The organism is Paracidovorax oryzae ATCC 19882 (genome assembly GCF_000687165.1).
In the GTDB taxonomy this organism is placed as follows: Bacteria; Pseudomonadota; Gammaproteobacteria; order Burkholderiales; family Burkholderiaceae_C; genus Paracidovorax; species Paracidovorax oryzae.
In genome coordinates this window covers 112,330-168,916 of the sequence record NZ_JMKU01000012.1, presented here as the reverse complement: position 1 = coordinate 168,916, position 56,587 = coordinate 112,330, and the positions used below count along the sequence as shown (strand labels likewise).

The window sequence follows — 56,587 nt, the reverse complement described above, 5'->3', positions numbered from 1 at the left end:
TCATGGGCCTGCTTCATCTCCGGATCCGGCTTGCCGTCCGTCATGTCCACGGACTGATCGCGTTCGTGGGGCAGGCGCGCCTCGGGGCTGTTCAGGTCCTGCTGCTCGGCATCCGGAGCAGGGTGCTTCCGGGTGGTGTCGATACGGCGCTCGACCCGCTGGGGCACGCGGGCGGAGGCCGTGGGATCGGCCCCTTGCTGGTCGGAGGAACGGGGGGCTTGGGACATGGGGATCTCCTTGGGTTGCACCGCCGGGATGGCGGTTGCAGCGGCTCAGGGCCTGTTCTTCTTCATGCTAGAAAACGTGCTCCGCCCCGTCTGTAGTCCGCCGCGCACTGGCCTGGCCGGTACACTACCACTGTATGTCTCAACAGGAGTGGGCCGCGCAGGCCCTGCAGTCTTTCGATGCGGTGGTGCAGGCCACTGAGGGGTTCCGCAGCCGTGGCGGGCAGCGGCGCATGGCCGAGCAGGTGGCGCACACGTTCGCGCGGGCGCAACTCGGCAAGGTGGAAGCCGAGGACGGCGACAGCGCGCCACCGCCGCCTGCGCGCTCCATTGCCGTGGTGCAGGCCGGAACAGGCGTGGGCAAATCGCTGGCCTACAGCGTGCCGGCGATCGCGATGGCGCTTGCGCGCGGCACGCGCGTGCTGATTTCCACGGCCACCGTGGCGCTGCAGGAGCAGCTCGTGCAGAAGGACCTGCCGGCGCTCGCCGCCCGCATGCCGCAGCCGTTCCAGTTCGCGCTCGCCAAGGGACGCGGTCGCTACGTCTGCAAGCTCAAGCTCGAGCGCCTGGCGGGCACGGGCGAATCGGGCGACGAGGGACCCGAGGACGACCTGTTCGCCGAGGAAGAGGCCGCGGCCCGCGCCGCGCGCCCGCGCCACGAGACCGAGGCACGCATGAAGTTCTACGCCACCATGGCCGACGTGCTCGCGCGCGGCGCATGGGACGGCGACCGCGACACGCTCGAGTCCCCGCCCGAGCCCGAGGTCTGGAGCCCGGTGGCGGCCGAGGCCAGTTCCTGCACCGGCAAGCATTGCCCGGCCTTCAGCCAGTGCACCTACTACGACCGTCGCAAGGCCCTGGTGGCCGCGCAGGTGATCGTGGCCAACCACGACCTGCTGCTGTCCTCGATCGGCGCACGGCTGCTGCCCGAGCTGGACAACTGCCTGCTCGTGGTGGATGAAGCCCACCACCTGCCCTCCACGGCGCTCGACCAGTTCGCCTGCGAGGCGGACCTGAGCCGGCTGACCTGGATCGACAAGCTCGCGAGCCGCGCGCTGCGCATCGGCACGCTGATGGAAGTCGAGGAAGTGGCGGACATCCCCAACCATTCCGCCCGGCTGCGCACCGCGCTGCAGGATGCGGCGCGCATGGTCATGGATGTGTATGGCGACGAGCTGCGCGCGCCGCGGCCCGCCTGGGGCGGCGGGCGTACCGCATCCGCGCAGTCCTCCCGCATTCCCGCGGCCGCGGCGCCCACGCGCGCACGCGTTGCAGGCGGCGCGCTGCCCGCGGCCCTGGTGGAGCCTTTCAGCCAGGTGGCGCACCATGCGGCGGGCTTTCTCGACGCGCTGCGCGCCATCGCCAAGGCGCTGCGCTCGGAAATGCGCGACAAGCCGGACGAGGCGCGGCGCCTGTCCACGCTCTATGCGCAGATCGGCGCGCTCGCGCCCCGGCTGGAGGGCGTGCACGATACCGCCCAGTTGCTGCTGCAGGACGCCCCCGAGGGTTCCGTGCCGGCAGCCAAGTGGTTCACGCTGGCGGTGGATGGCGACTTCATCGTCGTCAAGGCGCATGCCAGCCCGGTGCTGCCGGGCAATACGCTGCGCAACCACCTGTGGTCGGCCGTGCGCGGAGCGGTGCTCACATCGGCCACGCTCACGAGTTGCGGCCAGTTCGATTTCTTCCTGCGCGAGGCCGGCCTGCACGGCGACGATGCGGTGACCACCCTGGAAGTGCCCAGCCCCTTCGACTATGCGCTGCAGGGCACGCTCGTCGCCACAGAGACGCAGGCCGATCCACGGCAGGCGGCCGACTACACCGCCGAAATGGTGGACGCGCTGCTGAGCGACCTGGCCATGGTCGAGGCCGGTGCCCTGGTGCTGTTCACCTCGCGCGACCAGATGCGGCAGGCCGTGGACGCGCTGCCCACCGCCATGCGCAGCACGGTGCTGGTGCAGACGCAGATGCCGCGCTCCCAGCTGCTGGCCCGGCACCGGGAGCGCGTGGCGGCGGGCGAGCCGTCGATCATCTTCGGCATGCAGTCGTTCGGCGAGGGCCTGGACCTGCCGGGCGCGCTCTGCGAATCGCTCTTCATCACCAAGCTGCCGTTCGCGCCGCCGGACGACCCGGTGGGCGAAGCGCGCGCCGAGTGGCTGCGCGGCGCGGGACGCGACCCGTTCAGCGAACTCGTGGTACCCGCCACGGCCATCCGGCTTGCGCAGTGGGTGGGACGCGCCATCCGCACCGAGGAAGACCGCGCCCACGTCTATTGCTACGACAAGCGCCTGGTGCGCACGGCCTACGGCCAGCGGCTGCTCAAGGGCCTTCCGCCCTTCACGCTCCAGCGCCGCGCGGCGGCGTAGGGTCTGATGGCGCGCACCTGACGGCATCAGGGCGCAATGCACAGGCGCCGCGGTGTCGGACGCACCCGACAGCCAGGCGGCGGCAGGGCCGACCCCGGCAGGACTGCATGCGGCCTACATTGGGTTTCCACACCGGGCCGCCACGCGCCCGGCCACGCACCCTACCGGAGGCTCTCCCATGACCCAGGATTCCCCCCAGACCACGCTCTGGAAGCTGATCAAGGACATCCGCTTCGGCATGCTCACGCACCGTTCCGCCACGGGACAGTTGCATGCCCATCCGCTGACCACGCAGAACAAGGACATCGACGAGCACTCGGAGCTGTACTTCTTCATCCCGCACGACGGTGAACTCGCGCAGCGCCTGAAAGCCGATGCCCAGGTGAATGTGACCTACGCCAATCCCGAGAAGGACAGCTACGTGTCCCTGTCCGGCACGGCCGGCTTCATCGAGGACAAGGCCCGCAAGGAGGCGTTGTGGTCGCCCGCGGCCAAGGCCTGGTTCCCGCAAGGCATCGACGACCCCAACCTGGCGCTGCTGGTGATCCGCATCCAGCACGCCGAGTACTGGGACGTGAAGGAAAGCAAGATGACCCAGCTCTTCAAGATGGCCAAGGCGGCGGTCACCGGCAATCCGCCGAACATGGGAGAGCACAGGGAGCTGTCGCTGTCCTGACCTGCCGTTCCGTCGCACACGGCGGTGCCTCCCGCACTGCCGTTTTTCCATTCCCTGAGCACCCCGGAAGGAGACACACATGTCCGACAAGCAGCAGCCCGGCACGGGCAAGGTCGAGAACGACCACAACCAGCAAGGCCACCAGGAACCCACGCAGCGCAACGAAGGCCAGCGCACGCCGCAGAGCCGCAACGACCGCGATGCGCACGTGGGCAGCAGCAACCAGGTGCAATCGCGCCAGGGCGGCGGCAGTCCGTCCACCGGCGGCGGTGGGCGCGGGGCGGGCTGAGCACCTCCCGAACGCGCTTTGAAGCAAGGGGCGACAATCGCCCCATGCCTTCTTCCCGCATCGCCGTCATCGATTTCGAAACCACCGGCATGACGCCCTCGCAGGGCGCACGTGCCACCGAGGTGGCCATCGTGCTCATGGAAGAGGGCCGGCCCGTGGACCGGTTCCAGAGCCTCATGAAGACCGGGGCCTGGCTGCCTCCGTTCATCATCCAGCTCACGGGCATCACGCCGGCCATGCTGGATACCGCGCCGCCGGCCGAGTCGGTGATGCGCGAGGCTGCGCGCTTCGTGGGCGATGCACCCATGGTGGCACACAACGCTTCGTTCGACAGCCGCTTCTGGACGGCGGAACTGGCCCGTGCGGACCTGCCTTCGCCCCACGCCTTCGCCTGCACGGTGCTGCTGTCCCGCCGCCTGTATCCCGAAGCGGCAAGTCACCAACTGGGGCGCATCGTCGCGCACCTTGGCCTGCCACCCGCTGCCCGCGCCCACCGCGCGCTGGCGGATGCGGAGATGGCTGCGGCGCTGCTGGGGCGCATGCAGCACGACCTGCGCACCCGCTACGGCATCGCCGATCCCGGCCATGCGCTGCTCACATCGCTGCAGCGCTGCGCACGCAAGGGAATGGACAAGCTGCTGGCACGGCATGCCTCGGGTGGAGACCTCTGGCAGAACGCCTCCCGCAGCGAGCCGGCAACCTCGCTCCCCTGAAAACCTGCGCCAGCTCCCGCACTGCACCGACCAGTCAGAACACCGCCCTGGCCGCGGCGGGCGCCAGGGCATCGGCCAGATCGCGCGCCAGGGGCCCGACGTCCGGGCCGGCGAGATCCCCCAGGCTGATGCGTACTGCCGGGCCGCTGGCGATGCGGAAAGGACCCCCTGCCTGGGCCGCCCAGCCCCGGGCCGCCAGCGCGGACAGCACGGCGCCTTCGTCACGCACCGGGATCCAGAGATGCAGGCCCTCGCCCGCCGTGGCCGCGGTGGCCACCGGATCCGCCGGTTGCGACCGCAGGGCGAACTCCAGCGCCTGCCGCCGCCGCGCATAGGCCTGGGCTGCCTGGGCGAGCTGGCCTGAGTGCAGGGCATCCCGCCAGAGCCGGGCGGCCAGTGCCTGGAGCAGCCGGCTGACCCATCGCGCACCTGCGGCCTGCTGGGCACGCATGGCATCGATGAGCGCCGGTGTGCCGGCCGCGAGCGCCACGCGCACGTCCGGACCGAGGAACTTGCCCACCGAAAGGACGTAGAGCCAGAGCGGGGGCAGGGCGGCCGCCGGGGCCAGCGGCTCCTGGCTGAGCGGCCCCCAGTGGTCGTCCAGGATGCACAGCAGGTGGGAACGGCCATGCAGGGCACGGCGCAGGGCCTTCCACCGCGGCTCGGAGATCGCGCAGCCGGTGGGATTGTGGGCGCGCGGCGTGAGCACCAGCGCAGCGCAGCCGTCCAGGCATTCGGCAGACGGCACCTGCACGCCCTGCGCGTCCACCGGCAGGGGCACCGCCTTGAGCCGCAGCGCATGCAGGAGCGCGGCCATCGGGGGCCAGCAGGGATCTTCGACCGCGACGCGGTCGCCAGGGCGCGCATGGTGGCGCAGGGCAGCTTCCACGGCATCCAGCGTGCCCGAAAAAACGCCCGTGGCCTCGTGGGGCAGCCCCTGGCTGTCCAGCCATTCCAGCGCGACTTCGCGCCAGAGGGGGACCTCGGCGGACCCGTCGTAGCCGGGGCCCGCATCCAGCAGCCCCCCCTGCCAGCCGTTGGAGGGAAGCCGCGGCAGAAGGGCGCGATCCCCATGGCCGCCAGCGAGATCGCGCAGGCCGGAGGGCAGCGCCACCGCCTCGACCACCGGGGGCCGGCCCGAAGCCACGCGCGTTCCGCGGCGGCCATCGGTCACCAGCCGGCCGGCATCGCGCAGGCGCGCGTAGGCAGCGGCCACGGTGTTCGGATTGACGCCCAGCTGCAAGGCCAGCGCGCGCACCGCGGGCAGAGCATCCCCGCACGACAGCGCTCCGGAGCGCAGGTGGGATTCGATGCTATCCGCAATTTCCGATGCCGACGCTCCATCGAATTTCATTGTCTTCATACATTCATTTTAATGTACTAGTACAAATTTCATTTGTATGGGTACAGCGGATTCAGTCGTTCCGGAGACGGGATTGGCTTTCTTGCAGAACCTGGAGAAATTCCAACGAAAACACTGCGGAAAAATGGGAAGGGAGAAAAAAGGCCCCGGAAACCGGGGCCATGGCGTGGCGGGAGGGAAGGGACGGCGCGCAGGAGCCGGCCGGCGTTCACGCCGGATCGGGCGCGTATTTGTCGCCCACCTGTTCACGCAGGGGGTGCGTGTCGTAGACGATGTGCATGTCCTGGATTTCGGTGCTGCCTTCTGCAAAACGAAAGATGTCCACGCAGGTGAAATGGACGATCCGCCCGTCGTTCAGCGTCCAGTCGTACCGGAAGTAGGCGGCCACGCGCACCAGGCCCGCCTCGGGCTCGGCAGAGACCAGCAGGTCGATCGGCGTGATCACACTGGCGGCCGAGGATTCGGCGAGCTTCCTGAAGAATTCGCGGGCCCGCATGGTCCCCAGGAACGGCGAATGCACGAGGCCCTCGCTTTCGAAGCAGGCGATCAGGCCTTCGGTGTCACCCGCGTGCAGACGGGAGAGGTAGGTTTTCACGGTGGCGAGTTGAAGCTGGGTCATCAGGGGGCCTTTACCGGGCGAAGAAGCAATGAAGAAAGGAGAGGAAGGACATGCGTCCCGCAGCATCTCCCTCCGCCGCCGCACACGCAAGCGCTGCCATGCCGGATATATAAATGGCGTTGATGTATCTACCCCACCTGGCCTACCTTCGCGCGCTCATCGAGCACGGCTCGTTCGCTGCCGCGGCCCGCGCCTGCGGCGTCTCCCAGCCGGCCGTCAGCCATGGCATGCGCATGCTGCAGGCCCGGTTCGACGCGCCGCTGCTGGTGCGGGACGGCCGCCGCCGCGTGCCCACGGAGCTGGCGCTGCGGGTGGCCGCGGAGTCGCGGCCCCTGGCAGAGGGCATCGATGCCCTGGTTCCCGGCCGGGCAGGTCCGGCCTCCGGCAGCCCGCGGGTACTGCGCGCCGGCCTGACGCCATCGGCCGCGCTGGTGTGCGGTCCGCTGCTGTATGCAGGCTGGTGCGAAGGCCGTCCCCGCCGCTCGCTGGAAATGGTCTGCGCCGATGAGGGCCGCCTGCTGGCGAATCTCGTGGAAGGCACGGTCGATTGCGCCATCGCGCCACGCCCCCGGGGATTCGAGCACCACGGCGTGGTGCAGCAGCGGCTGTACGCGCTGCGCCCGCAGGCCTATGCGCGGCGCGGCCACCCGCTGGCCGGCGCCCGGTCGCTGGAGACACTGCGGGGCGCGGCCTGGGCGCGCGTGGAGCCCAGCGTGAGCGGGCCTGTGGATGTGCTGGCGGAAGCCCACCGCGTGCGCCGCATGCCGCCGCCGCGCGTGGCCGCGCACTGCCCGGACTTCGCGAGCATGCTGCGGCTGGTGGCGCAGTGCGATCTGCTGGCCGTGGTGCCGCATCCAGCGCTGCTGGGGGCGCAAGCGCGCGCTCTGGTGCCGCTGGCGCTGCAGGAATCTTTCCCGCTCTACGACATGTGGCTGTTCGAGCCGGCACGCCGGCCATCCAAGCTGGCGCCCGACCTGGTGCGGCAACTGCTGGCGCTCCGGGATACGCAAGCGGACACTGGCGGCCCGGCAGGGCAGGGCCGTCCCGCATCGTGAGCCGGCTGACGTCCCTGGCATGCGCCGGGCCGCGGAGTTTCTTGCACGGGCTTTACTGCTGCGCGATGCCTGTGCTAGCATGAATGCTCAATCCTGCACACCATGCAACGCAGCCGCATCCTATCCACCCTAGCTCTAGGCCTAGTGCCTGGCCGGGGTCTGCCTGCGTTCGCCATCCCCGTTGCCCGCTGATCCGGCCCCCGTGCCGCCAGTCCGCGCAACACCGACCTTCCCCTGACCCCGGCCCACGAACCAGCCTCCACACGCGTGGAGGGCTGCAGGGAATGTCGTTTCGTTTTTCCTGTTCGTTGATTTGATCGCGCCATGGTGGCCGTTGTGCCGCCGACCTTGCCCTTGCGGCGATGCCCGTCCGGCGCGATACCGTTTCGTGGAGCCCATCATGATGATCGCCAAGCCCGCCACCAAGTACCAACCCACCGCCACGGTTTCCCTGCCCGACCGTACGTGGCCGTCCCGCTCCATCACGCGGGCACCCATCTGGCTCTCCACCGACCTGCGCGACGGCAACCAGGCGCTCTTCGAGCCCATGAACGGCGAGCGCAAGATGCGGCTCTTCGAGGAACTCGTGCGCATCGGCTTCAAGGAAATCGAAGTGGGCTTTCCGGCCGCGTCGCAGACGGACTTCGATTTCGTGCGCCGCCTGATCGAGGAAAACCGCATTCCCGACGACGTGACCATCATGGTCATGACCCAGTCCCGCGAAGACCTGATCGAGCGCACGGTACAGGCCGTGCAGGGCGCGCCGCGCGCCATCGTGCACCTCTACAACGCCACGGCGCCGGCCTGGCGCCGCATCGTGTTCGGCATGAACGTATCGCAGGTGATGGCGTTCATCGACCACCACGTGTCGCTCCTCAAGCGCCTTACCGACGCGCAGCCCGCCACGGCCTGGACGCTGCAGTATTCGCCCGAGACGTTCAGTGCCACCGAGCCCGAGGTGTCGCTGCGCGCCTGCCAGACGGCGATCGCAGCCTGGAACGCAGGCCCGGGCCGGCCCATCATCATCAACCTGCCGACCACGGTGGAGAACGCCACGCCCAACGTGTTCGCCGACCAGATCGAATGGATGCACCGCCGCCTCGCGCCGCGCGAGCACATCGTGCTTTCCGTGCATCCGCACAACGACCGCGGCACGGGCGTGGCCGCGGCCGAGCTGGCGATGATGGCCGGCGCCGACCGCGTGGAAGGGTGCCTCTTCGGCAACGGCGAGCGCTGCGGCAACGTGGACATCGTGACGCTCGCGCTCAACATGTACACGCAGGGCGTGCATCCGAACCTCGACTTTTCCGACATCACGCACGTGGCGCGCGTGGCCGAGGAATGCACTTCGCTGCCGGTGCATCCGCGCCATCCCTATGCGGGCGACCTCGTCTTCACCGCGTTCTCGGGCTCGCACCAGGATGCGATCAAGAAGGGCTTCGCGGTCCAGGACCCTGCGGGCCTCTGGGAAGTGCCCTACCTTCCCATCGACCCGGCGGACCTCGGCCGCACCTACGACAGCGTGATCCGCGTGAACAGCCAGTCGGGCAAGGGCGGCATCGCCTTCCTGCTGGAGCGCGAGCGCGGCGTGGTGATGCCGCGCCGCCTGCAGGTGGAGTTCAGTGCCGTGGTGCAGCGCGCCACGGACACGAGCGAGGGCGAGATGGACGGCGACGCACTCTGGAGCCTGTTCTCGCAGACCTACATCGCGGGGCCCGCGCAGGGCACGCGCGGCGCGCTCACGCTGCACGGCCAGCGTCTCGATGAAGACGGACAGGGCATCGCGCTGGACGTGACCATCGACGGCGTGCGCCAGACGCTGCAGGGGCGCGGCAATGGGACGATCGACGCGACGGTGGATGCGCTCGGCCTGCCGATGCGCGTGGACCATTACGAGGAACGCGCCACGGGCGCAGGCGCGGGTGCGCAGGCCCTGGCCATCGTCGAGGCCGCGCTCGAGGGCGTGCCGGGCGCCACCTTCGGCGTTGGACTGGACCACAGCATCGTCAATGCCTCGGTGCAGGCCGTGGTGGCGGTGGCCAACCGGCTGATAGCGCGGCGCGGTGCCCGGACCGGCACGCCGGAATCCATGCCCGCGGCAGCCTGACGGCGAGCGCGCCGTGCTGCAACGCGGCGCGCAGCCGGTTCGCATGGATGGACCACCGTTCGTGCAGCCTGCGGCGGCAGGCCCTGCATCGCCATAGACTCATGCAGCCATGGCCGGCATCGACAGGCATTTTTTGCGGGAGGCCGGCTGCTGCATCTGAACAAGCCATGCGTGCCTCTTCCATTCCCACATCCCACCCGCGTATTCCATCCGCCTCCACGGCAAGCTCCTCCGGCGCGCCGTCCGCCGCGGGAGACGCACCAGAGCATTCCGGTGCGTCGCGGCATTCCCATTCCGGTTCCGGAGGACCGCTGTCGGGCCTGCGCCGGAAGCTTTCCCACATAGGCCTGGGCGGGCCGCGCCCCCGTTGCGGGGCCAGCCCCGCAACGGCTGCCACGACGTCATCGGCCCCTGCCACGCCAGCCCGGCGGGCCGCTCTCCGGGCGCTGGAAGTGGCAACCTCCCGGCCCGGAGAACCGGTGTGCATCGACCTGCGCCGTCCCGTGCCGGAAGGGGCACCCTCGGAAGACGTGCGAACGACGCCGGATGCGCAATTGCGGCTGACATCCACGACAGAACGGGGCCGGCGCGTACTGCATCTGGAAAGCGGCGCCTACGGCCAGCCCGCCTTGCGCACCATCAAGTTGCGGGAAGGGCGCGGAGTGGATGAAGCGGCGCTGCAGGCGGTGGCCGATGCGATCGGAACGCTGGAGCCGGTCCGTACAGGTTCCCCCGCACGGCCGCAAGCATCTTCCAGCCATGCGGCGCTACCGGGTCCGCGCGCGGCCACCGGGCTTCCCCCCAGCCAGGCGACCCTCATCGGCGTGGCCCGTTGGCCCGACCAGCCGCACGGCATGGAGACGAGTGCCCGGAACAAGGCCTATGGACGGCGCTTCCACGAAACCACGCTGGATGCGGGCCAACGGATCGCGGATGGCCAGATCCAGAACTTCCGGCAACTCTGGAACTTCGTGGGTGCAGCGCGCTACCAGTGGGTTCTCGATGATCCAGATCGCTCAGGCGGGCCCGGCAAGGCAAGGCAGAACCAGGAACAAGCCTTCGCGAGCGGATACCCGCGACAGCAAGATGTGACCACGCCCCTGGGCGGGCGCTATGGCTACGTGATCGAGCGCGCACGCACGCTCCAGACGACAGCGATCGCCAATGGGCTGGCGCAGCAGAGCGGTCTGGCACTGCCGCCGCATTTCATGGCGCACCATGCTTTCCAGATGCAGGGCATGCTGGACGGACGGCCGGTGGCCCTCACCACGATCCGCGTGGCCGTGAACCCCGAGGACTTCCTGCATCCCGTGGCGAAGCAGCTGTCCGAGGCCCGGGGCAGCGGGCTGAGGAACACCTTGAGCCTGCCGCATTCGATCGAGCATACGCACTTCGCCGCGATACCGTCGATCGTGAACCATGTCGAGCATCTGTACGGATCGCTGATGGAACGGCCCCGCACGCGCGAGGAACTGCTGCCCAGGCTCGGTGAGCTGCACTGGTGGATGGCCCATGCCATGCCGGACGGGCGCGGCAGCGCGGCCAAGACGGAGATGGGAATGCGGGCCATTGCCCTGGCCCACGGGATCGCACTGCCGCCGTTCCGGCGGGGCATCGTGCCGGACCTGGAAGCGTTCATGCAGGATATGGAAACCTTCAGCCAGGGCTATGCGGACATGCTCGAGCCGCCGGCATACCGACAGCCCATGCGTTAATCTGCGCGCCATGCACGACCACGCCAGCCCCTCCCGTCCGGCTTTCGCGTGGGTGGCGGCCAGCCTGCTGGCAGCGCTCATGGCGACCGGGTGCGGGACATCGCCCACCTCCAGGACGCATTCGTCCATCCACTATTCACGCCTGACACCGGAACAGTCGAACGACATCGCGATCCACGCGATGGGTCTCGTCGGCACGCCGTACCGCTACGGCGGCAATACCCCGGAAGGCGGTTTCGACTGCAGCGGGCTCATCGGCTACGTGTACCGCAGCCTCGCCGGGGTCGCTCCGCCCCGCACGGTGGCGCAGCTCAGCGATTTCGGCGCTCCCGTGCCGGCGGGCGACGAACGCACCGGCGACCTCGTGATCTTCGGCTCCGGCCGCCCCACCCATGCGGGCATCGTGGTGGAGGGTGGGCGCTTCGTGCATGCGCCGTCCACGGGCGGCACGGTGCGGCTGGACCGATTCAGCTCGGGCTACTGGTCGCGGCAGGCCATCGCGTTCCGCAGGCCCTGAGACACGACCTGGGACAAGGTCCCACCGGCCGGGCGCGCGACAATCGCGCCCCATGAACCGTACCTTTTCCCCGGAAGTCGGCGGCGCCGGCATCGCCTCCCACGTTCCCCACGCAACGCCGCAACCCGGCACGCACGACACCACCCGCATCGACGATACGCGCATCAAGGCGGTGCGGCCGCTGATCACGCCCGCGCTGCTGCAGGAGTGGCTGCCCGCTTCGGACGATGCCCAGGCCCTGGTGGAATCCAGCCGCGCCGCGCTTTCGCGGGTGCTGCACGGCGAGGACGACCGGCTCATCGTCGTGGTGGGGCCGTGCTCCATCCACGACCATGGCCAGGCCATGGAATACGCGAAGGCGCTCAAGGCACAGGCCGACCGGCTGTCCGCGGAACTGGTGGTGGTGATGCGGGTGTATTTCGAGAAGCCCCGCACCACGGTGGGCTGGAAAGGCTACATCAATGATCCGCACCTGGATGGCAGCTTCGCGATCAACGAAGGCCTGGAAATGGCGCGCAAGCTGCTGCTGGACGTGCTGGCGCTCGGCCTGCCCGTGGGGACGGAATTCCTCGACCTGCTCTCGCCGCAGTTCATCAGCGACCTGGTGAGCTGGGGCGCGATCGGGGCGCGCACCACGGAAAGCCAGAGTCACCGCCAGCTGGCCAGCGGCCTGTCCTGCCCCGTGGGGTTCAAGAACGGCACCGATGGCGGCGTGAAGGTGGCCTCCGACGCCATCCTCGCAGCACAGGCGCCGCACGCCTTCATGGGCATGACCAAGATGGGTCAGGCCGCCATTTTCGAGACGCGCGGCAACCGGGACTGCCATGTGATCCTGCGCGGCGGCCGCCAGCCGAACTACGGCGCGGCCGACGTGGACGCGGCCTGCTCCCTGCTGCGCGGCGCGGGCCTGCGAGAGCAGGTGATGATCGATGTCTCGCACGCCAACAGCAGCAAGCAGCACCGCCGCCAGATCGAGGTGGCGGCCGACGTGGCGGCGCAGGTCGCTGCCGGGGACGGCCGCATCACCGGCGTGATGATCGAAAGCCATCTGCGGGAAGGCCGCCAGGATATCGTTCCCGGGCAGCCCCTGGAGGCCGGCGTGTCGGTGACGGACGCCTGCATCGGCTTCGACCAGACGGTGCCGGTGCTCGAAGGGCTCGCGGCCGCCGTACGGTCGCGCCGCAGCCACCGCTGATCCGCTGCCGCCCCGAGCCGCCCTGGAGGGAGCGGCTGTTGTTTTCTGCACGGAATGGCCACCCCTGCCCGGCCTCTGGACGGTTGCCAGGGTGTAGCATTCGGAAACATGCAGGCCGGGCCGTCTGCCGCTCCGGCGGGCGGACCCGGTAGCGCGTCCCCTCCCATCCCACCACGCCCACACCATGCAGGTGCAGCCGCTCCCGCTTCCGATGCCGCGCGCTCCAGAGCGCCGGGCGCCCCCGCGTCTCCGGGAGCGCTGACCATGGTTGCGCGAACGGACCCGGACCGCCGGCGCCTGGACGCATTGCACGCCTGCGCCATTCTCGAGACGCCGGCTGAAGACACCTTCGATCAGCTCGCCCGCCTGGCGGCCCATTTGTGCGGAGCCACTGTTGCCGCCATCGGCTTCGTGGGCAGGGACTGCGAATGGTTCAAGTCCAGCGCGGGCATGGAACTCGGCACGCTGCAGAACCTGGCGTGCGCCCATGTCCTGTGCAGGCTCGCCCTCGGGGGCCGGCTGGTGCAGGTGAAGGATGCGTCGGCCGACCCGGTATTGCGCAGCCATCCGCTGGTACAGGGGCCTTCGCGCATGCGCATGGCGGCCTGCATGCCGATCAACACCGCCGATGGCCTGACGCTGGGCGCCGTCGTGATCCTGGATACGGCCCCGCGGCACCTGGAAGAGAGCCAGCGCGAGGCACTGGTCGCGATCGCGAGCCAGGCGATGGCCCTCCTGGAACTGCGCCGCCAGCGCCGCGGCATGGCGCAGCGCGCGCAGGAACGGGCCCTGTCGGAAGAGCGCTTCCATCTCGTGGCACGGGCCACCGCCGACGCGATCTGGGACTGGAACCTGACCGATGATTCGATGTGGTGGAACGAGGGGATGGAAGTCCTCTTCGGCGTTCCGCTGCATACGCTGCCACACGACAGCACGTCCTGGACGCAGCGGCTGCACCCGGACGACAGCGACCGCGTGCTCGAGAGCATCCATGCCGCCATCGAAGGCGACGCCCTGCACTGGATGGACGAATACCGCTTCCGCCGGCAGGATGGTACCTATGCCTGGATCCGCGACCGCGGCTTCGTGATCCGCGATGCCCAGGGGCAGGGCCTGCGCATGGTCGGCGGGATGACCGACATCAGCGCCCAGAAGCAGAGCGCGCTGCAGGCCCAGCGCGATGCCGGCGCGCATGCGGAGCTGGTGCGCGTGCAGCAGCGCATGAGCGCGCTCGACCTGCCCGTGGAGGAAGTCCTGCTGCTGGCGGCACGCACCGCGATGGACCTGGCGGACGGGCAGGGCGCCATGGTCGTGCTGCGCGAGGGCGACCGGCTGCGCGTGCGCGCCAGCACCGGGCCGCGGGCCGCGCCAATGGACGAATCCCGCCCGATGCTCGGGTACCCGCTCTGGCAGCAGCTGGAAGCCGAGCAGATGGTGCTGCACAGCGATGGCTCGCAGCAGCATGCGCAGTTCGCCACCGACGAGGGCCAGCACGGCCTGCTGTCATTCATCGCCGCGCCGCTGCGCGCCGGTGACACGGTGCTGGGCATGCTCAAGGTGAATGCCGATCCGGTGTTCACCTTCTCCCAGCGCCAGGTGGCCTATGTGCAGATCCTCGCCGAATCGCTGGGCGCGGTGCTGCAGCTGCGCAGCTATGCCGCGCAGCTGAGCGCCTCGGAACTGCAGTACCGCTCGCTCTTCGACGCGCATCCGCAGCCGATGTGGGTCTACGAGCGCGGCAGCCTGCGCATTCTCGCGGTGAATCGCGCCATGGTGCGCCACTACGGGTACACGGAAGCGGAGCTGCTGCGCATGACGACCGCCCAGCTCTGGCCCGAGGAGGAACGCTCGCGGCGGGAGGTGGAGGCACGGGCCCTGCCGACCGGCGTGCGCCGCGACGCGGTGCACCGCCGCCATCGCAAGAAGGATGGCACGCACATCGACATGGAGGTGTACGCGGGCGACATCACCTTCAACGGCCGGGCAGCGCGCCAGGTGCTCGCCACGGATGTGACGCAGCGCATGCGCGTGGAACGCGAACTCGCGCGCGTGGGCACCGTGCAGCGGCTGCTGAGCGCATGCAACGAAGCCCTGGTGCGCGCCACGGGAGAGACGGCCCTGCTGTCCGAAGTGTGCCGCATCGCCCGGGAAGTGGGCGGCTACCGCAGCGCCTGGGTGGGCATGGTGCGCCACTGGAACGGCACCGAACGACAGAGCATCGAGCCCGTGGCCTGGTCGGGCCTGACGACGGTGGGCGTGGAAACCCTGCGCCCGGCCGGCACCCCCGCCGCGCCCTGGACGCCGCACAGCCCGGGTCCGTCGGGCGAGGCGCTGCGCAGCGGGCGTCCTGTGATCGTCCACGACCTGCGGCAGGCGCCGGATGCCGACCTGTGGGCCCAGCCGTTGCGCCAGATGGGACTGCCCGCGGTCATCAGCCTGCCGCTGCGCGATGCCGAGCAGGTCTTCGGCCTGCTCACGCTCTATCCGGAAGAAGTGCTGGAAACCGGCGCGGAGGAAGCCGAACTGCTCCAGCAGCTCGCCAACGACATCGCCTTCGGCCTGGGCAGCCTGCGCACGCGGCAGGACCAGCAGCGCCTGCAGGCGGTGGTGCTCAAGGCCGCGGCCGCCGTGTCTGCCAGCACCGGAACGCAGTTCTTCCGGCAGCTGGCCAGCCACATGTGCGATGCCCTGGGCGCCCAGGGCGGCTGTGTCACGCGGCTGCTTCCGCAGCCGGGGGGACGGGTGCCGCGCGCGGTGACGCTGTCGCGCGTGGAAGAAGGAATGGTCCAGCCGAATGCAGAATATTCCCTGAAAGGCACGCCCAGCCTGCGCCTGGTGAACGAGGCCGAATGCGTGATCCCGGAAGGCATCGCCGAGCTCTATCCGGATTCGCCGGTAGCACGGCTCGGTGCCCAGGCGTATGTGGGCCTGCAGCTGCGCAGCGCGGAAGGGCAGCCCATCGGTTTCGTGTTCGTGGTCTTCCGGGAGCCGCTGCAGCAGCCCGGCATGGTGGTCTCCACGCTGCGCATCTTCGCCGCGCGGGCGGCGGCAGAGATGGCCCGCCAGGCATCGGACGCGCACATCCGCCGGCAGGCCTCGCTGCTGGACAAGGCGCGCGACGCCATCATCGTGCGCGACCTGGACCACCACATCACGTTCTGGAACGAAGGTGCCGAGCGACTCTACGGCTGGACACGCGAGGAAGCGATGGGCCAGTCCATCGCCACGCTGCTGTACCAGGACACGCAGGAATTCCTGCGCGCGACCCAGGCCACGCAGGAGCAGGGCGAATGGGCAGGGGAAATCGTCCAGTTCCACCGGGACGGGCGGCGCCTGGACGTGGAGGGCCGCTGGACGCTGGTGCAGGGCGAGCAGGGACAGCCGGACTCCATCCTGGCCATCAATACCGACATCGGCCAGCGCAAGGCCACGGAGCGGGAGATCCAGCGGCTGGCGTTCTACGATTCGCTGACCGGGCTGCCCAACCGCATGCTGCTGATGGACCGCATGCGCCACGCCCTGGCCACGGCACAGCGGCGCCGGCAGGGAGGGGCGCTGCTCTTCATCGACCTGGACAACTTCAAGACCCTCAACGACACCCTGGGCCACGACCAGGGCGACGTGCTCCTGCAGCAGGTGGCTGCCCGGCTGAACACCTGCGTGCGTTCCGTGGACACCGTCGCCCGGCTGGGCGGCGACGAATTCGTGGTGATGATCGAAGGGCTCAGCCCCCATCCCGACGACCTGGCCCTGAGCGCCCGTACCGTGGGCGAGAAGATCCTGGCCGTGCTGGCCACGCCGTACGTGCTGCAGGGCTACCACTACCGCAGCACGCCCAGCATCGGCGTGGCGCCTTTCGGCGACGGCCGGGCATCGACGGTGGGCGAGTTGCTCAAGCAGGCCGACCTCGCCATGTACCAGGCGAAGACCGCGGGGCGCAATACGCTGCGGTTCTTCGACCCGGGCATGCAGGCGGTGGTCACCGCCCGCGCGGAACTGGAGAACGACCTGCGCACCGCCCTGGCGCGGGAGCAGTTCATGCTGCATTACCAGCCCCAGATCGACCACCGGGGCGGCGTGACCGGTGTGGAGGCGCTCGTGCGCTGGCCGCATCCGCAGCGCGGCATGGTGTCCCCTGGGGAATTCATTCCGCTGGCCGAGGAAACCGGCCTGGTGCTGCCCCTGGGCCGCTGGGTGCTGCACACGGCCTGCGCCCAGCTCGCACGCTGGCAGCACGTGCCCGGGCGCGGGCACCTCAGCATGGCGGTGAACGTGAGTTCGCGCCAGTTCCACCACGAGGCTTTCGTGGAGGACGTGGTGCGCGCCATCACCGCGACGGGCGCGCCGGCGTCGCGCCTGAAGCTGGAGCTGACCGAGAGCCTGTTCGTCGAGGACATGGAAACCACCATCGCCACCATGGCCGCGCTGCGGTCCCATGGGGTGGGGTTCTCGCTGGACGACTTCGGAACGGGGTATTCCTCCCTGAGCTACCTCAAGCGCATGCCGCTGGACCAGTTGAAGATCGACCAGAGCTTCGTGCGCGACCTGCTCGCCGACCCGAACGACGCAGCCATCGTGGACACGATCATCGCGCTCTCGCGCAGCCTGGGCCTGGACGTCATCGCAGAAGGCGTGGAAACCGCCGAGCAGCGCAGCCGCCTGGAACAGGCGGGCTGCCGTGCCTACCAGGGCTATTTCTTCAGCCGGCCGTTGCCTGAAACCGCCCTGGAAGACTTCCTGGTCCAGAAGCTTCCCGCGCGCTGACCGGGCGCAGGCGTGCGCGCATAGCCGGCACGCACAGGCGGACATTCCCTCCAGGCCTCCCAGAGGCCATGGAAGCCCACGACAAGCCTGTACGGCAGCCCCCCTACTGCCTTCTTCCCCAAGGCGCACCTGCGGCCTTCTCATGCCCATCCGCGGGCATGGACGGCGTGGGGGAGGCCTCCCGGGCGGCGGCAAGGCATGGACAGGCCCTCGGTCCGCCGGCCCGGTTGTTCCTTGTTCTTCCTTGTATGTCTTTATAAAAACATAGTCGTAGTAGTAAGGCCGGGCTGCCGTTGTGGACAACCGGATTTTTCCGTTGCGCGACAAGGCACTTGCCTTGCCGGCAACCATGTGTGTGGAGCAGGGTTGCCGCTGTCGTCCCGCCGGGGACAAATGCGGCGGTACCGCCTCCGCTGTGGAAAAGCCGGTACTTGTGCGAAAGATGTCCCCAGGTTTGTCCCGGAATCAGGATGCGGCAGGTTGTGCCCATTCCGGCTTTTGCGTCAGGTCGTACGGCCACGGGCGCTCAGTCGTGCGTTGCGGATATGCGCGTGTGGATCGATCCGCCGGAAAAGACCTGGCAGGCCCGAGCCAGCGTGGCCGGTCGGAGGAACCCGGACTGGCCCGGATCCAGCGAGCCAGGTCAGCCGGACGGGTCATGCTTGGGGCCTTTGCCATGGCCCTGGAGGATGTTCCTTGTTATTCCTTGAAAGCTTTTATAAAACCATAGGAATAGTAGTAAGGAGGCGGCTCCGTTGTGGACAAGCCCCGTTTCCCCAATGCTGGCAAGCACTTGGGACCTCCACAAGCCTGTGGCCTGGACTCGGGTGAACGCGGGCGCCGCCAGACAACAACTTCGGTCGCCGGCCTGCGGCGGTGGATAACCCGGAGATGTGCCTCAAATTGTCCCCAGCTTTATGCACAGCCTCGAGGCCGACAGGCCTCCCCGCCCGGGTTGCGCCAACGAAAAAGCCCCGCAGTGCGGGGCTTCGGAGGGAGGGCCAGGCCGTTGCGTCAGAAGTGGTACGCGTACCGCAGCTGGACGAAGTTCTCCCCGGGGTTGGGACTCTTGATGCCTGCATTGGAGAGATGCTGCACGCGGATCGCGACCTCATGCTGGCGCTGCGCTCCCAGGCTGTAGCCCACGCCCAGGTGGGTCGCGAAGTTGTACCGGGTGCTGAATTCCTTGTGGGGCGTGTGGTAGCGCTTGTCCATATAGGTGATGCCGACCCCGCCTTCCAGGAACCATGGCGAGCGGCCGTTGTCGGGCCGCAGCCGGAAAGTGGGCGTGATGCCGGCCAGGGTGGCATGGCCGGAGCCGCCGTCCACGCTGTCGTAGGACCACCGGCTCGCATAGATGTCCCAGTAGCCGCGCACTTCGCTGCCCCAGAGTTCGCTGCGCCAGGATGTCCAGGGCAGGGTGACGCCCACCGTGGCGGAGTCGGTCTGGTGCTCCGCCCAGCCTCCCTGCACGTACACCGATGGGCCCTCGGTGCCCGCTGTTTGTGCGTGGACGCCGGCCGCTGCCGCGGCCGCCAGAATGAAAAAAGCGCCCCGGGCCGCCAGAGGGGCCACGAGGCGCTTCATGAATGAATGGTGCATTTTGCGAATTCCCAGTTATGTCGCGACCGTAAGGTTACACAATCGGCGTAACCCACTGTAGGACAGGGGCCGGGAAGTCCGCTGTAGGTGGCCGCCGCATGCGCGGCGGGGCTGCGTCACTGGGGTGCGGGCGCGGCGGGCGCAGGGGCTGCGCCGTGGCGCATGCCGCCATGGGCGCCCGGCTTGCCGTCCTTTCCGCGCATGCCGTCCCGGCCGTGCATGCGCCGGCTTTCCTCGTCGAACACCTTCTGCTGCGCGGGAGTCAGCGCGGCGTAGAAGGTCTTCGTGGCCTCGTCGCGCCTGTCGGCCTCGGCGTTGTGCTGGGCACGCAGCGCCCGCATGCGGTCGATGCGTTCCGGCGTGGTCAGCTGTGCCATTGCGGACATGTCCGGGCGCGGGCCCTGCGGGCGCATGGCCGCGGTGAAGGCATCCCATGCGGGTTGCTGTGCCGGCGTGAGCTGCAGCTTCTGGCGGAGGGCCTCTGCGCGCCTGGCCATGCGGGCTTCGCGCTCCTCGGGGGTGGGCATGCGGTGCGGGCGTTCGGCTCCGGCCGTGGGGGGCGCGGCCGGCGGAGGGGGCTGCTGCGCGAAGGAGGGAGCCGCCAGCAGGGCCGTCAGTGCGGCGGCCGTGGCTGCGGTGGCGAAGCGTCGTTGCAGGAAAAGTGCGGTCATGGCGATGTCCTTTCAGGTCCCCTGGAGGGGCGTTGCCGCCGCGACCGGTGCGGTGCTGCGGTTGGAAGCCAGTGTCGGGCGCCCGTGTATCCCCGCCATGAGGGGGGCGTGTGGCTGTGTAAAGTTGTGCCAAGGTTCTGTGACCCCGCCGGGGCGCGCAGCAACGACAATGGCGCCCTTTCGCCGGCACCGCGGCCGGCGCGCCCACCGCAGGGCGATATCGCACACAAGGAATTCCGTGTTCAAGAACATGATCATCTACCGCATCGCCGAGTGGCATGCGGAACTGCCCCAGCTCGAGGAAGCCCTGGCCCGCACCCCGTTCGCGGAATGCGGCGCCACCCAGGAGAAATCCGTCGGATGGGTGCCGCCCCGGGGCGAGGCCCACGGCGCGCTCGCCGAATCCGTGGGCGGCCAGTGGATCCTGCGCTTCATGACCGAATCGAAGATGCTCCCGGGCTCGGTCCTGGCGCGCAAGGTCAAGGACAAGGCCGCGCGCATCGAGCGCGAAACCGGCCGCAAGCCGGGCAAGAAGGAAACCCGCGAGCTCAAGGAAGAGGCCAAGCTCGACCTGCTGCCGATGGCCTTCACCAAGCAGGGTTCGATGTGGATCTGGATCGACACCGAGGCGCGCCTGCTGGTGCTCGACACGGGCAGCCAGGGCCGGGCCGACGAGGTCGTCTCGCTGCTGGTGGAAGCGCTGCCGGGCCTGTCGGTCTCCCTGCTCGATACGCAGACCTCGCCGCAGGCGGCCATGGCCCACTGGCTCAAGGAGCAGGAGCCGCCGGTGGGCTTCAGCGTGGACCGCGAGTGCGAGCTCAAGAGCGCCGACGAATCCAAGGCCGTGGTCCGCTATGCACGCCATCCGCTGGACATCGACGAGATCCGCGAGCACATCGCCGCCGGCAAGCTGCCCACCAAGCTCGCGATGAGCTGGGACGACCGCGTCGCCTTCGTGCTGACCGAGGGCCTGCAGATCAAGAAGGTGTCGTTCCTCGACACGGTGTTCGAGGGCCGCGGCCAGGACGATTCGGGCTTCGACACCGACGTGGCGATCGCCACGGGCGAACTCTCCAAGCTGATTCCCGACCTGATCGAGGCGCTGGGCGGCGAGGGCCGTACGGGCCTGGACGGCCCGGCGCCGGCACCGGGCGAGCGCAAGGCCGGGGCAGGTGATGTCGCTGCCGCACCGGCCGCTGCCACGGCGGACGCGGACGACGACGCACCGTTCTGACCGGGCAGCACGGTCCGGGGGCCTGCGCGCCGCGGCTACCATCGCCTCCCATGGCGCTCAACTGGGTCTGGATCGGCTTTTTCACCATCGCGTTCGTGACCGCCGCCGCGCGCTGGGCCCTGGGCGACGCGGATGTCTTCCAGGCGCTGCTGGCCGCAATGTTCACGGCCGCGCGCTCGGGTTTCGAGATCTCCCTGGGCCTGGCCGGCGTGATGGCGCTCTGGCTGGGACTGATGCGCGTGGGCGAGCGCGCCGGCATGGTGGAGCTGCTCGCGCGCGCGGCCGGCCCGCTGCTGCGGCGCCTCTTTCCCGGGGTGCCGCAGGGCCATCCGGCGCAGGGCGCGATGACCATGAATTTCTCGGCCAACCTGCTGGGCCTGGACAACGCGGCCACGCCGCTGGGGCTCACCGCCATGCGCGAGCTGCAGTCGCTGCAGACAGGCCCCCGCGACACGGCCAGCGATGCACAGATCATGTTCGTGGTCATGAACACGGCCGGGCTCACGCTGATCCCCACGTCGGTGATCGCGATCCGCCAGAGCGTCGCCGTGCAGCAGGGGCTGGGCGCCGGCTTCAACGCGGCGGACATCTTCCTGCCCACACTGCTGGTCACCTTCATCGCGCTGATCGCGGGCGTGCTGGCCGTGGGTCTGTGCCAGCGGCTGCCGCTCTGGCGCCCCCGGCTGCTGCTGCCGCTGGCGGCCGTGTCCGGGCTGCTGGGCGCGGCCGTATGGGCGCTGGGCCGGCTGCCGGCCGAGCAGGCGTCCCGCATCGCGGGCACCATCGGCGCGGCGGTGATCCTCGGCATCGTGATGCTCTTCATCCTGGCCGGGGCGGTGCGCCGCATCAACGTGTACGAAGCCTTCATCGACGGCGCCAAGGAAGGCTTCGGCGTGGCCGTGCAGATCGTTCCCTACCTGGTGGCGATCCTGGTGGCCATCGGCGTCTTCCGCGCGGCCGGTTGCATGGATGCTCTGCTCGCGGCCGTCGGCGCGGGCGTGGCGGCGCTGGGCTGGAACACGGATTTCCTGCCGGCCCTGCCGGTGGGGTTGATGCGGGTGCTGTCCGGCGCGGGCGCGCGCGGGCTGATGATCGACGTGATGCAGGCGCACGGCGTGGACTCGTTCGCCGGGCGCCTCGCCGCGGTCATGCAGGGTTCTGCTGAGACCACCTTCTACGTGCTGGCGGTGTACTTCGGCAGCGTGGGCGTGAAGCACACGCGACATGCCCTGGCCTGCGCGCTCTTCGCCGATGCCGTGGGGCTGGCCGCCGCGATCGCGGTGGGGTATGCGATGCTGCGCTGAACGGGGAAGGCTGCCGCACGGCAGCCGAAGAAAAAGCCGCGCCTCCCTGGCGGGAAGACGCGGCCTGCGACGGATCGGAAGGTCCGGGAACCGTCGTCAGGGGGCCTTGGCCACTGCCGCCGGAGCGGTGCCGATGACGGGAGCACCCTCCTTCTCGGCGGAACGGTCGAACACCAGCGTCTGGCCGAACACCAACTGCACCCAGGTGGGGTAGGTATAGGCGGTGCCCTTGTTGTGGTCGATGATGGCGCCGATGCCGCCGCCGAAGATGATGTTGCCTGCCAGGCCGGCGTTGGCGCGCGAGATGCCGCGGCCGATGGCGTCGGGATGCTGGGGATCCTTGCAGACGATGTCCAGATCCTTGCCGGAACGGCGCACCTGCGACGTGACGCCGGACTTCACCGCCGTAGTGCCGTAGTCGTTGGTGACATTGCATTCGGCGCCAGAAACGAGATCGCCCTTGTCGTTCCTGGTCTCGATCTTCATCGGTTGCGTGGTGTCGTTCATCACCGAAGCGCAGCCCGTCAGTGCCAGGGCCGCCGCGGCCCCCAAAACCATGCGTTGCATGAAATCCCTCTTCCTTGCTGTTGGGTTGGAAGCGCGGGATTGTAACTATATGAAACGAGTGAATGCGCAGCGGTTACGGCATTTGCCGGACAATCCGGCTTTTCCTTTTCTCTTTTCCGAACGATTCCAGGACGCTTCCCGTGACCGACGCCGCGCAACGCCCCGAACTTCCCGACCATCTTTCCATCGATCCGCGCAGCCAATTCCACGTGCCCGCCGTATTCGAGCACGACATCGGCATCCGCTTCAACGGCAAGGAGCGCTTCGACGTGGAGGAATACTGCGTGAGCGAGGGCTGGATCAAGGTGCCGGCCGGCAAGACGGTGGACCGCAAGGGCCGTCCGCTGCTGCTCACGCTCAAGGGAACGGTGGAAGCGTTCTACAAATGAAAAATCCGCCGTGGCGGCGGATTTCATGTGCTGGCGGTCCGCCAGCGCGGCGGTAACGTCACTCGCATTGGAACCGTACCTGCAGCACGGCCGGCTTGCCGGACGTGCGCGACACGGCCGTGCAGCGCTTCACGGCATCGTCCGCGCGCTGGGCCAGGCGCACCGTGCCACCAGCGTAGTCGCACGACAGGAACTTGCCCTGAGGGTAGTCGCCCTCGAAGGACCACATGGCGGTGGAGCCGCCCTTGCCGGGCTTGTCCGACTGCGGGACCAGGGCGGCTCCCTGCGCGGGCGGGCCGTCGAACAAGTTGTATCCCGTCAGGCGCAGCGGCCGCGTGTCCAGCACGATGTCGGTGCCGGCTGGCAGGCCGGACGCGGTGACCCGGGGGGCGTCGAGCTGGACCGTGGCCGGGCATTCCAGCGTGGCGGAGGCGGCCATGGCCGCACCGGGCAGGCCGGTGGCTGCCAGGAGGAGGAGGGCCAGCAGGGGGGGCCGGCCGGCCTGGGAACGGGGTGCGGGAGAAGGAGTCATGGAAAGGCCTGGTTCGTTCTCTTCACTCGATGACGGAATACGCCGCGGCGTTGTTGCTGGGATCGGTGTAGTCGCCGTTCTTGCGCTGGGGCTTGGGACGCACGTAGCGCATCGACACCTTGGGCTTTTGCGTATCGCTCAGCCACTGGTCCATGATCCAGATGCCGCCGGCATCCTGCGAGATGAAGAAGGCCGCATGGTTGCCGGTGGGCAGGCTGCCGTACTTGCCGGCGCTGTTGAACGTAGCGATGGCCGTGCCTTTCTTGATGGCGGCATTGCCGAACACGGTCTCGCCCTGCTTCCAGTTGCTGGTGTGCGGCAGTTGGGCGTAGTGCTGCAGGAGCGCAACGCAGTGCTTGCTGCCGACCTTGTCGGTTCCCTCGAGCGCTGCGGCATTCTGGTAGATGTATGGCATCGGTTGTGTGATGGTCGCGCAAAGGAGGCGATCCTAGTCGGCCTTGTGCGGTTTGCTGGCGCTGTTTCCAATCGTTTCAAACACGTTCGAAGATGGCGGCGATGCCCTGTCCGCCGCCGATGCACATCGTCACCAGCGCGTAGCGCCCCCGGGTGCGGTGCAGTTCCGCGATGGCCTTGGCGGTGATGATGGCGCCCGTGGCGCCCACCGGGTGCCCCAGGGAGATGCCCGAGCCGTTCGGGTTCACCTTCGCCGGGTCCAGGCCCAGTTCCTGGATCACGGCGCAGGCCTGGGCGGCGAAGGCTTCGTTGGCCTCGATCACGTCCATGTCCTGCACCGACAGACCCGTGCGCTGCAGCACCGCGCGCGTGGCGGGCACCGGGCCGATGCCCATGTAGGCCGGGTCTACGCCGGCGTGCGCATAGCCGACCAGGCGCGCCAGCGGCCTGGCGCCCAATGCGGCCGCGCGGTCGCCCGCCACCAGCACCACGGCGGCTGCGCCGTCGTTGATGCCCGAGGCGTTGCCCGCCGTGACCGTGCCGCCGTCCTTCCTGAACGCGGGCTTCATGCCGGCCAGCACCTCCACCGTGGTGCCGCCACGGACGTGCTCGTCGGTGTCGAACAGCGTGGTCGTGCCCTTGCGGCCGGGGATTTCCACCGGAACGATCTGCTCCTTGAAATGGCCGGCTTCGATGGCGGCGGCGGCGCGGCGCTGGCTTTCGAAGGCCAGCCGGTCCTGCGCCTCGCGGCCGATGCGGTAGCGCTCGGCCACGTTCTCGGCGGTGATGCCCATGTGCATCTTCTGCCAGGGGTCGTGCAGGATGCCCAGCATGTAGTCGATGCTCCTGGCGTCGCCCATGCGCGCGCCCCAGCGGGCAGCGGTGTCGAAATAGGGGCCCCGGCTCATCGATTCGCTGCCGCCGCCGATGGCCACGTCGCAGTCGCCCAGCGCGATGGCCTGCGCCGCCGACACGATGGCCTGCAGGCCCGAGCCGCAGAGGCGGTTGACGTTGAAGGCCGGCGTCTCCACCGGGCAGCCCGCGTCGATGGCCGCCACGCGCGCGAGGTAGGCGTCCTTCGTGTCGGTGGGGATCACGTTGCCCATCACCACGTGGCCGACTGCATCGGCCGCGATGCCGCTGCGCTCGATGGCCGCGCGCACGGCCGTGGTGGCGAGCTGGGTGTTGGGGATGTCCTTGAGCGAGCCGCCGAAGGTGCCGATAGCGGTGCGGGCGATGGAGGCGATGAGGATGTCGCGTGGAGGCATGGCTGGTGGTCCTTCGAAGAAAGAAAAGCGGAAAGATCGAATGCCCAGAGGCGTGTTGCCATCAGGTTCTGAACAGCGATCTATGCCGCCATCGTAGGTCTGTGGTCTCGCACGCAGTGGCGCCAAGGCGTCATCGCATTGGACGTAAGGACCTTGGGACGAGCGAAACTCTTAAACCTTACGGGTTTTATAAGTAGTTGACTTGAAAGGATAAATTTTGGAGGTAGATGTTCCATACCTCTCTGGATCAAAGCCTGCCTGCTCTGCTTTGCGCTTCAGCCGCTCCCCGCCAGGTCATCCAGGATCGGACAATCCGGCCGCCCATCCCCCTGGCAGCAGCCCACCAGCTGCTGCAGCGAGCGCTGCATGGCCTGCATGGCGGCGATGCGGCGGCCCAGGTCGTCGATGTGGGCCTGGGCGATGCGTTTGACCTCGCGGCTGGCGCGGCGCTGGTCCTGCCAGAGGCCGAGCAGGGTGGCGATCTCTTCCATGGAGAAGCCCAGGTCGCGCGCGCGGCGGATGAAGCGCAGGGTGTGGACATCCGCTTCGGTGTACTGGCGGTAGCCGCTGTCCGTGCGCGCCACGTCCCGCAGCAGGCCGAGTGCTTCGTAGTGGCGGACCATGCGCTGCGAGACGCCCGCCCGCGCGGCAGCCGTGCCGATGGGCACGGGACCGGCCGCTGCCGTGGCCGGGGATTCCTGTGCCGTGCCGGATGGCGGGTTCGTGCGCCCGGCGCGGCGTCGCTTCGGTGCCGCGCTCATGCGGCGACGGTGTAGCCCTCTTCGGTGATGGCGGCGGCCAGCGCCTCGCGGGGGCTGTCGCTTTCCACCACGACGCGGCCGGTGGGCAGGTCCACCTGCACGGTGGCGTCGGTGTCGACGCCGCGCACGGCGTGGACGACGGCGCGTTCGCAGTGGCCGCAGGTCATGCCTTGGACCTGGAAGCTATGTTGCATGGTGGTCTCCTTTTCGAGAATCGGTGAAATGAACGGATGGATGTCGGTATCTTGAAGCCTGACATGGTGGCAGAGTCAAGCACCGGCCGGATGTGGCGCGGGCCTTGACCTTGCCATGATGTCAGGGGTTAAGGTGCCAGCATGGATGCTTCCCCCGATTCTTCCTCCGTCCCGACTTCCACTCCGGCCACCACGTCCGCGCTGGTGGATCGGTCCCTGGACCTGGGCATCGGCGGCATGACCTGCGCGAGCTGTTCGGGCCGCGTGGAGCGCGCACTGCGCAAGGTGCCGGGCGTGCGCAGCGCCGAGGTCAACCTGGCCACCGAGCGCGCGCACGTGGTCTATGCCGCCGCGCCGGACGGAGCGCCGGCCTCCATGGACGGGCTGCTGCGCCGCGCCGTGCGCCATGCGGGCTACGAACCGCGCGCGGCGGATGCACCGGAGCCGCCGGATGCGGCCTCGCCCTGGGCCGGCTTCGCACCGGTGGCGGCGGGCATCGCGCTGTCGCTGCCGCTGGTGCTGCCCATGCTCGGCGGCCTGGCGGGGCGGGACTGGATGCCGCCGGCCTGGCTGCAGTGGCTGCTGGCCACGCCCGTGCAGTTCGTGCTGGGCGCGCGCTTCTACCGGGCGGGCTGGCATGCGCTGCGTGCGCGCGCCGGCAACATGGACCTGCTCGTGGCCATCGGCACCAGCGCGGCCTACGGGCTGTCGCTGTGGCTCTGGCTTGCGTCCGGGCATGGGGCGGGGCATGCGCCGCACCTGTACTTCGAGGCGTCGGCCGTGGTCATCACCCTGGTGCTGCTGGGCAAGTGGCTGGAGGCGCGCGCCAAGCGGCAGACCACGGCGGCGATCCGCGCGCTGCATGCGCTGCGGCCGGACGCCGCGCACTGGATCGGTCCGGACGGTGAGGTGGACGTGCCCGTGGCCGAGCTGATGGCAGGGGACCGCATCGCCGTGCGCCCTGGCGAACGCCTGCCGGTGGACGGCACGGTGCTCGAAGGACACACGCAGGTGGACGAATCCATGCTGACCGGCGAGCCGCTGCCGGTGGCGCGAGGCCCGGACGACCCGGTGACGGGCGGATCCGTGAACGGCGATGGCCGCGTGGTGGTGCGGGTGACGGCCGTGGGCGCTGAGACGGTACTGGCGCGCATCATCCGGCTGGTGGAGGACGCGCAGGCCGCCAAGGCCCCGATCCAGCGGCTGGTGGACCGCGTCTCTGCCGTGTTCGTGCCGGCAGTCCTGTTGCTGGCGCTGTGCACGCTGCTGGGCTGGCTGGCCTGGGGCGCAGGCCTGGAGGCCGCGCTGATCCACGCCGTGGCCGTGCTGGTGATCGCCTGCCCCTGCGCGCTGGGTCTGGCCACGCCGGCCGCGATCATGGCGGGCACGGGCGTGGCCGCGCGGCACGGCATCCTCATCAAGGATGCGGAGGCACTCGAGGCGGCGCACGGCGTGGACACCGTCGCCTTCGACAAGACGGGCACCCTGACGCTGGGCCGTCCCCGCCTGCAGGCGTTCGATGCGGCGCCCGGACAGGACGCGCAGGGGCTGCTGGTGACCGCGGCTGCGCTGCAGGCGGGCAGCGGGCACCCGCTGGCGCATGCCACGCTGCAGGCCGCGCGCGAGCGGGGCCTGGCGTTGCCTGGGGCCGCCGAAGCCGCGGGTGCGGTGCCGGGCCAGGGCGTGGAGGGCCGGACCGGGGGCGCACTGTGGCGCATGGGCAGCCTGCGCTGGATGGCCGCGCTGGGCGCCGTGGTGCCCCAACCGCTGGCCGAGCGCGCGCGTGCGCTGCAGGAGGGCGGTGCCACGGTATCCGCGCTGGCTGAGGAATTGCCGGAGGGCGGGCACGCCGTGCGTGCCGTGCTGGCGTTCGGGGACGATCCCAAGCCCGGTGCGGCGGCGGCGATCGAGGTTTTGCGGTCGCGGGGGCTGCGGGTGGTCATGGTGTCGGGCGACAACCGCGGGGCGGCCGAGGCGATGGCGCGGCAACTGGGCCTGCGTCCTGAAGCGGGCGAGGTCGTGGCCGAGGTGCTGCCGGGTGGCAAGGCCGAGCGCGTGGCGCAACTCCAACGCGGCGGTGGGCAGGCTCCGCAAGGGCCGGGCCGGCATGTCGTGGCCATGGTGGGAGACGGGGTGAATGACGCGCCCGCGCTGGCGGCGGCCGACGTGGGCATTGCCATGGGCAACGGCACCGACGTGGCCATGCATGCGGCCGGCATCACGCTCATGCGTGGGGATCCGGCGCTGGTGGCGGCCGCCATCGACATATCCCGGCGCACGGTGGTCAAGATCAGGCAGAACCTCTTCTGGGCGTTCGTGTACAACGCTGCGGGCATTCCGCTGGCCGCGCTGGGCTACCTCAGCCCGGTGGTGGCGGGGGCGGCCATGGCGCTCAGTTCGGTGAGCGTGCTGGCAAATGCCTTGCTGTTGAAGCGCTGGCGTCTTTGAGAATTGCAATTGCTTCGGTTACGCTCGGTGATCGCTTTGCTACGTTTTGTTTCATTCATAGCCGGCCCGCATCGACGTGCTGGGGGGATTAGAGGAAGGCAATCATGAAATTCGATTCGCTCATGCGCGGGTTCACCATCCGTGTCCGCATGCTCGGGGCCATCGGCGTCGTACTGTGTCTGCTGGGCCTGCTGGGCGGTGCGGGCATGCTGGGCATGTTCCGCATCCACGCGATGAGCGAGGAGTTCATCGGCCATTCCTTCTCGGAAGTCAGCGCCATGGCCGAGCTGCGCGGCGAGATGGGCAATATCCGCCAGCACGAGAAGGACATGATCATCCAGTACGAGAAGCCCGAGGGCGTGCAGAAATCGCACGCGGCCTGGCTGGAAAGCCTGGACCGTGCGAAGAAGGCCGCCGCGCGCTTCCAGGACGGCGGGCAGGACAAGGACAACCAGCTGGCCACCGACATCGTGAAGCGGCTCGATGCCTACCGCACCCAGTTCGCGAGCGTCGCGCGCCAGCTCGAGGCCGGCGGCTATGACAGCGCCACCATCGCCAACCGCATGAGCACCAAGGCCGTGGCGGAATTTGCCGAGGCCGACAAGCTGCTCGCCCAGCTGGACAGCGAGCTGCGCAAGGAAGTGGCGGAGGTGACCGCACGCCAGCAGACCGTGTCCGAGCAGACCAAGTGGCTGTTCGCGCTGGCGGTGGTGATCACCGTGGTGGTGGTGGTGCCGCTCACGCTGCTGAACATGAATTCCATCTGCCGTCCGCTGGTGGAAGCGCGCCGCATGGCCCAGGCCATCGCCGGCGGCGACCTGTCGCAGCGCATGCACGTGGAGGGCCGCGACGAGGTGGCCGACCTGCAACGCTCGCTGCAGGGCATGCAGGAGGGGCTGAGCGCGCTGGTGTCGCAGGTGCGCGATGCGAGCGGGAGTATCGCAACGGCCAGCCAGGAGATCGCCTCGGGCAACCAGGACCTGTCCTCGCGCACGGAGCAGACCGCCAGCAATGCGCAGGAGGCGGTGGCCTCGCTGTCGCAGCTCACGTCCACGGTGCAGCAGACGGCCTCCTCCTCGCAGGTGGCCAACCAGCTCGTCGCCTCCGCATCGGGCATCGCCACGCGGGGCGGCGCCGTGGTGGAGCAGGCGGTGGCCAGCATGCACGAGATCTCGGCCTCCAGCCGCAAGATCGGCGACATCATCGGGCTGATCGACTCCATCGCCTTCCAGACCAACATCCTGGCGCTGAATGCGGCCGTGGAGGCCGCGCGGGCCGGCGAGCAGGGCCGTGGCTTCGCCGTGGTGGCCGGCGAGGTCCGCAGCCTCGCGCAGCGCAGCGCCCAGGCGGCCAGCGAGATCAAGGGACTCATCAGCTCCAGCGTGGCCGCTGTGAACGGCGGTGTGCGCCACGTGGAGGATGCGGGCTCCGCCATGAAGGAGATCGTGGAGAGCGTGCAGCGCGTCTCGGACATCATCGGCGAGATCAACTCCGCCGCCGCCGAGCAGTCTTCCGGCATCGGACAGGTCAACGGCTCCGTGGGCGAGATCGACCGCATGACCCAGCAGAACGCCGCGCTGGTGGAGCAGTCCGCCGCCGCCGCGGAATCGCTGCGCGAGCAGGCCGCGCGGCTGTCGCAGGTGGTGCAGCAGTTCCATCTGGACGATGCCGCGGTGGCGCGCCATGCCACGGCGGTACCCGGTTCCGGCGCCTATGGCGATGCGGCGGCGCTGCCGGCGGGTGGCAGGACGGCGTTGCTGTCGGCTTGATTGCAAGGCGGGGCGGGAGCAGTTCTGTTCTTCGCCCCAGCCCGCCGGACGGGACGGTTTTTCCGATTCCCAGGCGGTCTTTCAGGGCGTGCTGAACTCGACTATTTCAGAGGCAGGTCTGCTACCGCGTCGCGCAGCTGGCGGGCCCGGGTGCTGTTGAGTTCCGTAATGCACGCCAAACGCAGGATTTCGTGAGAATTACCGGCACCCCCTCCGCTCAGAGAAGCCTTGAATTTGCAGTGTGTATCGCGGTATTTATCGAAATCCTTATCGGATGCAGCCAAATCGGCCTTGGCTCGGCTGGAATATTTGGCATCTTCATCCCACTTCGACAAAGCGCTAACTGCATTTTTTGTTGCCTGTTGCAATTCAACTTGACTGTCTGAGGCTTTTTTTGAAAGGCAGTCACGCATTCCAGCTTGGGAGAATGCACTGCATTCCTCACGTAGAGCGCGCTCTTCTGTGGCATGCGTAGGTGACGCCGCAATAAATGATGCGAAAAGGAAGCTTGCCGAAGATATCGTCCTGAGAACTATTTTTCGCATATCGCAGCCTTTCCTTTGCGCAGCAATGGTAACACGTAGTCGAGTTTTCTTGCGTAATAGGGATCACCACCGCCGTTATATCGTTGTGCCACCATCTGAGTTGATAAAGTCCGCCAGCTTTTTATGGTTCTCTGGATTGATGATTTCTGGTATTTCAGCACTTGTCCGGGTCGCAGGAGCAGGATGTTTGGATTCAATTTTTGTATTGTCTCCACCGTGCTGCCATTTTTTCTTGCGATCTTCTCGAAGCTGTCTCCCGGCTTGACGACAACTTCGTAGTATTTTTCATCTGAACTCGTCAGGTTGCGGTATTCGTAATTTCCCATCTTCATCAGCAAATAACCTATTCCTGCACGTAGATTATATTGAGGAATTGCTCTGACCGTATTTGATGTCAATTTAGATTTCCAGTTGGGTGGCAATATCAAATCACCGCCTTCATCCCCACTGAGAAGCGAGGCCATTCCAGGGTCTCCAGCGACACCGATCTGCATTGGTTTGATTTTCCATTCGGGGCTGTTTGCACCAGTTTCTACCCAAACCATCGATTTGATTAAATACCAATCCAAGGGTATATAGCCTGCCACACCGGAAAGGTGTTGGTTGTATTCATTGACGGCCAGCTGGATCTCGCAATCCCAGTCGTTCCAGCGAACATCCTGGACAGCTTTGTCGATGCCCTCTTGCCACTTCTCGAATCCCGTCTTCTTGCGTCCTTGCTCTGCCATCAAAGCCCCTCTCCGTCTTATGCCGTGGTTTACGTTTGCTCTACTCGCACCGCTGTGCTGGGTTGAAGATAACGTGAACGTGCCTTGAAATCACGTAACTTCCATTCATGCATCTCATAAACTGCGAGCAGACCCAAGCCCGACCCTGGCAGCCAGAGCCTGGGACTTACCCCTGACAGCCACGTTCACCGGCAAGAAAAAAGGCCTGCCCCGCGGACGCCACATCCGCGCGACAGGCCTTCCATGCCAGTGACTGGTCTTATGCCGGCACGCCGGCCTCCTGTCCCTTTTTCGGCCCGAACCACGCCACATACAGCGCCGGCAGCACCACCAGCGTGAGCAGCGTGGCCGTCACCAGCCCGCCGATCACCACGATGGCCAGGGGGCGCTGCGTTTCCGAGCCGATCTCGTGCGACAGCGCCATGGGCAGCAGGCCGAGCATGGCGAGCAGGGCGGTCATGAGCACGGTGCGCAGGCGCTGCATGGAGCCCTGGCGCACGGCCTCGACCACGCTGGCGCCGCCGGCCTGCAGTTGCTGGAACACCGAGAGCATCACGACGCCGTTGAGCACGGCCTGGCCCGAAAGCGCGATGAAGCCGATGGCGGCCGACACCGAGAGCGGGATACCGAAAGCCCAGAGCGCCACGAAGCCGCCGATGAGCGCCAGGGGCACGTTCAGCAGGATCAGCGAGGCCATCTTGACCGACTTGAAGGCGTCGAACAGCAGCACGAAGATCAGCAGCAGCGAGATGGGCACGACCACCGAGAGGCGCTTCATGGCGCGTTCCTGGTTCTCGAACTCGCCCGACCAGTTGACCTGGTAGTTGTCGGGGACCTTCACGTTCTTTTCCACGCGGGCCTTCATGTCGGCCACGACGGAGCCCATGTCGCGCCCGGCGATGAAGATGCCGATGGCCGTGGTGCGGCGGCCGGCCTCGCGGGCGATGTTCATGGCGCCCGAGCTTTCGCGGATCTTCGCGACGTCGCCCAGCTGCACGTAGCCGCCGTCGGGCGTGGCGATGGGCGTGCGCGGCAGGTTGGCGATGGTGCGCTCGTCCGAGGGCAGGCGCACGGCCACGGCGAACTTGCGCTCGCCTTCCCACAGGTTGGTGGCTGCCTTGCCGGCCAGGGCGGCCTCGATCACGTCCTGGATGTCGCTCACGTTCAGGCCGTAGCGCGCGGCGCGGTCGCGGTCGATGTCGATCAGCAGCTGCGGCACCTGGCCTTCGCGGTCGATCTCGGCACGGGCCACGCCCTGCACCTGCTTGACCTCGCGGGCGATCTCTTCCGTGATGCGCTTCATCTCCACCAGGTCGTCGCCGGCCAGCTTGATCACGATCTGGCCCTTGATCTGCGAGATCGATTCGAGCACGTTGTCGCGGATGGGCTGCGAGAACGCCGGGTCGATGCCGGGGATGGCAGACAGGGCACGACCCATTTCCTCGGTGATCTTCGCGCGCGTCATGCCGGGGCGCCACTGGTCCTCGGGCTTCATGTCCACGAAGATCTCGGCCATGGAGATGGTCTTGGGATCGGTGCCGTCCTCGGGCTGGCCGGCCTTGGAGACGGTGGTGCGCACCTCGGGCACCGAGAGCAGCGCCTTGCGCGCCATGCGCAGGATGCGCGAGGCCTCGGCGGTGGAGACATTGGGCGAGAGGCTGAAGTTCACCCAGGTCGTGCCTTCGTCGAGTTCCGGCAGGAATTCCGAACCCAGGCGCGCGGCCGCCACCATGGCCACGCCGAACACGGCCAGCGCGATGATGACCACCGTGCGGCGGCGCTCCAGTGCCCAGTCCAGTACCGGCGCGTAGAGGCTCTTGGCGCGCGTGACCACGCGGTTGTCGCCGTGCGGCAGCTTGCGGCGCAGCAGCCAGTAGGCCAGCAGCGGCACCAGGGTGAGCGAGAAGATCAGCGAGCCGATGAGGGCGGTGGTCACCGACAGCGCCATGGGCTGGAAGATGCGGCCCTCGTGGCGCTGCAGCGCGAAGATGGGGATGTGCGCCGCGATGATGATGAGCATCGAGAACAGCGTGGGCCGGCCGACCTCGCCCGCGGCCTCGATGATGGTGTCGCGCCGGTCGCGGTCGTCCATGTCCTCGCCGCGCTCGGCCAGGCGGTGCATGATGTTCTCGATCACGATCACCGCACCGTCCACGATGATGCCGAAGTCCATCGCGCCCAGGCTCAGCAGGTTGGCCGGCACGCCCATGATCTTCAGGCCCATGAAGGTGGAGAGCAGGGCGAGCGGGATGATGACCACCACGGCCAGGCTGGCGCGCAGGTTCGACAGGAAGATGTAGAGCACCAGCGAGACCAGCAGCGCGCCTTCCACCAGGTTGTGGAAGACGGTGGTGAGGGTCTTGTCCATCAGCCAGGTGCGGTCGTAGAACGGCACGATCTGCACGCCCGGCGGCAGGCCGCGCTGGTTCAGCTGGGCGATCTTGTCCTTCACGCCCTTGAGCACCACGCTCGGGTTCTCGCCTTTGCGCATCACCACGATGCCGGTGACGATGTCGTCGTCCTGGTCCTGGCCCACCACGCCGAGCTGCGGCACGGCGCCGATGCGCACCTGGGCGATGTCGCGGATCAGCACGGGCGTGCCGCCGCGGGATGCGACGACGATGCGGCCGATGTCCTCGGCCGAGCGCAGCAGGCCCAGTCCGCGGATGGTGTACTGCTGCGCGCCCTGGGCCACGTAGCTGCCGCCGGCATTGGCGTTGCCGCGGCCCAGCACGTCCAGCAGGTTCTGGAAGCTCACCTTGTACGCGCGCAGCTTGTCCATGTCGGGCTGCACTTCGTATTGCTTGATGGCGCCGCCCATGGCCACCACGTCGGCCACGCCGGGCACCTGGCGCAGTGCGCGCTCCACCGTCCAGTCCTCGATGGTGCGGATCTCGGTGGTGGTCAGGCCGTCACCCTTCAGGCGGTAGCGCATGATCTCGCCCACCGGCGTGGCGTTGGGCGCGATCTCGGCCTGCACGCCCTGCGGCAGATCGACGGTCGAAAGCCGCTCTGCCACCTGCTGGCGCACGATGTTCACGTTGGCCGCGTCGTCGTACGTGACCACGGTGAACGAGAGCCCGAACTGCGTGTGCGAGAACACGCGGATGGAGTTGGGCAGGCCGGCCAGCGCGGTCTCGATGGGCAGCGTGACCTGCTTTTCGACTTCTTCCGGCGCGCGGCCGGGGAAGAGCGCGATCACGGTGACCTGGGTGTCGGTCACGTCCGGGAACGCTTCCACCGACAGGTTCTTGAAGGCGATCACGCCCGCGAGCGCGAACAGCAGCACGCCCAGGACGATGAACAGGGGCTGGTGCAGCGCGTAGTGGATGAGACGCTTCATGGGGTCTCTTTCTTCGCGGTGGCGGCGTCTTCGGCCATGGACTGGAACTGGCGCGCCAGCAGCAGCGCGTTCTGGTTCACCACGGCTTCGCCGGGCTGCAGGCCGGTGGCAACGAGCACCTCGGCCGGGCCTTCATGGGCCAGTTCGACCTTGCGCGGCTCGAACACGCCGGACTCGCGGCGCACGAAGACCATGTGCTGCGTGCCGTCCAGCACGATGGCGCTGGCAGGCACCACCACGCCGCCGGCGCGGCTTTCCTGCACGCGGGCGGTGGCCAGCATCTCGGCCTTCAGGCGGCGGTCGGCGTTGGGCACCACGCCCCGCACCTTGATCGTGCGTGTGCCGGGATCGATCGCATCGGCCGTGGCCGTGACCTTGCCGGTGAAGGTGGCGCCGGGGTAGGCCGGCACCTGCAGCGTGATCGGGTCGCCGGGGCGCAGCGAGGAGAGGTCGGTTTCGCGCGCGTCGATCTGCACCCAGAGGGAGGTCGGGTCGGTCACCACGAAGAGCGCCGGGCCGGACTGGTCGGGCCGCACTTCCTGGCCGGGGTTGAGGTTGCGCTCGACCACCACGCCGCCGATGCCGGTGGAGAGGGCCAGTTGCTGGTTCACGCCGCTGGCGCTGCCGTAGAGGCGCGTGCGGGCCGCCGCGCGGGCCACTTCGGCCTGGGCTCCGGCGGCGTCGGCCTCGGCCTGCTCCAGGTCCTTGCGGGCGATGATGCCGGCCTCGAACAGCTCGCGCTGGCGCTTGAGCGATTGCTGCGCCAGCGACTGCCCGGCCTGGGCCTTGGCGGTGTCGGCCTGGGCCTGGCCGAAGTCGGGCGAGGCCAGCAGCGCGAGTGGCGCGCCGGCCTTGACCGACTGGCCCAGGTCGGCCTGGATGGCCGTCACGCGGCCGGCGAAGGCGGGGTAGATGCGCTGGGTGCGCTCTTCGTTCCAGACCAGGCGGGCGGGCAGGTCCACGGCCACGTCCTTGGCGGCACGGGCCTCCACGGTGCCCAGCAGGGCGAGCTGCGGATGGCCGGACGGAAAGCGCAGCTGGCCGGCCTGCATGACGGGCGGGGCGGGTTCGGGCGGCGTGGCGGCGGTTTCCGCGCCGGACTTGCCGCAGCCGGGCAGCAGCGCGCAGGCGGCGCCGAGCGCGGCCAAGGCCAGCAGGCCACGCGCGGAAGTGCGCCGCGCGGGAAGGGAGAAGAGGGGAGCCATCATGGTCGGGAGGTCCGGAAAGGAATGCGGTGGAAGGCGGGAGGGCAGTGCGGTGGCGCGGCGTTCAGGCCGGGGTCAGGGCGCGCCGGTGAGCAACTGCGGGCGGGTGCGCAGCAGCCAGGCGCCGCGTGCCTTGGCGTAGTCGGCGCGGGCGGCCAGCGCGTCCAGCAGCGTGGCGCGCAGCGTGCGCTGGGCATCCAGCAGGTCGGTGAGGGCGATGGCGCCCTTGCGGTAGGCCAGTTCGGCGCTGTCGGCCACCTGGCGTGCGCGGGGCAGCACGCCCTGGTCGTAGTCGGCTGCACGGCGGGCGGCGCTCTCCTGCGTCTGGCGCAGGCGCTGCAAGTCCAGCAGGGCCAGCCGGCGCGTGTTGTCCAGCGCGTCCTGCGCCTTGGCGTAGTCGGCCTGGGCGCGGCCGATCTCGCCCTGGTACTGGTAGCCCCATTGCAGCGGGATCTGCACGCGCAGTTCGACCTGGCGGGTGGAGGTGCCGGGGAAATGGTCGATGGAGGCGCCCACCGTCCAGTCGGACTTGCGCAGCGCGTTGGCGCCGTCCAGAGCGGCCTGGGCCGCCTGTGCACGGGCCAGGGCGGCGCGCACGTCGGCGCGGGTTTCGGCCCAGGCGGCCAGATCGGTGTCGGTGGCGGGCGGGTCGCCGGCCAGGGCCGGCCAGGGCGTGTCCACGGCCTGCAGGCGGCTGCCGGTGCTGCCCGTGACCTGGGCCAGCGCCAGCGCGGCGTCGTCGCGGGCCTGCTCGGCCGCACGGGTGTCGGCCCGGGCGCGCTCGGCCTCGATGCGGGTGCGCGAGGCGTCCTGCACCGAGAGATCGCCAGCCTTCACGCGGCGGTCCGCCATGCCGGCCACGTCGCCCAGGCTGCGCTCGATGGCCGCGACCTCGGCAAGGCGGTCCTGCGCGGCCAGCAGGTCGTAGTAGGCACCCAGGGCCGCCTGCAGCTGCTGGACCTGCGTGTCTTCCACGTCGGCTTCCGCGGCGTTGGCCGTGCTCTCGGCCGCCTTCTTGCGCAATGCACGCTTGTCGCCGCGCTCCCAGGTCCAGTCGATGCCGACGGACTTGTCGATGCGCTTGCGCGTGAACACGTTGCCCGGCCCGGGACCGTGCTGCAGGTCGATGGAGCTGGCCTTGGTGGTCAGGGAGGGCAGGGGCGCATGGTCGGCGCTGAGCACGTCGGCGCGCGCGCCGGCCAGTTCCTGCCGGGCCTGGTTGACTTCGCTGTTGTCGCGTGCGGCGGCCAGGGCCTGGGACAGCGTCCAGCCAGTGCCGCGCGGGGCGGCTGCCATGGCGGGCGCAGGGACGGGCTGCGAGGGTGCGGGCATGGCCGCCGTGGCCTGGGCATGGGCGGGGTGCGGACCGGCTAGCCAGGCGCTGCCGCAGGCCAGGAGGCCGGCCGCGATCCGCAGCGCGGTGCCGCTGCGCAGGGAAAGGGAGGGGAGGTTGGAACGCATGCCCTGTTTATCGGCGTGCGAGCCTGACCACGGCCTGACCTGCCGTGCCGCCGGGGCCCGGGGCACGACACAATGCGGCTTGTGCGCCACGGTGCGGTCCGACGACCGGCCCCGGCTTTTCCCCTTTCTTTTTTTCTTTCCTTTTCTGGTGCAGGGCCCATGCGGATACTCGTAGTCGAAGACGATGCCGTGCTGCGCGGCGTGATGCAGCGCAGCCTGGCCGACGCCGGCCACCGCGTGGACGTGGCCGCCACGCTGGCCGAAGCCGACCATTTCTGGAAGGTGCAGCCCTTCGATGCGGTGCTGCTGGACCTGAACCTGCCGCAGGACGCCGCCCAGGCCAGCCCGGTGGGCAGCGGCCTGGCGGTGCTGCGTGCCGCCCGCGCACGGGGCGACCGCACCCCGGTGCTGGTGCTCACCGCCCGCGACCGCACCGAGGAGCGCATCGCCGGCCTGGATGCGGGGGCCGACGACTACCTGGGCAAGCCCTTCGACCTGGCCGAGGTGGAGGCCCGGCTGCGCGCCCTGGTGCGCCGCACGCAGGGCACGGACGACCGCACCAGCGCCGGCACGCTGGTGCTGGACCGGCGGGCGCGCCGCTTCACCCTGCATGGCCAGCCCTTCGAACTGCCTGCACGGGAGTTCGAGGTGCTGTGGGAGCTGATGACCCCGCCCGGGCGGGTGGTGAGCAAGCGCAGCCTGTCGGACAAGCTGTCCGGCTTCGACGACATGCTGGGCGACAACGCGCTGGAAGCCTTCATTTCGCGCCTGCGCAAGAAGCTGCAGGGCAGCGGCGCCGGCATCCGCACGCTGCGCGGACTGGGCTACATGCTGGAGGCGGCCGACGCCCCGGCGGCGGAAGGGGATGCATGAGCGGCGACGTGCCTGCCGCACCCCTGCCGCAGAGGCCTGCACCCGCGCCCCCCTCGCTGCGTGCGCGCCTGCTGCGCCATGTGCTGGTGCCGCTGGCGCTCACCTGGTTCGCGGGCACGGCCATTTCGGTGCTGGTGGCCAACGGCTTCACCCAGCGCGCCTTCGACCGGGCGCTGCTGGACGATGCCTATGCCATCGCGGCCAACGTGCGGATCAAGGGCGGGGCGCTGGACCTGGCGCTCAGTTCGCGCGAACTCAAGTCGGTGCTGTTCGACCAGGTGGAGACGGTGTATTTCGCCGTGCTGCTGCCCGACGGGACGATGCTCTCGGGCAATGCCAGCCTGCCCGTGCCGCCGCCGCGCGACGAGACCTATCGCTTTTCCGACATCAGCTACCGCGGGCGGGCGCTGCGGGCCGTGCGGGTGCGGGTGAGCGAGCCGCAGGCCTTCGAGGTCATCACCGCGCAGACGGTGCATGCGCGCAGTGCCATGCTGCGCGGCGTGCTGCTGTATTCGGTGGTGTCGCAGGTGCTGCTGCTGGGCGCGCTGGCGTTCTGGCTGCGGCGCGCCATCCAGGCGGACCTGCAGCCCCTGGCGGCCTTCCAGGAGGAACTGGCGGGCCGCGATGCGCGGGGCCTCGAGCCGGTGCCGGTGCAGGCCTCCACGCGCGATCTGCAGCATCTGGGCGCCGCCGTGAACGGCCTGCTGGCCCGCGTGGCCGAGGGCGTGCGGGCGCAGCGGGAGTTCGCGGGCAACGTGGCGCACGAGCTGCGCACGCCGCTGGCGGGCATCCGGGCGCTCGCCGCCTATGGCCTGGCCCACAAGGACCCGGCCGTGTGGCACGAGCAGCTTGCCGGCGTGGCTGCCAGCGAGGCCCGCGCCAGCCACCTGGTGGACCAGTTGCTGGCGCTGGCACTGGCCGACGAGGTGCGCGGCGCCATGCCGCGGCAGCCCGTGGCGCTGGACGATCTGGCGCGGGATGCCGTGCTGCGCTTCCTGCCGCGCGCCGACGCGGCGGGCGTGGACCTGGGCGCTCGGGGGCTGGACCAGCCCGTGGTGGTGCAGGGGCAGACCGTGCTGGTCGAGGGGGTGCTGGGCAACCTGATCGACAACGCGCTGCGCTACGGTCGCCCGGTGCAGGAAGGTGTCACCCCGCGCATTACCGTGGAAATCGCGCAGGAGCGGGCGGAGAACGGGGCCGGGGAGGTCGTGCTGTCGGTGGTGGACAACGGCCCCGGCATCCCCCAAGGGTTGCGCACCGACCTGATGCAGCGCTGGGCCCAGGGCCGCGAGGGCGAGCGCCTGGGGCAGGGCGCGGGACTGGGCCTGGCCATCGTGGCGCGCTATGCGGAGCTGCTGGGCGCGCGCCTGGTGCTGGGCACGGGCCCGGACGGGCAAGGGTTGCGGGTGGGGCTGGTGTTCGCGCCGCTGGCGCCGGCCTGAGGCCGCTCAGGCCGCCTGGGCCGCTTCTTCGCCGAACACCGGCCGGAAGAAGCTGCGTTCGTAGCTCACGATGCAGCGGGTCTCTTCCGCGTACCGGAAGGCCGCTAGGCATTCGGCGTCCTGCATCGACTGCTGGCGGTAGGTTTCGTAGGCGGCGAGCGAGGGGAAGGTGAACATCGCCAGCGCGATGTTGTTGGCGCCTTCCGAGGGCAGGAAGTAGCCGTGGTGGCGTCCGCCGAACTTCTCCACCAGAGGAATCCAGAGCCGACCGTAGTGTTCGAATTCGGCGAGCTTGTAGGGATCGATGACGTAGCGCAGGGTGCAGGTGATCATGGCCCGATTTCACCGCATTTTCAGGTCTCTTGGGGCATCAGAGTGGCCCGACCCTCGGAGAACGGCGTTCGCGCCTCCAGAGGCCTTCCTGGGCCGCCCCAGGCTCTTCTCCAGGGCTGGGCCTGGGCGCATGCATTCGCCGCCGCAGCGGCGCCCTCTGCGCACCCACGGCCGCCACGCGGTGGCGCGGCGGCTGCGGGGCCCCCGGTCAGCCCTTCGCGGATTCTCCGAGCGTCGGGTAGTCGGTGTAGCCCTTCTCGCCGCCGCCGTAGAAGGTCTTGGAGTCCCACGGGTTGAGCGGCGCATCCTGGCGCAGCCGTTCGACCAGGTCGGGATTGGAGATGAAGGCCTTGCCGAAGGCGACGATGTCGGCCCGGCCGCTGGCCACCGCCTCCATCGCCAGCGCGCGGTCGTAGGCGTTGTTGACCATCCAGGCGCCCTTGCCGCCGGCTTCGCGGTAGGCGGTCTTCAGCGCCGCGTAGTCGAACGGACGGTCTTCCAACTCGCGCGGGCCGCCCGTGGAGCCTTCGATCACGTGCACGTAGGCCAGGCCCAGCGGCGCGAGCTGGCGGATCACGTAGTCGAACAGCGGCTGCGGATCGGCATCGACGATGTCGTTGGCCGGCGTGACGGGCGAGAGGCGGATGCCCACCTTGCCGCCGCCGATCGCATCCACCACGGCGCGCGTGGCTTCGAGCAGCAGGCGGGCGCGGTTCTCGATGCTGCCGCCGTAGTCGTCGGTGCGCTGGTTGGCGCCGGTCTTGAGGAACTGGTCCAGCAGGTAGCCGTTGGCGCCGTGGATCTCCACGCCGTCGAAGCCGGCCGTCTCCACTGCATTGCGCGCGGCGGCGGCGTAGTCGTGCACGATGCCGGGCAGCTCTTCGGCATCCAGCGCGCGGGGCTCGGACGTGGCCGCGAAATGGCCCTGGCCCGTGGCCTTGTCGATCAGGTAGGTCTTGGACTTGGCGGCGATGGCCGAGGGGGCCACGGGGGCGCCGCCGTCGGGCTGCAGGTCGTTGTGGGAGATGCGGCCCACGTGCCAGAGCTGGGTGACGATCTTGCCGCCGCGCTCGTGCACCGCCGCGGTCACCTTCTTCCAGCCGTCCAGCTGGTCGGTGCCGTAGAGGCCCGGCACGTCCGCATAGCCCTGGCCCTGGTGGCTGATGGCCGTGGCCTCGGTGATCAGCAGGCCTGCGGTGGCGCGCTGGGCGTAATAGGTGGCGGTGATGTCCTTCGGGACCGCATTCGGCGAGCGGTTGCGCGTGAGCGGCGCCATGGCGATGCGGTTGGCGAGCTGCAGGTCGCCGGCCTGGACGGGATCGAAAAGCGTATGGGACAAGGGAATACCTCTTTCGAAAAAGTGGGGGTGGGACAAAGGCCCGGGCCGGGCCCTCCACGGCAGGGAGCGACGTTACCGCGTTTGCGCTTTTCCTGCAGTGGGACTGCGCCGCTACGGGATATGCGAGTCGTGCTAGCGAAATCGCAGCAACCTGTTTATCTGTTTTCCGCATGAGCATGCGCGCAAACGGCGCTTCGCCGCTGGAAGGGCGCTCCCTACGATGGCTGGGCCCGGCCACGGTCGGGCTCTTCTTTCCTCCATCACGATCCAGCAAAGGGGTTATCCAGATGCCGTTCCAGCCGGGCCAGACCGCACCATCCACCCGCCGCCGTGCCTTGCAGGGCACGGCCCTGTTGCTGGCGGGCAGCCTGCTGTGCGGTACCGCCGCCATGGCGCAGGCGAAGAAGGAAGTGGTGATCGGCTACCAGGACATGGTGGTGCCCTGGCGCCATGCGCAGGAGACGAAGGAGGTCGAGCGCCGCACGGGCTACCAGGTGACCTACCGCAAGCTGGGCAGCGGGGCCGAGGTGGTGCGCGCGCTCGCCTCGGGCGCCATCCAGATCGGCGAGGCGGGCTCGTCCCCCATCGCGGCGGCGCTGTCGCAGGGCGTGCCGATCGAAGTCTTCTGGGTGCTGGACAACATCAACGATGCGGAGGCGCTGGTCGCGCGCAACGGCTCGGGCGTGAATTCGCTGGCCGACCTGAAGGGCAAGAAGATCGGCCTGCCTTTCGTCTCCACCACGCATTTCCACGCGCTGGTGGCGCTGCAGGATGCGGGCATCGACCCCAGGACCGTGCGCATCGTGAACCTGCGGCCGCCGGAGATCCTGGCCGCCTGGGAGCGTGGCGACATTGATGCCACCTTCGTCTGGGACCCGGTGCTCGCGAAGGTCAAGCAGAGCGGCAAGGTGCTCGTCACTTCCGGGCAGATCGCGGCGAAGACCGGCAAGGCCACGTTCGACGCACTGGCCGTCAACAAGGAGTTCGCGCGTGCCCATGACGCCTTCCTGACCCAGTTCGTGCAGGTGCTGGCCGATACGGACAAGGCCTACACCACGAACAAGGCGGCGTGGACGGCAGATGCGGCGCCCGTGCAGTCGATCGCCAAATGGTCCGGCGCCGAAGCCCCGGCGGTGCCGGCCAGCCTCGCGCTCTATGCCTTCGTGCCGCCGGCCGAACAGGCCGGCCCGCAATGGCTGGGCGGCGGCAAGGCGTCGGGGGTGGCGAAGTCGCTGGCCGCGACGGCCGCCTTCCTGAAAGAGCAGGGAACGGTGCAGTCGGTGTTGCCCGATTATTCGGTGGGCGTGAACCCGGCGTGGGTGCAGCGTGCGCGCTGAGCCGTCCGTGCAATCCGCAGGGGTGGGCAGCCCTGCCGGCCGGGAAGGTGGGGGCGCATTGTCCCTGCGCCATGTGAGCGTACGCTATGCCGGCACGGAACAGCCTGCGCTGCAGGGTGTCGATCTCGATATCACCGCGGGCGAACTGGTAGTGGCGCTGGGGGCCTCCGGATGCGGCAAGACCACGCTGCTGAACTGCATGGCCGGGTTCACCGAGCCCTCCACCGGCAGCATCCTCTTGGATGGCCGGGCGGTGACGGGGCCGGGCGCCGAGCGGGGCGTGGTGTTCCAGAAACATGCCCTCATGCCATGGCTGAACGTGATCGACAACGTGGCCCTGGGCCTGCGGCTTCGGGGTGTTTCACGTGAAACGCGCCAGCGCCTGGCGGGCGAGCGGCTCGCCCAGGTGGGATTGGAAAGCTTCGCGCAGGCGCCCGTCTGGCAACTCTCGGGCGGCATGCAGCAGCGCGTGGGCATTGCCCGCGCTCTGGCCAGTGATCCGCAGGTGCTGTTGATGGACGAGCCTTTCAGCGCGCTGGACGCATTCACGCGCGAATCGCTGCAGGAGCTGGTACTGCGGCTGTGGCAGGGCACGGGCAAGACGATTTTCTTCATCACCCATGACGTGGAAGAAGCGCTGTTCCTCGCCTCGCGCCTGATCGTGATGGCACCGCGCCCGGGGCGCATCGCGCGGCAGCATGGGCTGGATTTCAACCGCCAGTTCCTGGCAGGCCAGCCTGCCCGTGCGGTGAAGTCCGGCCCGGCTTTCATCGGCTGGCGTGAGCGTGTGCTGGACGAGGTGGCGCCATCGCTGGCCTCGCAGGCAGCGGCCCGGCAGCCGGAGCGTGTGGAGCATGTGCATGCCTGACGAAGCGTTGATGCCACCGCTCCGCGCAATGGCGCCGCAGCCCCCCCGGCGGGAGGTTGCGCCCGGACTGGCCCTGGAACCCGCGGAAGCCGGCCCGTCGCCCGCTGTGCGGGCCGTTGCGCCGTACCGCCTGCCGGGAGAGGAGCCGAGCCGGGGCCTGAGCGTGGCCTGTGTGGCCGCGCTCGCGCTGCTGTGGTGGCTGTCCACGCAACTGCAGTGGGTGAAGCCGCTGTTTCTGCCCGCACCCCAGGCCGTGCTGCTGGCACTGCGCGATGCGTGGGAAGGGCACATCCAGGGCGGTGAACCCCTATGGCGACACCTGCAATGGAGCGCGATCCGGGTCTTCGGCGCCTTCGTGCTCGCGGCCCTGACGGCGGTTCCCGTCGGCATCGCCATGGGCGTGAGCCGCGTGGCGCGCGGAGTGTTCGATCCGCCCATCGAGTTCTACCGGCCACTGCCGCCGCTGGCCTACCTGCCGCTCATCGTGATCTGGTTCGGCATCGACGAGGCGGCGAAGATCCTGCTGATCTACCTGGCCTGCTTCGCGCCCATCGCGCTGGCAGCGCGTGCCGGGGTGCGCAGCGCGAGCGTGGAGCAGATCCATGCCGCGCTGTCGCTGGGCGCAAGCCGCTGGCAACTGGTGCGGCACGTGATCGTGCCGGCGGCACTGCCGGAAATCCTGGTGGGGTTGCGCATCGCCATCGGTTTCGGCTGGACCACGCTGGTGGCGGCGGAAATGGTGGCAGCGACGGTGGGCATCGGGCAGATGGTGCTCAATGCCTCTAACTTCCTGCGCACCGACCTCGTGGTGGCAGGCATCCTGGTGATCGGTCTGGTGGCCTGGACGTTCGATCTGGGCATGCGCTGGGTAGAGGCCCGCGCGGTGCCCTGGAAGGGACGGGCCTGAACGGGGCCCATCCCATCCCGTTTCTGAAAGCCTGGAGAAGGCTTACTTCTGCAGGCCCTCGGCCTTGAGTGCGGCCTGCACGGCGGGACGGGCGCCCACGCGCGCCAGATAGGCCTGCAGGTGCTGGAAACCGGACAGGTCCACGCCCACGTGCTTGCCCCAGCTGCTGACGGTGAACAGGTAGCCGTCCGCCACGGAGAAATGCTCGCCCATCAGCCATTCCTTGCCGGCGAGTTGCTCGTCCAGCCACTGGAAGCGCGACAGCAGCTTTTCGCGCACGATCGGCTTGTAGGCATCGGGCGTGCTGGGCTGGAACAGCGGGCTGTGGCCCTTGTGCAGTTCCGTGCCGATGAAGTTCAGCCATTCCTGCAGGCGGTAGCGCGCCAGCGTGCCGTTGGCGGGCGCCAGGTTCTTGTGGGGTGCCTGGTCGGCGATGTATTGCACGATGGCGGGGCCTTCGCGCAGGCGGGTGCCGTCGTCGAGCTCCAGCACCGGCACATAGCCAAGGGGGTTGATGGTGTAGAAGTCGGTCCCGTCCTGGAGCTTGTGGCTCTTGGTGCTGGCGAGCACGGGGGTAAAGGCCAGGCCGGCTTCGTGCAGGGCGATGTGCGGGGACAGCGAGCAGGCACCAGGACTGTAGTAGAGCTTCATGGTCAGGTTCTGAAGGCAGTGGAACAAGCCTGCCATGCTATAGCGAAGCGGGAATCCGTGCTGTCGGCCTGCGAGCCGTCACACAGGTGGATCACCCTTGCATCATGCAGGCTGCGTGGCGGCTTCCAGCCGGCCGAGCCAAGCCAGGGCATGCTCCCTGCCGGGGCCGCACATGTCGTCGGACGGCCGCAGGGACGCGCAGACCGCTGGCCGCTCGGCGCTGCCGAAGATCCGGCAGCGCAGCTGGCTGTCGAGCTGGACGCAGGGCACCCCGGCAGGCTTGCCGGAAGGCATGCCGGGGATGGGGCTCGTGATGGAGGGCGCGATGCAGCAGGCACCGCATCCCGGCCGGCATGCCAGGGCCATGTCTTCAGGCGCCCAGGCGGCCGGCGGCCCAGAGCACCTGATCCACGACGGTGCGCACGCGGCCGTGGTGCGCGGCATCCACGAAGCCGTCCTGCGCATCGAAGGCATTGCCCGCATGGCCGAGGGCGAAAGCCTGGGGCGCCAGCCAGCACTCCAGGTTGATGAGCAGCGGGGCCAGATGGCTTTGCGACCGCAGGCCGCCGAGGCCGCCGGGCGATGCGCTCAGCATGCCCACCACCTTGCCGCGGAAGGGCAGGGTGCCGTCGCTCCACACCGGGTGGCCCGCCACGGGGCTGGATGCCCAGTCGATGGTGTTCTTCAGCAGCGCGGTGTAGCTGCCGTTGTACTCGGGCGAGCACACGATCCACCCCGCGTGGGCATGCAGAGTCTCCTTGAGCCGCACCACGTCGGCGGGCGTGCCCTGCGCCTCGAGGTCCGCGTTGTAGAGCGGGACGTCGAAGTCCGACAGCTCCAGCAGGGTGGTGTCCGCGCCTGCGTTGCGGGCGATGTCGGCGGCGGCGCGTGCCAACCGGCGATTGAGGGATTGCTGGCGGGTGCTGCCCGCGAAGACGAGGATTTTTGCCATACACGCATTGCAACACAGGGCCGGGACAGGAATCCTGCAAGCGGTGTTCCACGTGAAACATCGGGGCCGGACACCCCCGTCTGCACCCGGGGCGTTCCGCCCGAGGGTGGCGCACGCATGGCCGAAGTGGGAAAATCCCCGCCTTTCCCCCATTCACCCATCCGCTGACCCGGATTCGGTGGTGCCGGCCTGCTGCCGGTGCCAGCAGGGTCAAGGTGTGCGCCGGCGGCCCGGTGTGCGCCCCTTATCGGTAACGGGCCGCCCCCTCGTTCGAGGTCCCCGGAGCAGTTTGCATGTTGTACCCCCAGGAATTTGATGTCATCGTCGTCGGCGGAGGCCATGCCGGTACCGAAGCCGCATTGGCCGCTGCCCGCATGGGCAGCAGGACGCTGCTGCTTACCCACAATATCGAGACGCTGGGCCAGATGAGCTGCAACCCCAGCATCGGGGGCATCGGCAAGGGCCACCTCGTGAAGGAGGTGGACGCGCTGGGCGGTGCCATGGCGCTGGCGACCGACGAGGGCGGCATCCAGTTTCGCATCCTCAACAGTTCCAAGGGCCCGGCAGTGCGGGCTACGCGCGCCCAGGCGGACCGCATCCTGTACAAGGCCGCCATCCGCCGCATGCTGGAGAACCAGCCCAACCTGTGGCTCTTCCAGCAGGCCGTGGACGACCTGATGGTGGAGGGTGACCGGGTGGTGGGCGCCGTCACGCAGGTGGGCATCCGGTTCCGGTCGCGCACCGTGGTGCTGACCGCGGGCACCTTCCTGGACGGCAAGATCCATGTGGGCCTGAACAACTATTCCGCCGGCCGTGCGGGCGACCCGCCGGCCGTGAGCCTGTCGGCCCGGCTGAAGGAGCTGCAGCTGCCGCAAGGGCGCCTCAAGACCGGCACGCCGCCGCGCATCGACGGCCGCAGCATCGACTTCAGCCAGCTGGAGGAGCAGCCCGGCGACGGCATGCCCGGCGGCGTGAACGAAGGCACGGTGCCCGTGTTCAGCTTCATGGGCAACGCTGCCATGCACCCGCGCCAGGTGCCGTGCTGGATCACGCACACCAACGAGCGCACGCACGAGATCATCCGCTCCGGCTTCGACCGCAGCCCCATGTTCACCGGCAAGATCGAGGGCGTGGGTCCGCGCTACTGCCCCAGCGTGGAAGACAAGATCAACCGCTTCGCCGACAAGGACAGCCACCAGATCTTCCTGGAACCCGAAGGGCTGACCACCCACGAGTTCTACCCCAACGGCATCAGCACCAGCCTGCCGTTCGACGTGCAGTACGACTTGGTGCGCTCCATGCGCGGGCTGGAGAACGCCCACATCCTGCGCCCGGGCTACGCCATCGAATACGACTACTTCGACCCGCGCTCGCTCAAGAGCAGCTTCGAGACACGCCAGATCCAGGGGCTGTTCTTCGCCGGGCAGATCAACGGCACGACGGGCTATGAAGAAGCCGCCGCACAGGGCCTGTTCGCGGGCATCAACGCCGCCCTGCAGTGCCGGGGCGAATCCGCCTGGCTGCCGCGCCGCGACGAAGCCTACCTGGGCGTGCTGGTGGACGACCTCATCACCAAGGGCGTGACCGAGCCCTATCGCATGTTCACCAGCCGGGCCGAGTTCCGGCTGCAACTGCGGGAGGACAACGCGGACATGCGGCTGACCGAAGCAGGGCGCCGCATGGGCCTGGTGGACGATGCCCGCTGGGATGCCTTCAGCCGCAAGCGCGACGCGGTGGCGCGGGAGACCGAGCGCCTGAAGTCCACCTGGGTGAATCCCCGCAACCTGCCGGCCGAGGAATCGGCCCGGGTGCTGGGCAAATCCATCGAGCACGAATACAACCTGTTCGACTTGCTGCGCCGACCGGATGTCACCTATGAAGCCCTGACGGGCATGGATGGCGGCAAGCACGCCAGTGCCGCTGTTTCACGTGAAACACTGGGTGAACTGAGTGCGCCGGTGATCGAGCAGGTAGAGATCGCAGCCAAGTACGCGGGCTACATCGACCGCCAGAAGGACGAGGTGCAGCGAGCCTCCCACTACGAAACCCTGCAGCTGCCCCAGGAGCTGGACTACATGCAGGTGGCAGCGCTGTCGATCGAGGTGCGCCAGAAGCTGCAGAAGCACCGGCCCGAGACGCTGGGGCAGGCCTCGCGGATTTCCGGCGTGACGCCGGCCGCGGTGTCTCTGTTGCTGGTGCACCTGAAGAAGGGCGGCTTCCGGGGCTTCACGGCGCAGCAGGCGGACGAGGTGGCGGCGTGACGGTGGCCGACAGCGTGCTCTCGGCGCCTTTGCGCGCGGGGGCAGAGGCCCTTGGCCTGGATCTGTCGGAGACGCAGCTCGAGCAACTGCTGGAGTTCCTGGCCCTGCTGCAGAAATGGAACCGGGTCTATAACCTCACGGCGGTGCGCGATCCGCAGGAGATGCTTACGCACCACCTGCTCGACAGCCTTGCGGCGGTGGCGCCGTTGCAGCGCCATCTCCAGGCGGTGCAGGGCCTGCCGGGCAGTGCAGGCGAGGGCGCCAGGCTGCGCCTGCTGGATGTCGGCTCGGGTGGCGGCCTTCCGGGCGTGGTGGTCGCCATCTGCTGCCCATCGCTGGATGTGAGTTGCGTGGATACCGTCGCGAAGAAAGCCGCCTTCATCCAGCAGGCTGCCGTGTCGCTGAGGCTGCGCAACCTGCGGGGCATCCATGCGCGTGTGGAAACCCTGGCGGGCCCGTTCGAGGTGGTGAGCTGCCGGGCGTTCGCCTCGCTGCCGGATTTCGTGGCGTGGTCGCAGGCAGCCATCGCCCCGGACGGCGTCTGGCTGGCGATGAAGGGCCGCGACCCGTCCGATGAAATCGCCCTTCTGCCTCCGGTCGCGGAAGTGTTCCACGTGGAACAACTGGTGGTTCCGGGCCTGGATGCGGAGCGTTGCATCGTCTGGATGCGGCCACGCAAAAGCGCGGAAGCCGGCGCGGATGGCGTGGGCGGTGCAGCCCTGCCTTAAACTCCCGCTTCCAATTTTCGGGGGTGCTGATGTTTGGCATTGCGGACTACGGCGCATTCGTCGCCGCCATCCTGTTGTTCCTGGCCATTCCCGGCCCGGGCAATCTGGCGCTTGTCACCTCCACCGGCAAGGGCGGCGTGCGCGCCGGCATGGCGGCCACCCTGGGCGTCATCGCGGGCGACCAGGTACTTCTGTGGATGGCGGTGGCCGGCGTGGCCGCGATGCTGTCCGCGGTGCCGGCCGTCTTCCACGCGGTGCAGTGGCTGGGTGCTGCCTACCTGGCCTGGATGGGCGCGCGCATGCTGCTGGCGCGGCCCGGCTCGGCGCCGGTCATCGCCATCCAGCCCCGGCACTACTTTCGCCAGGCCGCGCTCATCACGCTGCTCAACCCCAAGGCCATCATGTTCTACATGGCGTTCTTTCCGCTGTTCGTCGATCCGGCCCATCACCGCGGCCTGTTGACCTTCGGCGTGATGGCCGCCACCATCGCGGTGCTCTCGTTCCTCTACGGGCTGGGCGTGGTGCTGCTGACGCACCATATGGCCGAGCGCATGCGTGCCCGGCCCGCGCTGGGCCGCGCGCTGGAGCGTCTGGCGGGCACGTTTCTGATCGGCTTCGGCATCAAGCTGGCCGTGGCCCGCTGACCTTTCCACCTATTGGCTGCAAGGCCCCATCCCTTCCATTCCCATGGCCAAGATTTTCTGCATTGCCAACCAGAAAGGCGGCGTCGGCAAGACGACCACCTCCGTCAACCTCGCCGCGGGCCTCGCCAAGGTGGGCCAGCGCGTGCTGCTGGTGGATCTCGACCCCCAGGGCAATGCCACCATGGGCTCGGGGGTGGACAAGCGTGCGCTCGAACTCACCATCTACGACGTGCTGCTGGAATCGGCTTCCGTGCAGGAGGCGGCGGTGCTGTCGGAGCAGTGCGGCTACCGCGTGCTGGGCGCGAACCGCGAACTGGCGGGTGCCGAGGTGGAACTGGTGGCCCTGGAGCAGCGCGAGCGGCGCCTCAAGAGCGCCCTGGCGGTGGTGGACAAGGATTTCGATTTCATCCTCATCGACTGCCCGCCCAGCCTCTCGATGCTGACGCTCAATGGCCTGTGCTGCGCGCACGGCGTGATCGTGCCGATGCAGTGCGAGTATTTCGCGCTCGAGGGCCTCACCGATCTCGTCAACACCATCAAGCAGGTACATGCCAACCTGAACAAGGACCTGCAGATCATCGGCCTGCTGCGGGTGATGTTCGATCCGCGCATCACGCTGCAGAGCCAGGTCAGTGAGCAACTCAAGGACCATTTCGGCGACAAGGTGTTCGACACCGTGATCCCCCGCAATGTACGCCTGGCCGAGGCGCCGAGCTACGGCCTGCCGGGCGTGGTGTTCGACCCGGGCGCCAAGGGCAGCCAGGCGTTCGTGGACTTCGCCCGCGAGATGGTCAAGCGCGTCAAGCGCATGTGATCGGTTGCTATCAAATGAATAGCATGAACCCTGACGACGTGCTCATCCTGCCGGGCTGGCAGAACTCCGGCCCCGACCACTGGCAGAGCCGCTGGGAGCGCCGTTACGGCTACCGCCGCGTGGAGCAGCACGACTGGATGCGCCCGCTGCGCGGCGACTGGTCGGCGCGGCTGGAGGACGTGGTGGGCGATGCGCCGCGGCCCGTGGTGCTGGTGGCGCACAGCCTGGGCTGCATCCTCACGGCCTGGTGGGCCGCCCATACGCGGCATGCCGGCAAGGTGCGTGGCGCCCTGCTGGTGGGCCCCGGCGACGTGGAGCGGCCCGACATCGCGGCGCTGCTGCCCGGCTGGACGCCCGTCGCGCGCGCCGCGCTGCCGTTCCCGTCGGTGCTCGTGGGCAGCCACGACGACCCGTATTGCGCCCTGGAGCGCGCCCGGGCGATGGCCTCGGACTGGCATGCACGCTTCGTGGATGCGGGGCCGTGCGGCCATCTGAATGCCGACTCGGGGCTGGGTGACTGGGACGAGGGGCATGCGCTGCTGGCCCCCTGGCTGGAGCAGCCGTGAGCAAAGAGCGGCAGGCCGGTGGCCGCTGGGCGCGCATCGGAACGGTGCTGCTGGAGGGGGTGCAGGCTTTCGCTGGCGGCGGTGCCCTGTTGTCCGTTCCGGTCGCCCTGGCCATGGGCAAGGTGGCGCTCGCGGTGGTGCTGGGCCTTGCCGGCATCGGCATTTGCGTGCGGCTTGCACGCCACCGCCGTGCCGCTGCTGGCAGGGCGCCGACCGTTCCGCAGGAGCTGCGCGCGGCATTGACGGCCGCTGCTGCGGTCCTCGCCGTCGCGGAGACTGCGCTGCTGGCCGAGGCCACGGGCCTGCCGGTGCGCTACGGGCAGCCGGGCTTCGCGCCGTCGAACTGGGCCTGGGTGCTGGCAGCCCTGGCCGTGCTTTTCTGGGGGCAGCGCAATCTGCTGCTGGGCTGGGCCCGGGGTCGCCGCAATGCGGTGGCCGGCGCGGCCCGCTGAATTCCACATCTTTCCTTTCGGATCACATCGCATGGCAACCAAGAAACCCAAGGGCCTCGGGCGCGGCCTCGAAGCGCTGCTCGGCCCCAAGGTCGCGGAGGCAGCTCCCGGCGCCGAAGGCGGCGGTTCCAACGCCGCCGCTCCCGGCGCCCCGTCCACCCTGGCGCTCGACGACATGGTGCCCGGCATCTACCAACCGCGCACGCGCATGGACGAAGGCGCGCTCTACGAGCTGGCCGAAAGCATCAAGGCCCAGGGCATCATGCAGCCCATCCTGGTGCGCCGGCTGGCGCAAGGCGAGAACGCGGGCCGCTACGAGATCATCGCTGGCGAGCGGCGCTTCCGGGCCGCTCGCATCGCGGGGCTGGCGGAGGTGCCGGTGCTGGTGCGCGAGGTGCCCGACGAATCCGCCGCGGCGATGGCGCTGATCGAGAACATCCAGCGCGAGGACTTGAATCCGCTCGAGGAGGCCCAGGGTCTGGCGCGCCTGGTGAAGGAGTTCGGCCTGACGCACGAGCAAGCCGCGCAGGCCGTGGGCCGCTCGCGCAGCGCCGCGAGCAATCTGCTGCGCCTGTTGAACCTCGCCGAGCCGGTGCAGACCATGCTCATGGCGGGCGACATCGACATGGGCCACGCCCGTGCGCTGCTGTCGCTGGACCGCGCCGCGCAGATCACGGCGGGCAACCAGATCGCGGCGCGCAAGCTTTCGGTGCGCGAGGCCGAGGGGCTGGTGAAGAAGATCGGCGCGGAATTCAGCCTGGCGCCGCAGAAGGCGCGCAAGGAAGGCAAGTCGCGCGACCTCAAGCGGGTGGAGGAGGAACTCTCCGACCTGCTGATGGCCGAGGTGGAGGTGCGGGTGAAGAAACGCGTGAAGCGCGGCGGCCGCACCGAGGAGGTCGGCGAGCTGGCGATCCAGTTCGGCTCGCTGGAGGCCCTCAATGGCCTCATAGAGCGCCTGCGCGGCGAAAGCTGACCCCTGGGGTGCCCCGCGGGCTTCGGGGGCTTGCAGGGCCATCCGGGAGGCCGGCGCCCGTGGCCGCCCGGCTCCGGTCCGAAAGCGCGTGATCAGGCCACCGAACGCTGCTGGTCCTTCCAGTAGGGCGCACGCAGCACGCGCTTGAGGATCTTGCCGCTGGGGTTGCGGGGCAGGGCCTCGAGGAAGTCCACGCTCCTGGGGCATTTGTAGTGCGCGAGGCGTTCGCGCATCCAGTCGATGATCTCGCGTTCGCTGGCCTGCGCGCCGGGCCGGAGCACCACGCAGGCCTTCACCGCCTCGCCCCAGGTGGCATCGGGCACGCCGACGACGGCCCCGTCGGCCACGGCGGGGTGCTGTGCCAGGAGGTTCTCGATCTCCGCCGGGTAGATGTTCTCCCCGCCGGAGATCACCATGTCCTTGATGCGGTCGTGGATGTAGAGGTAGCCGTCCTGGAGGTAGCCTCCGTCGCCGGTGCGCAGCCACCCGCCGCGCTCGTCGCGGCCCTCGGGGAAGGCGCGCTGCGTGGCGGCTTCGTCGCGCCAGTATTCCTTGAGGTTGCGCACGGACTCCAGCCATATCTCGCCGGTCTGGCCTTCGGGCAGGTCCTGCAGGGAGACGGGATCGACGATGCGCAGCCGGCATTGCCCGACCGGCCTGCCCGCGGAGCGCAGCAGTTGCGGGTCGGTGGCCGCGCGGCGGTGGTCCGCCTGCGAGAGGAAGGTCGCCGGGCCGGAGACTTCGGTCAGCCCGTACACCTGAAGGAAGTCGCACCGGAACGTGTCCATGGCCTGCAGCAGCAGCGTTTCGGAGACCGGGGAGCCGCCGTAGGCGATGAGTTCGAGGGCGCTGAAGTCGGTGGTCCGGGCGGCGGGCGACTGCAGCATGAACAGCAGCATGGCCGGCACCAGGAAGGCATGCGTGACCCGGTTTTCGGCCAGGCTGGCGATGAAGCCATCGGGCTCGAAGTCCGAGCAGGCCACGGTGGTGCCGCCGGTATGGAGCGTGAGCAGCAGCATGAGGATGCCGGCGACGTGGAAGGTCGGCAGGGGATTGCCGAGCACGCCGTCGGCCCCGAAATGCCATTCGTCCACCACCGCGCGGACGGCCGACAGCAGGCCCCGGTGCGAGAGCACGGCACCCTTGGGCAGCCCCGTGGTGCCCGAGGTGTAGATCTGCATGGCGCTGTCTCCAGCCTGCGGCGCCACGGCCCGGAACCCGCGTGCGTGCGGCCCGTGCCAGGCATCGAACGCGGGCGCGCCGGACACGGCGCCGTCGGTGCAGACCACGGTGCAATCCGCCGGCAGCGCCACGCTGCCTCCGGGCAGGTAGGGCGCCGCGAAGGCGGCATCCACCATCAGCAGCCGGCTGCAGCCGTGGGCGATGATGTATTCGGCCTCGGCCGGTGCCAGGCGCCAGTTCACCGGCATGCAGACGGCGCCGGCTTTCATGGCGGCCAGCGCGAGCAGGATGAAGGGAACGTGGTGCCGGGTCATGCACGCCACGCGGTCCCCCGGGCCGATGCCTTGCTCCGCCAGCGCATTGGCGATGCGGTTGGTGTCTTCCTCTACCTGGCGGAACGTCCAGGTCCTCGCGCCCCAGCGGCAGGCCACCCGGTCGGGCCGGCTCTGCAGGTGCCGCTGGAGGGCGTCCAGCAGGCTGAGGTCATTCCGTCCAGGGTCGCTCATGGTGGTCTCCGTTGTGTGTCGTCGCGGCGGCAGTGCCTGGCTCCAGGTCTTCCGGGGGCAGTTGCGCGGCCAGCGATGCCGGCACCCGGATCGGCATGTCGAGCAGCACCTGCGCGTGGCCCTTGCCGAGCGGGTCGAAGCGCGCGGATGCGGGGCCGCCGCCCGCGAGTGCGTCGTGCAGCAGCAGGTTCAGCGAATGCGTGCCCGGCAGGTGGAAGCGCTCCACGCGTCCCTGCACGAGGTGCGCGAAATAGCGCCCCACGGCCTCGGGCGTCAGGCGTGCCCAGAGCAGGGGCAGCCACTCGGGGCGGCGCGCGATGACGCCGATGTTGGAGAGGTTGCCCTTGTCGCCGCTGCGCGCCCAGGCCAGGCGTACCAGCGGCACCTCCTGCTGGGGTTCGCCGGCGGGATCGCTCCATGCCGCAGGCGCGGGTAGCGGAGGGGCTGCTGCCGGGCCCGGGGGCGGGGAGGGCAGCCAGGCCTCCGCGCAGGGGCGGCCGTCCAGGTGCACGCTCACCGGCACGCGCGCCTTGTCGATCAGGAACGAGAAGGGCTTGATCAGCGGCGTGGGCGATGGCCGGCCGCCCGAAGGCATGGTGGTTCCCGGGGACCATGAGGTGCCCGAGGGAGCGATCTCGCGCGCGAAGATCTCCAGCGCCTGCTTCTGCGGGTGATCGACCACCACGCGCACCATGACCTCGCGCGAAGCGGCCGTGCGCGCGTGGGCGCCGTACAGCGATTCGTTGCCGAAGAGCTCGATCTGCACCCGGCTGTAGTCGGGCATGCCGGCCTGCCGCAGCAGGCCGCGCGTGCGCTCGACGATGGCCTCGCCGGTGCGCCGGGCCTTGGCCGCGGCATCGATGCCCACGATCACCATCATGCCGGCGCAGCGGTATCCGTCCAGCTGCGTCGCGGACACCTTGTAGCTGCCGTTCGGCGCCCGGCCCCGCGCGCCGCTCACGCGCACACGCTCCGGGCCCCGCTGCTCGACCTCGACCTGGCGGAAGTCGCAGCTGACGTCCGGCAGCAGGTAGGCGGACGGGTCGCCGATCTCGTAGAGCATCTGCTCGATGACGCAGGCGCGGTCGATCAGGCCGCCCGTGCCCGGCGCCTTCCCGAGTTCGAAGCTGCCGTCGGGACGGCAGTCGATGATGGGGTAGCCGATGTGGGCCCAGCCGGGCACGCGCCGCCAGTCGGTGAACAGGCCGCCCGTCGCCTGGCAGCCGCATTCGATGATGTGCCCCGCCAGGCTTCCGCCGGCCAGCGCGTCGAGGTCCTGCGGTGTCCAGCCGAATTCGTGGATCAGCGCGCCCAGGGTGACCGCGCTGTCCACGCCGCGGCCGGTGATCACGATGTCGGCGCCCGCGGCCAGCGCCCGCGCCACGGGGAAGGCGCCGAGGTAGGCGTTGGCGCTGAGCACCTGCACTGGCAGCGCTTCGCCGGTGAACATGTCGCGCACACCGGCACTGCGCAGCGCCCCCAGCTGGGCGCTGACATCGTCGCCCTCGACCACGGCGATGCGTGGCGACAGGCCCATCGAGGCCGCCAGCGCCCGCAATGCGTCGGCGCAGCCCCGCGGGTGGATGCCGCCCGCATTGGCGATGACCTTGATGCCGCGCCGCAGGACTTCGGGCAGTACGTCGCGCATCGCGGTATCGACGAAGTCGGTGGCATAGCCCATGTCGGGCTTTTTCGCGCGCGCCGCGGCCAGCAGGGCCATGGTG

Annotated in this window: 50 protein-coding genes (2 of these 50 running past the window's edge); 27 read left to right on the top strand and 23 right to left on the bottom strand. The window is 69.1% G+C overall.

The window, feature by feature from the left end:
* On the bottom strand, positions 1-227 hold the 5' portion of the coding sequence (locus tag T336_RS0112355) for a hypothetical protein (RefSeq protein WP_026432771.1). The gene continues 76 nt to the left of window position 1, outside the view; only the first 227 of its 303 coding nucleotides appear in the window; its start codon is at positions 225-227; its stop codon lies beyond the left edge, outside the window.
* Positions 228-361: 134 nt separating this feature from the next.
* Here T336_RS0112355 and dinG point away from each other — a divergent pair, with 134 nt between their 5' ends.
* The 4 genes from dinG to T336_RS0112335 all read left to right on the top strand — a co-directional run bounded on the left by dinG (position 362) and on the right by T336_RS0112335 (position 4,265).
* Positions 362-2,587: an ATP-dependent DNA helicase DinG gene (gene dinG / locus T336_RS0112350; RefSeq protein ID WP_019699959.1), complete on the top strand. Its 2,226-nt coding sequence runs from the start codon at positions 362-364 to the stop codon at positions 2,585-2,587.
* 178 nt (positions 2,588-2,765) lie between these two features.
* Entirely contained in the window at positions 2,766-3,263 is a 498-nt protein-coding gene (locus T336_RS0112345) for a pyridoxamine 5'-phosphate oxidase family protein (RefSeq protein WP_013592540.1), read from the top strand.
* A gap of 79 nt (positions 3,264-3,342) precedes the next feature.
* Positions 3,343-3,552, top strand: a complete 210-nt coding sequence (locus T336_RS0112340; RefSeq protein WP_019699960.1) for a hypothetical protein — start codon at positions 3,343-3,345, stop codon at positions 3,550-3,552.
* A 44-nt stretch (positions 3,553-3,596) separates the two neighbouring features.
* Entirely contained in the window at positions 3,597-4,265 is a 669-nt protein-coding gene (locus tag T336_RS0112335; RefSeq protein WP_019699961.1) for a 3'-5' exonuclease, read from the top strand.
* 34 nt (positions 4,266-4,299) lie between these two features.
* On the opposite strand, the gene T336_RS0112330 is transcribed toward T336_RS0112335, so the two are convergent.
* Together T336_RS0112330 and T336_RS0112325 are read right to left on the bottom strand one after the other, a co-directional pair.
* Positions 4,300-5,628: an aminotransferase class I/II-fold pyridoxal phosphate-dependent enzyme gene (locus tag T336_RS0112330; RefSeq protein ID WP_026432770.1), complete on the bottom strand. Its 1,329-nt coding sequence runs from the start codon at positions 5,626-5,628 to the stop codon at positions 4,300-4,302.
* A 208-nt stretch (positions 5,629-5,836) separates the two neighbouring features.
* Positions 5,837-6,247, bottom strand: coding sequence for a nuclear transport factor 2 family protein (locus tag T336_RS0112325; protein ID WP_019699963.1), 411 nt, complete (start codon positions 6,245-6,247; stop codon positions 5,837-5,839).
* Between the two features lie 122 nt (positions 6,248-6,369).
* On the opposite strand from T336_RS0112325, the gene T336_RS25110 reads away from it, so the two are divergent.
* From T336_RS25110 to T336_RS0112295, 6 genes are all read left to right on the top strand, one after another.
* Positions 6,370-7,302 carry a LysR family transcriptional regulator gene (locus T336_RS25110; protein WP_051647163.1) on the top strand — a complete coding sequence of 311 codons (933 nt, stop codon included), beginning with the start codon at positions 6,370-6,372 and terminating at the stop codon, positions 7,300-7,302.
* Between the two features lie 403 nt (positions 7,303-7,705).
* Positions 7,706-9,409 (top strand): 2-isopropylmalate synthase, encoded by a 1,704-nt coding sequence (gene leuA, locus T336_RS0112315; RefSeq protein WP_035225891.1) that lies wholly within the window; start codon positions 7,706-7,708, stop codon positions 9,407-9,409.
* Positions 9,410-9,888: 479 nt separating this feature from the next.
* The gene (xopAH, locus tag T336_RS0112310; RefSeq protein WP_026432768.1) at positions 9,889-11,124 is read left to right on the top strand and encodes a XopAH/AvrB family type III secretion system effector; all 1,236 of its coding nucleotides are present in this window, start codon (positions 9,889-9,891) and stop codon (positions 11,122-11,124) included.
* A 10-nt stretch (positions 11,125-11,134) separates the two neighbouring features.
* Complete coding sequence (locus tag T336_RS0112305; protein WP_019699966.1) at positions 11,135-11,641, top strand: C40 family peptidase; 507 nt, start codon at positions 11,135-11,137, stop codon at positions 11,639-11,641.
* Between the two features lie 52 nt (positions 11,642-11,693).
* Entirely contained in the window at positions 11,694-12,836 is a 1,143-nt protein-coding gene (locus T336_RS0112300; protein ID WP_026432767.1) for a 3-deoxy-7-phosphoheptulonate synthase, read from the top strand.
* Between the two features lie 264 nt (positions 12,837-13,100).
* A complete protein-coding gene (locus T336_RS0112295) occupies positions 13,101-17,600 on the top strand; it encodes an EAL domain-containing protein (RefSeq protein ID WP_026432766.1) in 4,500 nt (1,499 codons plus the stop codon).
* A 1,014-nt stretch (positions 17,601-18,614) separates the two neighbouring features.
* Here the strand turns inward: T336_RS0112295 and T336_RS0112290 are convergent.
* Together T336_RS0112290 and T336_RS0112285 are read right to left on the bottom strand one after the other, a co-directional pair.
* Positions 18,615-19,202, bottom strand: coding sequence for an acyloxyacyl hydrolase (locus T336_RS0112290; protein ID WP_019699969.1), 588 nt, complete (start codon positions 19,200-19,202; stop codon positions 18,615-18,617).
* Between the two features lie 116 nt (positions 19,203-19,318).
* On the bottom strand, positions 19,319-19,873 hold the full coding sequence (locus T336_RS0112285; RefSeq protein ID WP_026432765.1) for a Spy/CpxP family protein refolding chaperone: 555 nt from the start codon (positions 19,871-19,873) through the stop codon (positions 19,319-19,321).
* Between the two features lie 238 nt (positions 19,874-20,111).
* Here T336_RS0112285 and T336_RS0112280 point away from each other — a divergent pair, with 238 nt between their 5' ends.
* The gene (locus T336_RS0112280; RefSeq protein WP_026432764.1) at positions 20,112-21,107 is read left to right on the top strand and encodes a recombination-associated protein RdgC; all 996 of its coding nucleotides are present in this window, start codon (positions 20,112-20,114) and stop codon (positions 21,105-21,107) included.
* 50 nt (positions 21,108-21,157) lie between these two features.
* Positions 21,158-22,411, top strand: coding sequence for a nucleoside recognition domain-containing protein (locus tag T336_RS0112275; protein WP_026432763.1), 1,254 nt, complete (start codon positions 21,158-21,160; stop codon positions 22,409-22,411).
* A 96-nt stretch (positions 22,412-22,507) separates the two neighbouring features.
* Here T336_RS0112275 and T336_RS0112270 read toward each other — a convergent pair whose 3' ends face one another.
* Positions 22,508-22,978: a hypothetical protein gene (locus T336_RS0112270; RefSeq protein ID WP_019700437.1), complete on the bottom strand. Its 471-nt coding sequence runs from the start codon at positions 22,976-22,978 to the stop codon at positions 22,508-22,510.
* A 140-nt stretch (positions 22,979-23,118) separates the two neighbouring features.
* On the opposite strand from T336_RS0112270, the gene T336_RS0112265 reads away from it, so the two are divergent.
* Positions 23,119-23,367, top strand: coding sequence for a DUF3297 family protein (locus tag T336_RS0112265; RefSeq protein WP_019700438.1), 249 nt, complete (start codon positions 23,119-23,121; stop codon positions 23,365-23,367).
* 58 nt (positions 23,368-23,425) lie between these two features.
* On the opposite strand, the gene T336_RS0112260 is transcribed toward T336_RS0112265, so the two are convergent.
* The 5 genes from T336_RS0112260 to T336_RS0112240 all read right to left on the bottom strand — a co-directional run bounded on the left by T336_RS0112260 (position 23,426) and on the right by T336_RS0112240 (position 26,536).
* Positions 23,426-23,899: an STY0301 family protein gene (locus T336_RS0112260; RefSeq protein ID WP_051647158.1), complete on the bottom strand. Its 474-nt coding sequence runs from the start codon at positions 23,897-23,899 to the stop codon at positions 23,426-23,428.
* A gap of 22 nt (positions 23,900-23,921) precedes the next feature.
* The gene (locus tag T336_RS0112255; RefSeq protein WP_026432761.1) at positions 23,922-24,314 is read right to left on the bottom strand and encodes a BPSL0067 family protein; all 393 of its coding nucleotides are present in this window, start codon (positions 24,312-24,314) and stop codon (positions 23,922-23,924) included.
* A gap of 76 nt (positions 24,315-24,390) precedes the next feature.
* Positions 24,391-25,581: an acetyl-CoA C-acyltransferase family protein gene (locus T336_RS0112250; RefSeq protein WP_026432760.1), complete on the bottom strand. Its 1,191-nt coding sequence runs from the start codon at positions 25,579-25,581 to the stop codon at positions 24,391-24,393.
* 275 nt (positions 25,582-25,856) lie between these two features.
* Entirely contained in the window at positions 25,857-26,342 is a 486-nt protein-coding gene (gene cueR / locus T336_RS0112245; protein WP_026432759.1) for a Cu(I)-responsive transcriptional regulator, read from the bottom strand.
* Positions 26,339-26,536, bottom strand: a complete 198-nt coding sequence (locus T336_RS0112240) for a heavy-metal-associated domain-containing protein (protein ID WP_019700444.1) — start codon at positions 26,534-26,536, stop codon at positions 26,339-26,341. Before T336_RS0112240 ends, cueR begins: the two co-directional genes overlap by 4 nt.
* Before the next feature lie 141 nt (positions 26,537-26,677).
* Between T336_RS0112240 and T336_RS0112235 the strand changes: the two genes are divergently transcribed.
* Positions 26,678-28,984: a heavy metal translocating P-type ATPase gene (locus T336_RS0112235; protein ID WP_026432758.1), complete on the top strand. Its 2,307-nt coding sequence runs from the start codon at positions 26,678-26,680 to the stop codon at positions 28,982-28,984.
* A gap of 104 nt (positions 28,985-29,088) precedes the next feature.
* The gene (locus tag T336_RS0112230) at positions 29,089-30,753 is read left to right on the top strand and encodes a methyl-accepting chemotaxis protein (protein WP_026432757.1); all 1,665 of its coding nucleotides are present in this window, start codon (positions 29,089-29,091) and stop codon (positions 30,751-30,753) included.
* Positions 30,754-30,854: 101 nt separating this feature from the next.
* On the opposite strand, the gene T336_RS26070 is transcribed toward T336_RS0112230, so the two are convergent.
* The 5 genes from T336_RS26070 to T336_RS0112215 form a co-directional block, all read right to left on the bottom strand.
* Positions 30,855-31,298, bottom strand: coding sequence for a lysozyme inhibitor LprI family protein (locus T336_RS26070; protein ID WP_084151417.1), 444 nt, complete (start codon positions 31,296-31,298; stop codon positions 30,855-30,857).
* A complete protein-coding gene (locus tag T336_RS26065) occupies positions 31,286-32,026 on the bottom strand; it encodes a LysM peptidoglycan-binding domain-containing protein (protein WP_084151416.1) in 741 nt (246 codons plus the stop codon). The genes T336_RS26070 and T336_RS26065 overlap by 13 nt, the downstream gene beginning before the upstream one ends.
* Positions 32,027-32,285: 259 nt before the next feature.
* Entirely contained in the window at positions 32,286-35,369 is a 3,084-nt protein-coding gene (locus tag T336_RS0112225) for an efflux RND transporter permease subunit (protein WP_026432756.1), read from the bottom strand.
* Positions 35,366-36,577 carry an efflux RND transporter periplasmic adaptor subunit gene (locus T336_RS0112220; RefSeq protein WP_026432755.1) on the bottom strand — a complete coding sequence of 404 codons (1,212 nt, stop codon included), beginning with the start codon at positions 36,575-36,577 and terminating at the stop codon, positions 35,366-35,368. The genes T336_RS0112225 and T336_RS0112220 overlap by 4 nt, the downstream gene beginning before the upstream one ends.
* Before the next feature lie 72 nt (positions 36,578-36,649).
* Positions 36,650-38,035 carry a TolC family protein gene (locus T336_RS0112215; RefSeq protein WP_026432754.1) on the bottom strand — a complete coding sequence of 462 codons (1,386 nt, stop codon included), beginning with the start codon at positions 38,033-38,035 and terminating at the stop codon, positions 36,650-36,652.
* Between the two features lie 159 nt (positions 38,036-38,194).
* On the opposite strand from T336_RS0112215, the gene T336_RS0112210 reads away from it, so the two are divergent.
* Positions 38,195-38,908, top strand: coding sequence for a response regulator transcription factor (locus T336_RS0112210; protein ID WP_026432753.1), 714 nt, complete (start codon positions 38,195-38,197; stop codon positions 38,906-38,908).
* Complete coding sequence (locus T336_RS0112205) at positions 38,905-40,350, top strand: sensor histidine kinase (RefSeq protein ID WP_026432752.1); 1,446 nt, start codon at positions 38,905-38,907, stop codon at positions 40,348-40,350. Before T336_RS0112210 ends, T336_RS0112205 begins: the two co-directional genes overlap by 4 nt.
* A 6-nt stretch (positions 40,351-40,356) precedes the next feature.
* Here T336_RS0112205 and T336_RS0112200 read toward each other — a convergent pair whose 3' ends face one another.
* Both T336_RS0112200 and T336_RS0112195 read right to left on the bottom strand, forming a co-directional pair.
* Positions 40,357-40,683 carry an NIPSNAP family protein gene (locus T336_RS0112200; protein WP_019703562.1) on the bottom strand — a complete coding sequence of 109 codons (327 nt, stop codon included), beginning with the start codon at positions 40,681-40,683 and terminating at the stop codon, positions 40,357-40,359.
* A gap of 208 nt (positions 40,684-40,891) precedes the next feature.
* The gene (locus tag T336_RS0112195; protein ID WP_026432751.1) at positions 40,892-42,022 is read right to left on the bottom strand and encodes an alkene reductase; all 1,131 of its coding nucleotides are present in this window, start codon (positions 42,020-42,022) and stop codon (positions 40,892-40,894) included.
* A 287-nt stretch (positions 42,023-42,309) separates the two neighbouring features.
* Between T336_RS0112195 and tauA the strand changes: the two genes are divergently transcribed.
* From tauA to T336_RS0112180, 3 genes are read left to right on the top strand one after another with little or no spacing between them, the layout of a single operon-like run.
* Positions 42,310-43,359 (top strand): taurine ABC transporter substrate-binding protein, encoded by a 1,050-nt coding sequence (gene tauA, locus T336_RS0112190; protein WP_051647150.1) that lies wholly within the window; start codon positions 42,310-42,312, stop codon positions 43,357-43,359.
* 58 nt (positions 43,360-43,417) lie between these two features.
* Positions 43,418-44,227 carry a taurine ABC transporter ATP-binding protein gene (locus T336_RS0112185; protein WP_051647142.1) on the top strand — a complete coding sequence of 270 codons (810 nt, stop codon included), beginning with the start codon at positions 43,418-43,420 and terminating at the stop codon, positions 44,225-44,227.
* 28 nt (positions 44,228-44,255) lie between these two features.
* Positions 44,256-45,134, top strand: coding sequence for an ABC transporter permease subunit (locus T336_RS0112180; protein WP_084151415.1), 879 nt, complete (start codon positions 44,256-44,258; stop codon positions 45,132-45,134).
* Between the two features lie 42 nt (positions 45,135-45,176).
* Here T336_RS0112180 and gstA read toward each other — a convergent pair whose 3' ends face one another.
* From gstA to T336_RS0112165, 3 genes are all read right to left on the bottom strand, one after another.
* Positions 45,177-45,785, bottom strand: a complete 609-nt coding sequence (gene gstA, locus T336_RS0112175; RefSeq protein WP_026432747.1) for a glutathione transferase GstA — start codon at positions 45,783-45,785, stop codon at positions 45,177-45,179.
* A 102-nt stretch (positions 45,786-45,887) separates the two neighbouring features.
* Positions 45,888-46,151: a YkgJ family cysteine cluster protein gene (locus T336_RS25105; RefSeq protein WP_026432746.1), complete on the bottom strand. Its 264-nt coding sequence runs from the start codon at positions 46,149-46,151 to the stop codon at positions 45,888-45,890.
* Positions 46,152-46,155: 4 nt separating this feature from the next.
* Positions 46,156-46,737: an NADPH-dependent FMN reductase gene (locus T336_RS0112165; protein ID WP_026432745.1), complete on the bottom strand. Its 582-nt coding sequence runs from the start codon at positions 46,735-46,737 to the stop codon at positions 46,156-46,158.
* A gap of 293 nt (positions 46,738-47,030) precedes the next feature.
* On the opposite strand from T336_RS0112165, the gene mnmG reads away from it, so the two are divergent.
* The 7 genes from mnmG to T336_RS0112130 are packed head-to-tail and all read left to right on the top strand — an operon-like array spanning position 47,031 to position 53,175.
* Positions 47,031-48,998, top strand: a complete 1,968-nt coding sequence (gene mnmG / locus T336_RS0112160) for a tRNA uridine-5-carboxymethylaminomethyl(34) synthesis enzyme MnmG (RefSeq protein ID WP_026432744.1) — start codon at positions 47,031-47,033, stop codon at positions 48,996-48,998.
* Positions 48,995-49,726: a 16S rRNA (guanine(527)-N(7))-methyltransferase RsmG gene (gene rsmG, locus T336_RS0112155; protein WP_026432743.1), complete on the top strand. Its 732-nt coding sequence runs from the start codon at positions 48,995-48,997 to the stop codon at positions 49,724-49,726. The genes mnmG and rsmG overlap by 4 nt, the downstream gene beginning before the upstream one ends.
* A gap of 29 nt (positions 49,727-49,755) precedes the next feature.
* Positions 49,756-50,370, top strand: coding sequence for a LysE family transporter (locus tag T336_RS0112150; RefSeq protein ID WP_026432742.1), 615 nt, complete (start codon positions 49,756-49,758; stop codon positions 50,368-50,370).
* Between the two features lie 43 nt (positions 50,371-50,413).
* A complete protein-coding gene (locus T336_RS0112145) occupies positions 50,414-51,184 on the top strand; it encodes a ParA family protein (RefSeq protein WP_026432741.1) in 771 nt (256 codons plus the stop codon).
* A gap of 23 nt (positions 51,185-51,207) precedes the next feature.
* Entirely contained in the window at positions 51,208-51,750 is a 543-nt protein-coding gene (locus T336_RS0112140) for an RBBP9/YdeN family alpha/beta hydrolase (protein ID WP_026432740.1), read from the top strand.
* Positions 51,747-52,202 (top strand): hypothetical protein, encoded by a 456-nt coding sequence (locus tag T336_RS0112135; protein ID WP_026432739.1) that lies wholly within the window; start codon positions 51,747-51,749, stop codon positions 52,200-52,202. Before T336_RS0112140 ends, T336_RS0112135 begins: the two co-directional genes overlap by 4 nt.
* A gap of 31 nt (positions 52,203-52,233) precedes the next feature.
* Complete coding sequence (locus T336_RS0112130; protein ID WP_026432738.1) at positions 52,234-53,175, top strand: ParB/RepB/Spo0J family partition protein; 942 nt, start codon at positions 52,234-52,236, stop codon at positions 53,173-53,175.
* Positions 53,176-53,267: 92 nt separating this feature from the next.
* On the opposite strand, the gene T336_RS0112125 is transcribed toward T336_RS0112130, so the two are convergent.
* Both T336_RS0112125 and T336_RS0112120 read right to left on the bottom strand, forming a co-directional pair.
* Positions 53,268-54,863, bottom strand: coding sequence for a long-chain-fatty-acid--CoA ligase (locus T336_RS0112125; protein ID WP_035225855.1), 1,596 nt, complete (start codon positions 54,861-54,863; stop codon positions 53,268-53,270).
* Positions 54,841-56,587, bottom strand: the 3' portion of a protein-coding gene (locus T336_RS0112120) for an acyclic terpene utilization AtuA family protein (RefSeq protein WP_026432736.1). Its footprint extends 140 nt past the window's final position; 1,747 of the gene's 1,887 nt are visible here — the last part of the coding sequence; its start codon lies beyond the right edge, outside the window; its stop codon occupies positions 54,841-54,843. Before T336_RS0112120 ends, T336_RS0112125 begins: the two co-directional genes overlap by 23 nt.

Coding starts and splice junctions, on each gene's coding strand:
- dinG (WP_019699959.1), top strand. CDS start 362: ATGTCTCAACAGGAGTGGGCCGCGCAGGCCCTGCAGTCTTTCGATGCG.
- T336_RS0112345 (WP_013592540.1), top strand. CDS start 2,766: ATGACCCAGGATTCCCCCCAGACCACGCTCTGGAAGCTGATCAAGGAC.
- T336_RS0112340 (WP_019699960.1), top strand. CDS start 3,343: ATGTCCGACAAGCAGCAGCCCGGCACGGGCAAGGTCGAGAACGACCAC.
- T336_RS0112335 (WP_019699961.1), top strand. CDS start 3,597: ATGCCTTCTTCCCGCATCGCCGTCATCGATTTCGAAACCACCGGCATG.
- T336_RS0112330 (WP_026432770.1), bottom strand. CDS start 5,628: ATGAAGACAATGAAATTCGATGGAGCGTCGGCATCGGAAATTGCGGAT.
- T336_RS0112325 (WP_019699963.1), bottom strand. CDS start 6,247: ATGACCCAGCTTCAACTCGCCACCGTGAAAACCTACCTCTCCCGTCTG.
- T336_RS25110 (WP_051647163.1), top strand. CDS start 6,370: ATGTATCTACCCCACCTGGCCTACCTTCGCGCGCTCATCGAGCACGGC.
- leuA (WP_035225891.1), top strand. CDS start 7,706: ATGATCGCCAAGCCCGCCACCAAGTACCAACCCACCGCCACGGTTTCC.
- T336_RS0112305 (WP_019699966.1), top strand. CDS start 11,135: ATGCACGACCACGCCAGCCCCTCCCGTCCGGCTTTCGCGTGGGTGGCG.
- T336_RS0112300 (WP_026432767.1), top strand. CDS start 11,694: ATGAACCGTACCTTTTCCCCGGAAGTCGGCGGCGCCGGCATCGCCTCC.
- T336_RS0112295 (WP_026432766.1), top strand. CDS start 13,101: ATGGTTGCGCGAACGGACCCGGACCGCCGGCGCCTGGACGCATTGCAC.
- T336_RS0112290 (WP_019699969.1), bottom strand. CDS start 19,202: ATGCACCATTCATTCATGAAGCGCCTCGTGGCCCCTCTGGCGGCCCGG.
- T336_RS0112285 (WP_026432765.1), bottom strand. CDS start 19,873: ATGACCGCACTTTTCCTGCAACGACGCTTCGCCACCGCAGCCACGGCC.
- T336_RS0112275 (WP_026432763.1), top strand. CDS start 21,158: ATGGCGCTCAACTGGGTCTGGATCGGCTTTTTCACCATCGCGTTCGTG.
- T336_RS0112270 (WP_019700437.1), bottom strand. CDS start 22,978: ATGCAACGCATGGTTTTGGGGGCCGCGGCGGCCCTGGCACTGACGGGC.
- T336_RS0112260 (WP_051647158.1), bottom strand. CDS start 23,899: ATGACTCCTTCTCCCGCACCCCGTTCCCAGGCCGGCCGGCCCCCCCTG.
- T336_RS0112255 (WP_026432761.1), bottom strand. CDS start 24,314: ATGCCATACATCTACCAGAATGCCGCAGCGCTCGAGGGAACCGACAAG.
- T336_RS0112250 (WP_026432760.1), bottom strand. CDS start 25,581: ATGCCTCCACGCGACATCCTCATCGCCTCCATCGCCCGCACCGCTATC.
- cueR (WP_026432759.1), bottom strand. CDS start 26,342: ATGAGCGCGGCACCGAAGCGACGCCGCGCCGGGCGCACGAACCCGCCA.
- T336_RS0112240 (WP_019700444.1), bottom strand. CDS start 26,536: ATGCAACATAGCTTCCAGGTCCAAGGCATGACCTGCGGCCACTGCGAA.
- T336_RS0112235 (WP_026432758.1), top strand. CDS start 26,678: ATGGATGCTTCCCCCGATTCTTCCTCCGTCCCGACTTCCACTCCGGCC.
- T336_RS0112230 (WP_026432757.1), top strand. CDS start 29,089: ATGAAATTCGATTCGCTCATGCGCGGGTTCACCATCCGTGTCCGCATG.
- T336_RS26070 (WP_084151417.1), bottom strand. CDS start 31,298: ATGCGAAAAATAGTTCTCAGGACGATATCTTCGGCAAGCTTCCTTTTC.
- T336_RS26065 (WP_084151416.1), bottom strand. CDS start 32,026: ATGGCAGAGCAAGGACGCAAGAAGACGGGATTCGAGAAGTGGCAAGAG.
- T336_RS0112225 (WP_026432756.1), bottom strand. CDS start 35,369: ATGAAGCGTCTCATCCACTACGCGCTGCACCAGCCCCTGTTCATCGTC.
- T336_RS0112220 (WP_026432755.1), bottom strand. CDS start 36,577: ATGATGGCTCCCCTCTTCTCCCTTCCCGCGCGGCGCACTTCCGCGCGT.
- T336_RS0112215 (WP_026432754.1), bottom strand. CDS start 38,035: ATGCGTTCCAACCTCCCCTCCCTTTCCCTGCGCAGCGGCACCGCGCTG.
- T336_RS0112210 (WP_026432753.1), top strand. CDS start 38,195: ATGCGGATACTCGTAGTCGAAGACGATGCCGTGCTGCGCGGCGTGATG.
- T336_RS0112205 (WP_026432752.1), top strand. CDS start 38,905: ATGAGCGGCGACGTGCCTGCCGCACCCCTGCCGCAGAGGCCTGCACCC.
- T336_RS0112200 (WP_019703562.1), bottom strand. CDS start 40,683: ATGATCACCTGCACCCTGCGCTACGTCATCGATCCCTACAAGCTCGCC.
- tauA (WP_051647150.1), top strand. CDS start 42,310: ATGCCGTTCCAGCCGGGCCAGACCGCACCATCCACCCGCCGCCGTGCC.
- T336_RS0112180 (WP_084151415.1), top strand. CDS start 44,256: ATGGCGCCGCAGCCCCCCCGGCGGGAGGTTGCGCCCGGACTGGCCCTG.
- gstA (WP_026432747.1), bottom strand. CDS start 45,785: ATGAAGCTCTACTACAGTCCTGGTGCCTGCTCGCTGTCCCCGCACATC.
- T336_RS25105 (WP_026432746.1), bottom strand. CDS start 46,151: ATGGCCCTGGCATGCCGGCCGGGATGCGGTGCCTGCTGCATCGCGCCC.
- T336_RS0112165 (WP_026432745.1), bottom strand. CDS start 46,737: ATGGCAAAAATCCTCGTCTTCGCGGGCAGCACCCGCCAGCAATCCCTC.
- mnmG (WP_026432744.1), top strand. CDS start 47,031: ATGTTGTACCCCCAGGAATTTGATGTCATCGTCGTCGGCGGAGGCCAT.
- T336_RS0112150 (WP_026432742.1), top strand. CDS start 49,756: ATGTTTGGCATTGCGGACTACGGCGCATTCGTCGCCGCCATCCTGTTG.
- T336_RS0112145 (WP_026432741.1), top strand. CDS start 50,414: ATGGCCAAGATTTTCTGCATTGCCAACCAGAAAGGCGGCGTCGGCAAG.
- T336_RS0112140 (WP_026432740.1), top strand. CDS start 51,208: ATGAACCCTGACGACGTGCTCATCCTGCCGGGCTGGCAGAACTCCGGC.
- T336_RS0112130 (WP_026432738.1), top strand. CDS start 52,234: ATGGCAACCAAGAAACCCAAGGGCCTCGGGCGCGGCCTCGAAGCGCTG.
- T336_RS0112125 (WP_035225855.1), bottom strand. CDS start 54,863: ATGAGCGACCCTGGACGGAATGACCTCAGCCTGCTGGACGCCCTCCAG.